At 54.7% G+C, this 57,671-nt stretch carries 53 protein-coding genes; 20 read left to right on the top strand and 33 right to left on the bottom strand.

All coding sequences use genetic code 11. The annotated features are described in order from the left end of the window. Positions 1–13 precede the first annotated feature (13 nt). The 4 genes from BXP70_RS06605 to BXP70_RS06585 all read left to right on the top strand — a co-directional run bounded on the left by BXP70_RS06605 (position 14) and on the right by BXP70_RS06585 (position 5,367). Positions 14–244 carry a hypothetical protein gene (locus BXP70_RS06605; protein ID WP_086593255.1) on the top strand — a complete coding sequence of 77 codons (231 nt, stop codon included), beginning with the start codon at positions 14–16 and terminating at the stop codon, positions 242–244. An 872-nt stretch (positions 245–1,116) separates the two neighbouring features. Then, on the top strand, positions 1,117–2,775 hold the full coding sequence (locus BXP70_RS06595) for a glycosyltransferase family 39 protein (RefSeq protein ID WP_086593253.1): 1,659 nt from the start codon (positions 1,117–1,119) through the stop codon (positions 2,773–2,775). A 294-nt stretch (positions 2,776–3,069) separates the two neighbouring features. After that, on the top strand, positions 3,070–4,449 hold the full coding sequence (locus tag BXP70_RS06590) for a flippase (RefSeq protein ID WP_245849541.1): 1,380 nt from the start codon (positions 3,070–3,072) through the stop codon (positions 4,447–4,449). Between the two features lie 3 nt (positions 4,450–4,452). Continuing rightward, positions 4,453–5,367, top strand: a complete 915-nt coding sequence (locus BXP70_RS06585) for a glycosyltransferase family 2 protein (protein WP_086593251.1) — start codon at positions 4,453–4,455, stop codon at positions 5,365–5,367. 154 nt (positions 5,368–5,521) lie between these two features. Here the strand turns inward: BXP70_RS06585 and BXP70_RS06580 are convergent, their stop codons facing one another. The 14 genes from BXP70_RS06580 to BXP70_RS06515 form a co-directional block, all read right to left on the bottom strand. Next, on the bottom strand, positions 5,522–6,529 hold the full coding sequence (locus BXP70_RS06580) for an alpha/beta fold hydrolase (RefSeq protein ID WP_218779750.1): 1,008 nt from the start codon (positions 6,527–6,529) through the stop codon (positions 5,522–5,524). Positions 6,530–6,725: 196 nt separating this feature from the next. After that, positions 6,726–7,436 carry an SDR family NAD(P)-dependent oxidoreductase gene (locus BXP70_RS06575; protein WP_086593250.1) on the bottom strand — a complete coding sequence of 237 codons (711 nt, stop codon included), beginning with the start codon at positions 7,434–7,436 and terminating at the stop codon, positions 6,726–6,728. 118 nt (positions 7,437–7,554) lie between these two features. Beyond that, entirely contained in the window at positions 7,555–8,487 is a 933-nt protein-coding gene (locus tag BXP70_RS06570; RefSeq protein ID WP_245849540.1) for a helix-turn-helix domain-containing protein, read from the bottom strand. 401 nt (positions 8,488–8,888) lie between these two features. Next, positions 8,889–9,455 carry a hypothetical protein gene (locus tag BXP70_RS06565; protein ID WP_086593248.1) on the bottom strand — a complete coding sequence of 189 codons (567 nt, stop codon included), beginning with the start codon at positions 9,453–9,455 and terminating at the stop codon, positions 8,889–8,891. 244 nt (positions 9,456–9,699) lie between these two features. Beyond that, a complete protein-coding gene (locus tag BXP70_RS06560; RefSeq protein WP_086593247.1) occupies positions 9,700–10,734 on the bottom strand; it encodes a LacI family DNA-binding transcriptional regulator in 1,035 nt (344 codons plus the stop codon). 88 nt (positions 10,735–10,822) lie between these two features. Beyond that, the gene (locus tag BXP70_RS06555; protein ID WP_086593246.1) at positions 10,823–11,281 is read right to left on the bottom strand and encodes a peroxiredoxin; all 459 of its coding nucleotides are present in this window, start codon (positions 11,279–11,281) and stop codon (positions 10,823–10,825) included. A gap of 202 nt (positions 11,282–11,483) precedes the next feature. After that, positions 11,484–11,759, bottom strand: a complete 276-nt coding sequence (locus BXP70_RS06550) for a hypothetical protein (RefSeq protein WP_086593245.1) — start codon at positions 11,757–11,759, stop codon at positions 11,484–11,486. A 144-nt stretch (positions 11,760–11,903) separates the two neighbouring features. Beyond that, positions 11,904–12,794: a hypothetical protein gene (locus tag BXP70_RS06545; protein ID WP_086593244.1), complete on the bottom strand. Its 891-nt coding sequence runs from the start codon at positions 12,792–12,794 to the stop codon at positions 11,904–11,906. Between the two features lie 57 nt (positions 12,795–12,851). Further along, positions 12,852–13,451 carry a TIGR04282 family arsenosugar biosynthesis glycosyltransferase gene (locus BXP70_RS06540; protein WP_086593243.1) on the bottom strand — a complete coding sequence of 200 codons (600 nt, stop codon included), beginning with the start codon at positions 13,449–13,451 and terminating at the stop codon, positions 12,852–12,854. 146 nt (positions 13,452–13,597) lie between these two features. Beyond that, the gene (gene arsS, locus BXP70_RS06535; RefSeq protein WP_086593242.1) at positions 13,598–14,647 is read right to left on the bottom strand and encodes an arsenosugar biosynthesis radical SAM (seleno)protein ArsS; all 1,050 of its coding nucleotides are present in this window, start codon (positions 14,645–14,647) and stop codon (positions 13,598–13,600) included. 187 nt (positions 14,648–14,834) lie between these two features. Next, positions 14,835–15,173: an arsenosugar biosynthesis-associated peroxidase-like protein gene (locus tag BXP70_RS06530; protein WP_086593241.1), complete on the bottom strand. Its 339-nt coding sequence runs from the start codon at positions 15,171–15,173 to the stop codon at positions 14,835–14,837. 143 nt (positions 15,174–15,316) lie between these two features. Beyond that, a complete protein-coding gene (locus BXP70_RS06525; RefSeq protein ID WP_179197610.1) occupies positions 15,317–15,856 on the bottom strand; it encodes a heme NO-binding domain-containing protein in 540 nt (179 codons plus the stop codon). Positions 15,857–16,003: 147 nt separating this feature from the next. Further along, positions 16,004–16,864: an anti-sigma factor gene (locus tag BXP70_RS06520; RefSeq protein WP_086593239.1), complete on the bottom strand. Its 861-nt coding sequence runs from the start codon at positions 16,862–16,864 to the stop codon at positions 16,004–16,006. Positions 16,865–16,866: 2 nt separating this feature from the next. Continuing rightward, a complete protein-coding gene (locus BXP70_RS06515; protein ID WP_317044458.1) occupies positions 16,867–17,424 on the bottom strand; it encodes an RNA polymerase sigma factor in 558 nt (185 codons plus the stop codon). Between the two features lie 423 nt (positions 17,425–17,847). Between BXP70_RS06515 and BXP70_RS06510 the strand changes: the two genes are divergently transcribed. After that, a complete protein-coding gene (locus tag BXP70_RS06510) occupies positions 17,848–19,245 on the top strand; it encodes an NAD-dependent succinate-semialdehyde dehydrogenase (RefSeq protein WP_086593237.1) in 1,398 nt (465 codons plus the stop codon). Positions 19,246–19,316: 71 nt separating this feature from the next. On the opposite strand, the gene BXP70_RS06505 is transcribed toward BXP70_RS06510, so the two are convergent. The 3 genes from BXP70_RS06505 to BXP70_RS06495 all read right to left on the bottom strand — a co-directional run bounded on the left by BXP70_RS06505 (position 19,317) and on the right by BXP70_RS06495 (position 22,529). Beyond that, positions 19,317–20,081 carry a YdcF family protein gene (locus BXP70_RS06505; RefSeq protein ID WP_086593236.1) on the bottom strand — a complete coding sequence of 255 codons (765 nt, stop codon included), beginning with the start codon at positions 20,079–20,081 and terminating at the stop codon, positions 19,317–19,319. 173 nt (positions 20,082–20,254) lie between these two features. Next, positions 20,255–20,611 (bottom strand): thioredoxin family protein, encoded by a 357-nt coding sequence (locus BXP70_RS06500; protein ID WP_086593235.1) that lies wholly within the window; start codon positions 20,609–20,611, stop codon positions 20,255–20,257. A gap of 136 nt (positions 20,612–20,747) precedes the next feature. Beyond that, a complete protein-coding gene (locus BXP70_RS06495) occupies positions 20,748–22,529 on the bottom strand; it encodes a DUF885 domain-containing protein (RefSeq protein WP_245849539.1) in 1,782 nt (593 codons plus the stop codon). A 346-nt stretch (positions 22,530–22,875) separates the two neighbouring features. Here BXP70_RS06495 and BXP70_RS06490 point away from each other — a divergent pair, with 346 nt between their 5' ends. Then, positions 22,876–24,807 carry a glycoside hydrolase family 2 protein gene (locus tag BXP70_RS06490; RefSeq protein WP_245849537.1) on the top strand — a complete coding sequence of 644 codons (1,932 nt, stop codon included), beginning with the start codon at positions 22,876–22,878 and terminating at the stop codon, positions 24,805–24,807. A 154-nt stretch (positions 24,808–24,961) separates the two neighbouring features. On the opposite strand, the gene BXP70_RS06485 is transcribed toward BXP70_RS06490, so the two are convergent. After that, positions 24,962–26,392, bottom strand: coding sequence for a M48 family metalloprotease (locus BXP70_RS06485; protein ID WP_086593234.1), 1,431 nt, complete (start codon positions 26,390–26,392; stop codon positions 24,962–24,964). Between the two features lie 274 nt (positions 26,393–26,666). Between BXP70_RS06485 and BXP70_RS30525 the strand changes: the two genes are divergently transcribed. Next, positions 26,667–28,076: a DNA/RNA non-specific endonuclease gene (locus tag BXP70_RS30525; RefSeq protein WP_086593233.1), complete on the top strand. Its 1,410-nt coding sequence runs from the start codon at positions 26,667–26,669 to the stop codon at positions 28,074–28,076. A 128-nt stretch (positions 28,077–28,204) separates the two neighbouring features. Here the strand turns inward: BXP70_RS30525 and BXP70_RS06475 are convergent, their stop codons facing one another. The 6 genes from BXP70_RS06475 to rsmA form a co-directional block, all read right to left on the bottom strand. Continuing rightward, complete coding sequence (locus tag BXP70_RS06475) at positions 28,205–29,848, bottom strand: M28 family peptidase (protein ID WP_086593232.1); 1,644 nt, start codon at positions 29,846–29,848, stop codon at positions 28,205–28,207. A 124-nt stretch (positions 29,849–29,972) separates the two neighbouring features. Then, entirely contained in the window at positions 29,973–30,242 is a 270-nt protein-coding gene (locus tag BXP70_RS29385) for a hypothetical protein (RefSeq protein WP_143436390.1), read from the bottom strand. Positions 30,243–30,599: 357 nt separating this feature from the next. Next, positions 30,600–31,481 (bottom strand): nuclease A inhibitor family protein, encoded by an 882-nt coding sequence (locus BXP70_RS30910; RefSeq protein WP_179197609.1) that lies wholly within the window; start codon positions 31,479–31,481, stop codon positions 30,600–30,602. A gap of 191 nt (positions 31,482–31,672) precedes the next feature. Next, on the bottom strand, positions 31,673–32,146 hold the full coding sequence (gene greA, locus BXP70_RS06460; RefSeq protein WP_086593230.1) for a transcription elongation factor GreA: 474 nt from the start codon (positions 32,144–32,146) through the stop codon (positions 31,673–31,675). Positions 32,147–32,248: 102 nt separating this feature from the next. Continuing rightward, complete coding sequence (locus BXP70_RS06455) at positions 32,249–33,205, bottom strand: NAD(P)-dependent oxidoreductase (RefSeq protein ID WP_086593229.1); 957 nt, start codon at positions 33,203–33,205, stop codon at positions 32,249–32,251. 62 nt (positions 33,206–33,267) lie between these two features. Next, complete coding sequence (gene rsmA, locus BXP70_RS06450) at positions 33,268–34,059, bottom strand: 16S rRNA (adenine(1518)-N(6)/adenine(1519)-N(6))-dimethyltransferase RsmA (protein WP_086593228.1); 792 nt, start codon at positions 34,057–34,059, stop codon at positions 33,268–33,270. Between the two features lie 260 nt (positions 34,060–34,319). Between rsmA and BXP70_RS06445 the strand changes: the two genes are divergently transcribed. The 10 genes from BXP70_RS06445 (at position 34,320) to accC (ending at position 43,073) form a co-directional block, all read left to right on the top strand. Then, positions 34,320–35,771 carry a leucyl aminopeptidase family protein gene (locus tag BXP70_RS06445; protein ID WP_086593227.1) on the top strand — a complete coding sequence of 484 codons (1,452 nt, stop codon included), beginning with the start codon at positions 34,320–34,322 and terminating at the stop codon, positions 35,769–35,771. Between the two features lie 64 nt (positions 35,772–35,835). After that, positions 35,836–36,855 carry a 4-hydroxythreonine-4-phosphate dehydrogenase PdxA gene (pdxA, locus tag BXP70_RS06440; RefSeq protein WP_086593226.1) on the top strand — a complete coding sequence of 340 codons (1,020 nt, stop codon included), beginning with the start codon at positions 35,836–35,838 and terminating at the stop codon, positions 36,853–36,855. Positions 36,856–37,053: 198 nt separating this feature from the next. Further along, positions 37,054–37,422, top strand: a complete 369-nt coding sequence (locus BXP70_RS06435) for a helix-turn-helix domain-containing protein (protein WP_086593225.1) — start codon at positions 37,054–37,056, stop codon at positions 37,420–37,422. Between the two features lie 77 nt (positions 37,423–37,499). Continuing rightward, entirely contained in the window at positions 37,500–38,027 is a 528-nt protein-coding gene (locus BXP70_RS06430; RefSeq protein ID WP_086593224.1) for a YceD family protein, read from the top strand. 55 nt (positions 38,028–38,082) lie between these two features. Further along, the gene (gene rpmF / locus BXP70_RS06425; RefSeq protein WP_086593223.1) at positions 38,083–38,304 is read left to right on the top strand and encodes a 50S ribosomal protein L32; all 222 of its coding nucleotides are present in this window, start codon (positions 38,083–38,085) and stop codon (positions 38,302–38,304) included. Positions 38,305–38,367: 63 nt separating this feature from the next. After that, positions 38,368–39,309 (top strand): phosphate acyltransferase PlsX, encoded by a 942-nt coding sequence (plsX, locus tag BXP70_RS06420; protein ID WP_086593222.1) that lies wholly within the window; start codon positions 38,368–38,370, stop codon positions 39,307–39,309. Positions 39,310–39,354: 45 nt separating this feature from the next. Beyond that, a complete protein-coding gene (locus tag BXP70_RS06415) occupies positions 39,355–40,368 on the top strand; it encodes a beta-ketoacyl-ACP synthase III (RefSeq protein ID WP_086593221.1) in 1,014 nt (337 codons plus the stop codon). Positions 40,369–40,554: 186 nt separating this feature from the next. Then, positions 40,555–41,118 carry an elongation factor P gene (gene efp / locus BXP70_RS06410; RefSeq protein WP_086593220.1) on the top strand — a complete coding sequence of 188 codons (564 nt, stop codon included), beginning with the start codon at positions 40,555–40,557 and terminating at the stop codon, positions 41,116–41,118. A gap of 22 nt (positions 41,119–41,140) precedes the next feature. After that, positions 41,141–41,626, top strand: a complete 486-nt coding sequence (accB, locus tag BXP70_RS06405) for an acetyl-CoA carboxylase biotin carboxyl carrier protein (protein ID WP_086593219.1) — start codon at positions 41,141–41,143, stop codon at positions 41,624–41,626. A gap of 103 nt (positions 41,627–41,729) precedes the next feature. Then, the gene (accC, locus tag BXP70_RS06400) at positions 41,730–43,073 is read left to right on the top strand and encodes an acetyl-CoA carboxylase biotin carboxylase subunit (RefSeq protein WP_086593218.1); all 1,344 of its coding nucleotides are present in this window, start codon (positions 41,730–41,732) and stop codon (positions 43,071–43,073) included. Positions 43,074–43,151: 78 nt separating this feature from the next. Here accC and BXP70_RS06395 read toward each other — a convergent pair whose 3' ends face one another. Continuing rightward, entirely contained in the window at positions 43,152–43,721 is a 570-nt protein-coding gene (locus BXP70_RS06395) for a DUF3109 family protein (protein WP_086593217.1), read from the bottom strand. Positions 43,722–44,112: 391 nt separating this feature from the next. Between BXP70_RS06395 and BXP70_RS06390 the strand changes: the two genes are divergently transcribed. The 3 genes from BXP70_RS06390 (at position 44,113) to murA (ending at position 48,624) form a co-directional block, all read left to right on the top strand. Next, entirely contained in the window at positions 44,113–46,365 is a 2,253-nt protein-coding gene (locus BXP70_RS06390) for an ATP-dependent helicase (protein WP_086593216.1), read from the top strand. 119 nt (positions 46,366–46,484) lie between these two features. Further along, a complete protein-coding gene (locus BXP70_RS06385; protein ID WP_086593215.1) occupies positions 46,485–47,216 on the top strand; it encodes a DUF4290 domain-containing protein in 732 nt (243 codons plus the stop codon). Between the two features lie 103 nt (positions 47,217–47,319). Beyond that, a complete protein-coding gene (gene murA / locus BXP70_RS06380) occupies positions 47,320–48,624 on the top strand; it encodes a UDP-N-acetylglucosamine 1-carboxyvinyltransferase (RefSeq protein ID WP_086593214.1) in 1,305 nt (434 codons plus the stop codon). 81 nt (positions 48,625–48,705) lie between these two features. Here the strand turns inward: murA and BXP70_RS06375 are convergent, their stop codons facing one another. The 8 genes from BXP70_RS06375 to BXP70_RS06340 all read right to left on the bottom strand — a co-directional run. After that, positions 48,706–49,041: a phage holin family protein gene (locus tag BXP70_RS06375; protein WP_086593213.1), complete on the bottom strand. Its 336-nt coding sequence runs from the start codon at positions 49,039–49,041 to the stop codon at positions 48,706–48,708. Between the two features lie 87 nt (positions 49,042–49,128). After that, positions 49,129–50,220 (bottom strand): agmatinase, encoded by a 1,092-nt coding sequence (gene speB, locus BXP70_RS06370; protein WP_086593212.1) that lies wholly within the window; start codon positions 50,218–50,220, stop codon positions 49,129–49,131. Positions 50,221–50,354: 134 nt separating this feature from the next. After that, positions 50,355–50,990: a chemotaxis protein CheC gene (locus tag BXP70_RS06365; protein ID WP_245849536.1), complete on the bottom strand. Its 636-nt coding sequence runs from the start codon at positions 50,988–50,990 to the stop codon at positions 50,355–50,357. A 63-nt stretch (positions 50,991–51,053) separates the two neighbouring features. Then, on the bottom strand, positions 51,054–52,694 hold the full coding sequence (locus BXP70_RS06360) for a chemotaxis protein CheA (protein ID WP_086593211.1): 1,641 nt from the start codon (positions 52,692–52,694) through the stop codon (positions 51,054–51,056). Then, a complete protein-coding gene (locus BXP70_RS06355) occupies positions 52,691–53,731 on the bottom strand; it encodes a chemotaxis protein CheB (RefSeq protein ID WP_143436389.1) in 1,041 nt (346 codons plus the stop codon). Before BXP70_RS06355 ends, BXP70_RS06360 begins: the two co-directional genes overlap by 4 nt. 112 nt (positions 53,732–53,843) lie before the next feature. Further along, entirely contained in the window at positions 53,844–54,227 is a 384-nt protein-coding gene (locus BXP70_RS06350; RefSeq protein WP_086593209.1) for a response regulator, read from the bottom strand. A gap of 79 nt (positions 54,228–54,306) precedes the next feature. Further along, positions 54,307–54,813, bottom strand: a complete 507-nt coding sequence (locus tag BXP70_RS06345; protein WP_086593208.1) for a chemotaxis protein CheW — start codon at positions 54,811–54,813, stop codon at positions 54,307–54,309. 81 nt (positions 54,814–54,894) lie between these two features. Continuing rightward, on the bottom strand, positions 54,895–57,671 hold a 2,777-nt coding region (locus tag BXP70_RS06340), incomplete at its 5' end, for a methyl-accepting chemotaxis protein (RefSeq protein WP_086593207.1).

Raw genomic sequence — 57,671 nt, 5'->3', positions numbered from 1 at the left:
AGCCCCGCCTTGCATGGATTTCTCCAAACTCTACCGCCCCAGCGCCCTCAACAGCTACCAGTTCATTGCCGTAACGGGCCTGATCATGAGCGCTGCCGCTCATCTGATCCTGCATTTCTTTGTGCACCATACCGTTCCAGGGTTCAATTGGCTCTACGTGTGCTGGACGGGCTTATACATCATTGGGTCGTTGATGAACTTGTTTGGCAAACCCAATAACGGCCACCATCATCACCATCACTAAACGAGGCCTAGGAAGCTTCTCCGATGGCAGAAACGCAAACGCAGACTTGCTACCGCGCAGGTCTGCGTTTGCGTTTCTGCTGTTTTGCAAAACACCTCTTGCGGCAAAAAGCGTTGCTCGAAGGGGCGGTAGCTTTCGCTCACTATCGTTAACCTACGGTACGGGTGTAAAGGTCTGTTGTGGTAAAGACTGCACGGCTTGCGCATCCCTGGGGCTGCTACTTGGGCGAACAATGAGCATACTTGCCGGCGCCGCGGGGGTCAGAACACGCATTGCATTCGGACGACTCACAAAGCTCCCTCCGGGCTCTAATTGCTTGGTCGTGCCTTTGCTCTCATCGTTAACGAGACCTATGAAGCGGCGCATAGGTCTTTTTCCAGGTACTATCTGCTTGGCAGCACGCGTCGGATTGGGCTGCGGCAATCCGTCTGCTAAACAAAAGGCTGGTAACATTCCCAAGGCGGCCATATAGAAAGCTAGCTTTTTCATGAGACTTGGCGTTTTACGTATGAAGAGCTACTTGAATTTACTAAAGTTGCAAGCTTATCCGGTATAAGCTCGCTTATGCGTATCAGACCAAGGCTATTTCGAAAGCGGCGGACAGGCCTCGTACGAGCCTACGCGGGAAGGCCTAGCACGACCGACAACCAACTTCCTGACTAGCTTTAGCGTTAGTTACAACTAAATTCCGATTGTTAATTATATTATTCTATTAACAATCAGCTATTTATTCTGATTATCTGTACTCTGGACAATCCTTAGGGAATAAATGTCCGTACAGAGGTTGTCACCGTCGCTGAGCTGGCGGTGCTTGAAGCTAGGCCGCCGACGCTCCCACCCAGTCGCGGCATGGGAAGTACTATGGTTTTGCTATGAAGCACGTTGACCGTGGCCTCGCGCCAGGTAGTCGCACCCTATGGTGGTGGCTGGCCCTGATGGCCGTATTGGTGGGAATTGCACTGCGGGTCTGGCAATGGTCGCTGGGCACCACCATGTTCATGGATGAGCTAGCTATTGTGCACAACGTAGTTACTCGCTCGGTCGGGCAGCTCGTGCGTGCGCCGTTGGCCGAGGCCCAGGTGGCACCGCCGTTGTTCTTGTTAGCAGAAAAAGCCTGCTTAGTACTATTTGGTAAGTCGGAGCTTTCGTTGCGGCTGCCGCCGTTGCTAGCTTCCCTGGCGGCCCTGCTCCTACTCTGGCCGGTGGCGCGGCGCGTGCTCGACGAGCGCTTGGTGCCACTGGCGCTGCTGACGTTTGCCGTTGGCGTCACCTTTGTGCACTACAGCAACCAAGTAAAGCAATACGCCAGCGACGCGGCCGTGGGGCTGCTGGTGGTGTACCTCGCTTTGCGGCTCCGCGAGCGGCAGCTGCCGTCTACTCGTTTTTGGGTGCTGGCGGCGCTGGCAGGTTTGGTGCTGCCTTTCTACTCACAAGCTTCGCTGATGTATTTCGCCGGTTGTGGCGCAGCGCTGGTGCTCTTAGCATCCTTCGACGCTGGCCGCCCCCGGTTGCGTGTTACAATGACAGTAGTAGGTGCTTGGGCGGTGGGATGCGTGCTAAGCTTGGCGCTGGCGCAGCACACACTCCGGCCCATCGATCAGGCCTTTATGCAGTATTTCTGGCGCGAAGGGATGCTGCCGCTGAGTGCACGTTTGCCCATCGATTTCACCCAAGATATAGCGGAGCGCTGGGCCAATGGCCTCGGTTGGCCGCATCCCACCAGCATTTGGGTTGGGTTTACGCTCCTTGGTGTGGGGCTGCTCTGGTGGCAGCGGCGCGAAGTGGCTTTGTTGCTGACGGCGCCGTGGGTGCTGAGCACGTTGGCAGCGCTGCTGCACCAGTTTCCGCTGCGCCAGCGCCTGATGGATTTTCTGGTGCCCACCTTGATTCTGTTTGTATTTGCAGCGTTTCAGGCGCTTGTACGGTGGGCGTGGCAGCGCCATGCAGGGCTGGGGGCCGTGGCGTTGGGGCTCTGCCTGCTGCCCGTTCTGTACAGCACCACGCGCCACAATCTGCCGCCTTTCTGCGTGGAAGATGCCAAGACGCTGTACGCCAAGCTAGCCCAGGTACGCCGCCCCAGCGATGCCGTATATGCCTATTACGGGGCCGGGCAATACTTACGCTGGTATGGCCCAGCGTATGGCCTGCGCCCCCCAAGCTACAAGCTAGGCCACTGCTACCGCCATCTGCCGGGGGCCGAGCGCAATTACCTCAAGGAGGTAGACACGTTCCGGGGTCGGCGGGTGTGGCTGGTGATGATGCACTTCGACCCCTATGAGGAACAAGACCTAAGAGCCTACCTAAGCAGCATCGGCCGGCCGGGGCCGCGCCTAACGGTACTCGCGCGGATGCCCGACGAATCGGTGGGCTACAAAGTATCGTACGCCCAGCTCTACGACCTGACCGATGCCAAGCGCGCCGCACGCTTTTCGGCGGCTACTTTTCCCTTAGTGCCCACGCCTAAGCGCCCCGCCGACGAAATATGCTGGAGCTGCTACGGACCGCAAGCCATAGCCAACAATCACTACTAACCCCTCATAAGCCACCACCGAACAGCAAAATAAGTGGCTAGCTTTTCTCTTCAAGACCCTCTACCTATCTCGAATAACTAGCAGATTTTCTGGCCTTTTGCGAAAAGCCATGGGCTGTAGAGCCTTTTACTGGCAATACCTCCCAGGAATCTGCAACCCGTGTCAAGTAAACGTAGTAAGGACATCGGAGGATAGGATGAAAGCTCAACAGCTGGATTCTACTAAGCTCCTCCTTCCGCTGCTGCCTCCCTACTACCCGGCTGGTCTTATTCGAGAGCATTACACACCCGCTTTGTGATACAAAACACGACCGTAGTAGAAGAAGATGGCACCGTTCCGGCCGCCACACCCCCGCCTGCCCCACCCCGCATGAAGCGCTTCGCTGTCAACGTAGCTTCGCTCTTCAGTGTCCAGATTGCCAATTTCCTGCTGCCCCTGCTCACGGTGCCATATGTGGTGCGCATCATTGGGCCCGCCAACCTAGGTCTGCTCAACTTCTCACAGGCGTACGTCACGTATTTCAGCCTGCTCATCAACTACGGGTTCGACATGGCGGCCGTGCGCTCCATTGCGGCCAACCGCAACGACAAGGAAGCCACCAATAAGATTTTCAGCCAGGTGATGGCTGGCAAGACGCTGCTATGGGTGCTCTCGACCGTCATCTTCACAGTGGTTTCGCTTTCCAACCCCGAGTTTCGACAGCACCTGTTCCTGCACGTGTGCACCTACTTGGTTTGTATTGGCACGGTGCTCTCCCCTTTCTGGCTCTACCAGGCCATGGAAGACCTAGGTCGGGTGGCCATCTTCAATTTGGCCGTGAAGCTGATCTTCTCCTTATCGGTGCTGCTGTTGATTCGGCGGGCCGAGGATTTCTTCTACCAGAACCTAGCTATTAGCGTGTCGCAGATCGCCGTCAGTGTGACGGCTTTGTACGTGGCTATGCGCCGCTTCGACATCAAGTTTACCTGGCCTACCCGCCCGGAGCTGCTGACGCGCTTCCAGGAAGACCGCACGATCTTTTTCTCGTCGGTTATGATCACGATTTATGCTAGCTCCAATGTGTTCTTCCTAGGTCTGTTTGCGCCGGCCTACAATGTTGGGATCTACTCAGCTGGCACACGCCTGGAGGGCATGGCCGAAACCTTTGTGGGCTTGGCGCTCAATCAGGCCTTCTTTCCTATTGTGGCTAATGCCTTCGGGCAGGGCCGCGAGGAGGGCCTGCGCATGGTGCGTAACACGTTCTTCCCGCTGTTCATCCTGATGTCGGTGGTGTGTCTAGGCTTGTGGGTGGTAGCGCCGCTATTCATTGAGCTGCTGTACGGAGCCAAGTTCCTGCCTTCTATTTCGGTGCTGCGCGTCGTGTGCGTGCTGCCGCTCATCATTGGCATGAGCAACTTACTGGGCATGCACACCATGCTCAACCTGCGCATGGATAAGGCTTTTTTCATGGTCACGGCCATTGGGTCCGTCCTTGGCGTTGCGCTCAACGTATTCTTAATCAACAAATTTGCTCACCTAGGTGCTGCTTATGCCCTTGTCATCACGGAGTTGTACATCACACTAGCTATGTACGGCTACCTGCGCTACAAGGGCATTGAAGTAGTCAAGCTCTCCCACTTGCGCGAGGCTTTCTTTTTCACCAAAACACGCATTCAAACTTTACTTCATCGATAAGCAATGGAAACTGTAGCGGCCGTCGTGGTCACGTACAATCGCCTCAACGACCTGAAAAAGTGCCTCGAAACACTGCACCAGCAAACCCGTAAGATCGATGCGTTCTTCGTCATCAACAACGGGAGCACCGACGGCACCCAAGAGTGGCTGGCCACGCAATCCGAGTTGCAGGTCATCAACCAACCCAACCTCGGCGGCGCGGGCGGCTTTGCCACCGGCATCGACACGGCGTACCAAGCGGGCTTCACCTGGCTCTGGTGCATGGATGACGATTGCCTAGCCGCGCCCGATGCGCTAGAGAAGCTGCTGGCCTCCCCGAACCTAGGTCCGTGCATTAAAAACTCGATGTCGGTGAGCGTGAAAGACCACGAGGAGCTTGCCTTCTTCGTGCCGCGCCCCAACAAAGAGTACCGCAAAGTATCGGACATGACGGGCGTCGACCTTGTGTATGGCGTGGCTTCTCTCTTCAATGGCACTCTCATTCACTCAGAAGTGGTGAAAGCCATTGGCATTCCGGATAAGAACCTGTTTATCTGGGGGGACGAGGTGGAGTACATGACCCGCGCCCAGAAAATGGGCTTCTCGGTAGTGACGGTGCCTAGCAGCGTGTTCTACCACCCCCCTTCCTTCGACCGCGACGGAATTCCGTGGCCCGCCGCTTGGAAGCAGTACTATGCCGTGCGCAACCAGCGACGCGTGTTGCAGAACACGCACGGCAACACCATTGGGCGCATGCTCTTTGCCAGCTGGGCTACCAAAGCCACCATTCAGCAAGCTTTGGCTAAGCGCAAAAATCGCTTCTACAACTTCCTACTCTTCGGCGAAGCCGCCTTGGATAGCCTCATGAACAATTTCAAAAAGCGCCCGGATACTATTCTGACGCTGAGACTCTACAAGTGGCGCAATAAATTGGCCTAGCTTTGCGGCGAGTGTATTAAAACCACCTAGCCCAACGGGGCCACTCTTACCGTAAGAGTGGCCCCGTTGGGCTAGGTGGTTAAGGGTTCCTCCTTCACGTCTACCGCTCCGACGTCCTAGGCATCCGACCGGCAGGCGTTGTGGAGCATATTCCTTAGCCCAGGAATGCCAGCAAAGCCTCGTAGAATTTGGCTGGCGCCTCTAGGTGTGGAATGTGGCCTACTTTTTCAATGGGCACCAGCTTGGCCCCCTTAATCTGCGCGGCCGTGCGCTGACCCAGGGCGGGGTACTGCCCCATGGTGGCTAGCACTTTCGGGTCCTTAATCAGCCCTTTGCCCACCACCGTGCGGTCGGCTTGACCGATAATGAGCAAGGTCGGTGCCTTCACCCGGCTGAACTCATAGCACACCGGCTGCTGGTAGATCATCTCAAATGTGAGGGCGTTGGCCAACGCCACTTTCGGGAAGTCGGGGTGGCGGGTTTGAGCGGCCAGCGGCTTCACCCATTCGTCGTGGGCGGCGGGATAGCCATTGGGGTAGTAGCTGCCGTGGTACTTACGGATGCTTTCTTCCGTGCTTTTCAACTCTGTGGCTTCCGCCTGATCAACCGACTGGAACGGTACTCCTTGGCGGTAATCCTCTAAGCCGATGGGGTTTTCCAGCACTAGCTTCTCGGTAGCTTCCGGGTACATCAGCGTGAAGCGCGTGGCTACCATGCCGCCCATGCTGTGTCCTACTACCACCGTTTTGCGAATACCTAGGGTATCGAGCAAGTGCTTAGTGTTGCGGGCCAGTTGGTGAAACGAGTAGTAAATGGCTGGCTTATCCGACTTGCCAAAGCCAATCTGGTCGGGTATGATTACGCGGAAGCCAGCTTTGGTTAAGGCCTGAATAGTGCCGCGCCAGTAGGCACCAAAGAAGTTTTTGCCGTGTAACAGCAGCGCCGTGCGCCCGTTCGCTTTGCCGCTCGCGGGCACATCCATGTAAGCCATGCGCACCGTTTGGTGCTCTAGCTTCAGCGGTAAGTAGGCAATGGGATACGGGTACTTATAGCCGTCGAGTGTGGCATCGAGCGTCGTAGGTACTTGCGAAGTTTGGGCAAGGCCCATAGAAAACTGCCCCAAAAAGAAGCTTAGGAGCACGAAAAAACGAAATGCATGCATATGGGTGATAAAAGGTAGTTACCCGCTGATACGCGCAATTCCACCGAAAGTAAACACCAGAGCATTCTGAAGTACCCAAGTGCTACTAACAGTGATGAGCATCTTTGGACGTAGATTGCCTACTGCTACCCTAAAGAGGTCCAGCAAAAGTGCCCTAGCTGATTGACTGCTGCTAGCTGCCGCTATCGGCACGCTCTTACCAGGGTAAGGGACCAGCAGAAGAAGAGGTCGTGCCAGTGGGGCCATCGGCCGGGAGGAGCGCTAGCCGGATGGCCTCTGCTGCCCCCTGTGCAGGAGTATCGGTGCCTGCAAAGCCGTTTAGATCGGTGGCCGTGTAGCCGGGCGCGGCCGAGTTTACCTTGATGGCTGTATCCCGCAGTTCGTAGGCTAGCTGCCGGGTCAGCATATTCAGGGCGGCCTTCGAGGCAGAGTAGCCTAGCAGGCCCCAGTCGTTCTGGCCACTAAGGGTGAGCGAGCCAAGCGGACTGGATACGTTCACAATGCGCCCTGCCGCGGCCTGCTTCACCAGCGGTAAAAATGTTTGGGTGACGGCCAGCGTGCCTAAGAAATTGGTGTGGAGTGCTTGCTCCACACTGCGCAAGGCGGCCGTGCTAGGCGAACCGTCACCGGCCGCATTGATGCCAGCATTGTTCACCAAGATATCGAGGTGGCCTTCCTCGCGCTGCAAGTGCGCCAGCGCCGCGTCGAGCGTCACTTGGTCGGCTAGGTCCATTTCGAGGAATAGAACGTCGCCTTCGGCTGCCAACTCCGCGGCAGCTTGCTGACCTTTAGCTGCCTCACGGGCTCCTAGGTACACCCGACAGCCTGCTTGTAGCAGTCCCCGCACTATTTCGAAGCCGATGCCTTTGTTGCCGCCGGTGACCAGCGCAATTTTCTTGTTTGCCATGTTGCCTGTGGGTATTGCCTCCTAAAAAGGGAAGTGAGTAAGTACACCCCAAAGGTCTGGGAGGTAGCCGGGCGGTAAACTTCGCCAGTCAACCCATCTGTTTTAGATTTCAAACATCTTAGACTCCAAACACGGCCAAACGCCGAAAGTCCCCCGGCGTTTGGTCGGCGTGGCGCTTGAAAAAGGTACAGAAGTGGGCGACATCGGCAAAGCCTAGGCTGTCGGCGATTTCCGAAATACTCCAAGCAGTTTGCTTCAGCAAGAGCTTGGCTTCCTGCATTAAGCGGCGGCTGATGAGGGCAGTGGTGGTGTGGCCTGTCGTTTCCTTCAGCACGCGGTTGAGGTGGTTGACGTGCACAGCCAACTGGTCGGCATAGTCGGTGGCCGTGCGCAAACGCAACGGCGGTTGCGCGCTTAAACGCGGAAACTGCTGCTCCAGCAACTCTGTGAACTGGGTAGCAACTCGTTCGGCGGCGCTGTGCGTCGTTAGCGGGGCGGGGGCCGGCTGTAACTTCTGCACCAAGTGAATCAACTCCCAAAGGTAGGTGCGCAACAGGTCGTGCTTGTAGGCGTAACCTGATACAAGTTCGTGCGCCATCTTCTGGAAAATGGCTTCAAGCGCCCCACAGTCGGCCTCGGTCACTGCCCACACCGGGTAGGCCCCAGGCTGAAAAATCGGCAGCTCCGCCAGCACCACTCCGGTTCGGGCGGGTAGCAGAAACGCGTCGTCGAAGAGGCAGCTATAGCCCGCGGGCGTTTCAGTGAGCGGCAGCCATCGGTAGGACACGCGCGGCGTCACTAGAAATAAGGTATTGGCGCCAACGTGCGGGGCCTGGTCGGCATACTCCACTTGGCTGCGCTCGCGGCAGAGCGTAATTTTATGGTAGGCTCGTCGGGTAAACGTCATTGGAGGCGCCCCGCGGAGGTCCGCCAATGAAAACACGTTAAAATGTCCTACTCCTTGCCCCATGTCTGGCGGCGGCAAGACGCCAACAGCGGACTCCGTAGGAGCACAGGCGTCGTAAAAAGCAGCGAGAGAATTCGGTTTCACAGGAAAATTGTACGAATCCTGCGGGCAAATAGGCGGTGGCAGTAGGCAAAAGTGGCTACAAGTTATCGTCGGCCCTAGATAGCTTCTCGGTGTCCACTTCCAGCAGCCCATTCCTTGCCAGCCAAAGAGTAGCTAGCTCTTCCTACACAGACCCTTAGCTTATCACATTCGTAGAGGCATTGCCCGGCCGCACCACCTAGGTCGTGCTTATATGCCCTACTCGACTACCCTCAACTTCACTCCGCCGAGCGACCTTATAGCCACCTCAAACAATTCTGCCCCAGAGCCACACGCTATGATAAGCTAGGTGCCCTATTTTTTGGCCTTCGTTCACTTGGTAGCAACCGTACGCTGGTTGCGTAACGGTTACACTACCTAGCTTTTTTGGCACTGTGCCTTATTTATTGTTCTTGCTTTCGCAGCGCCAGGCGCAACTCAATGGCGCGCGTATCCTCGTCTGACCACACGATGGATTTGATATCATCTAGCCGAAATACCGAGGTGCCATCCGGCTCCCCGTACTCGTTGTAGCAATCAGCGATAAATTCGTCGTCGGTGAGGCGCGAAACCATGCCGTAGTAGTTCATGCCCGAGTAGGTATGAAAATAGATAACGTGCCGTAGCTGCTTCGATTTGGTCAGGATTTCCGGCATGGTCAAATAAGTCTCCTCCACAAAGTTGGGGCTCTTTACGCGCCCGTATATCTTATCAAGGTTGTTTTCCTTGAGCTCCACGTTGCGGATATACCGGTCATCATAATCTAGCTGGAAAATCTCTCCCTTCCGGATCGCGCGCACGCCGTGTAGCAAGCCGTTGGGATTAACCATCTTCAGCATCACCGTTTCGTCGTTGTGCTCTACGATATAGCCTAACGCGAAGCGACTAGGCTCGCTAGGATTTGTGCGCACCGTAACGATGCGTCTTTCTACACGCGCACTTTCTAATAATTCCGTAAGTAAATTTCCCATTTAGATAGAGTAGTAAGCGTAAAATGCTAGCCGTAGAGGCGGCAGCTCGTTGATTTGGCAACAGGTGGGGCTTCCTCTCCCTCCGACCCCAGTTAACGTTGTCTGGCAAATCGGCCACGCGCACGCAAGAAGCCCATACGGCTATGCAATTGTACTGCCAGTCTCGCGTGAGCGGGGCAGCACTCTTGCATAGCCGTATGGGCCTCTTGCGTAGTTGCTTACGTTGGGGCTAGGTAGAGCCGCCTTACTTCTTCTTTACCTCGAGCTGCAAAGACGAATCTCGAATCAACAACTTGGGCTTCAGAACAATACGTTGAGCAGGAAAATTCTCGGTACGTTTGCGCATTTGCAGGAATAGCTGCACAGCCGATTCACCCATTTGCTCGCCGCGCTGGTCGACGGAAGTGAGGCTAGGTTGGGTGAGCGTAGTGAAGGGCTCGTTGCTGAAGCCTGCCACGGCAATATCCTCGGGCACCCGGATGTTGTGCTCGTTTAGCACCCGCATAGCACCGGCCGCCGGGAAATCATAAGACGAGAAGATAGCGTCGGGTCGCTCCGACAGCTTCAGCAGCTCTTTCATGCCTGCCTCACCGGAAGCGTGGCTGGAGTTAGGCAGCCAGAATACCAGTTCCTCATTGGCAGGTAACCCATGTGCACGCAGCGCATCCAGGTAACCTAGGTGCCGGTTGCGGGTGGTGTTCATGTGCTGGGGCCCCGCAAAGTGGGCAATGCGCGTGCAGCCCTGTTCAACCAAGTGCTTCACGGCTTGGTAGGCACCCTGGTAATCATCCAGGATGACGGCATTCACGTGGGCGAGCTCCGGCATGCGGTCGAAGAACACCAGCGGAATACCTTGCTGCTGCACTTTCTCAAAGTGCTCAAACTCGTGCGTGGTGCGCGACATCGACACCAGAATGCCTTCTACTTGCGCGTTGAGCAAGGCCTCAATGTTCTTTTTCTCGCGGCGCACATCCTCGTTCGATTGGCACATCATCACGTTGAAGCCGGCTTTGCTGGCTACGGCTTCAATACCATCCATCACCGACGGAAAAAAATAGCCGTTGATGTGCGGCACAATCAGGCCGAGCATATTGCTGCGGCCCTTGCGCAGAGCTGCCGCCAAATGGTTGGGCTGATAGTTCAGCTCCTTAGCCAGTTCCCAAACGCGTGCTTTGGTTGCCTCGCTAATATCATCATGCCCATTAAGCGCCCGCGAAATAGTTGATACCGAGAGGCCTAACTGTTTTGCTATATCGGTTATTGACGCCTTCTTTGCCACAAACTTGTCCTTTAAATCGTTCTTAGGGGAAGCCGACCTGGTCTGGACTTACGCGGCAGAAGGTCGGCATGCAGCGCAAGTTATAATTTCATTTCTCTAACCTCAATAATACTTCTTTTGCCTGAGCTACATGATCGGTCGCCCGGCTCATTGAATTAAAAATATATTGGATTACGCCAGTCTTGTCAATTACAAACGTTACCCGCCCAGGCAGCAGGCCGAGTAAGGCGCGTGGCACCTCGTACAACTTGCGCACTTGGCCTCCGGCGTCGGCTAGCAGCGGAAAAGGCAGGCGGTGCTTCTGGGTGAATTTTTGGTGCGCTGCCTCGCTATCGGAACTTACGCCTACTACCTCAGCACCTAGGTCCTGAAACTCCTCGTACTGGTCGCGGAAGGAACACGCTTCTGCCGTGCAGCCGGGCGTGTCGTCTTTCGGATAAAAGTACAGGACAATATTGCGCTGGCCACGCTGTTCACTCAGGCGAAACGTATCGCCAGCGGTGGTTTTTAAAGAGAAGTCAGGGGCTTGATCGCCGATTTGGAGCATGGGAGAAATTGTAACAAATGAAGCCGCAGCCACCCAAAACAGGCAGCACCTCAGCACGCCCAAAACTAACGAGTTGCCTCATTGTTCACGGCAACCTAGCTTCTTTGCTTTGTGCAGCGGTAGGCTTCGCTTCTACAGAAAGCGTAAAACGAACAACCGCATTTTTTCGTGCTGTGTAGGCACTTATTTCCACGTGGCCAAGCTATGGTCGTGTTATAACGGCCCGCCCAACGCATTGAAACTGCTGAAATGCAAGGATTTGTACGCTTTCCTCACCCGTGAGTTGCGGGGAGTAGGCCTTTACGCCTACGGGAGTAACTTCTATGACAATTAGCAGGTAGGCGTACCAAGGGTGCCCTTGTTCCGTGATTTGTACGATATCCTGCTTCTCTACCTGCCCCAAGCTCGCCGCTTGCGCTACCGTTTCCTTGCTGGTAGCTAGCTCATCCAGAAATACTTCGAGACCTTGACCCGACATAATACAACAATGGTTAAGTTAAAACAACGCGTTCGTACGCCGCGCTACTAGCTTGACTGCAGAAGCAGTACGTAATCGTATACCTTCCGGCTAGCTTGCGGGCAGGCACGGCTGCATACGCTAGGTCCGGTACCACCCTTCCGGCTAACCTTCGTACGCCGTACGTTTTACTTCCTTCAACGTCATTCGGCGCCCGTCCCAGGTAGTTTGGCGCAACAGCAAATTGGGGTATTTTTTGGCGAACCAATACACATTTTCCTTCCGGTCGGCTAGCACTACGGCCACACGCCAGGCCGGCTCTGCCGTATCGGCCACCAAGCCATCGGCGACGCGAATCTGCGCGGTATAGTAGACGGGCGGTAGGCACGCGTCTGGCGCCTGGGCGGCGCGCACAGTAGCGCCAAAGGCCGGCTTCCGCTCGAAGCGCAAGCTGCGCAACGTGTAGGGCAACGCTTCCTCAAATAGCACATCCCGACGCAATTGACGCTGGCCGCTACCCGGCTGGCTTTGGCAGGAGCTATACGATTCTACGTACTGCAACCCATCGTCGGTGATGGCCTTGAATGTGACGCCGTTCCAATCCTGGGCCGAAGCCGTGAGTTTGTAAAGCGGCACCGGCTGGTCGCGGCGAAAAAACAACGAGGTGAGGCAGTGCTGCGGCAAAGGCGTAGTCGGCAGCGAATAGATCTGGTTCACCTTCATTACCGGATACAAATCTTTCCGCTTGTAGTCGGCAGCCCGGACGTTGTACTGCATGCTGAATTCCTCTTTCACCGTGAGCAGGGTGCAGTCAAACTGCTGGGTTGCCGCGCCTACGGTTTGTTCAGCCGCGTACGTAGCTACTTCGGCCAGGCTATCTTCCCAGAATTTGTCCATGGCCCACTGCGCATTGAAGTACGGCGTGAGCTCTTGCAGGGCGTTGGTGGGTGCTACTGCGTTTTCTACGTGTTCGGGCTCTTGTTTGTCCGTTGAACAGGCCCCACTACCAAGCAACATCAAGAGGAAAAAAGAGTACCGGTAGGAAGCAACAGGCATGAGGAACAGTTCACGTTAGCTCTTGCATACGCGGAAACGTCGCGCGCGTTTGCCCGGCTACTGTTCAGTTGCGCGCCACGCAGCCAAATCTTCGGCGGTATCGATGTCGCGTAGCGTAGGCAGCAGTACTACACGCAGACCTAGGTGCGCGGCGTCGGCTAGCGTAGCCGCCCGCACATCGGCAGTGCTCCAAGCTTTGTTTTGAAACAGCTCCGCGTGCAAACGCGTCATGCCTAGTAAATAATACCCCCCGTCAGCCGCTGGCCCGAGCACCAGGTCGTGCGCAGCCAAAGCGTGAAAAGCGGCCGCTAGGTGGGCAGTCGTCAGGCCCGGACAGTCGGTGCCGATGATGACGGCTGCGGTGGCTCCCTGGTGAAAAGCGGCGGCAAAAGCTGCTTGCATTTTTTGACCTAGGTCGCCGGAGGGCTGCCCTTGCTGCTCAAAGTCAGGCCATGCGCTGGCCGCAGCTGGGGAGGAAGTAGGCTCGGCAAACCACACCGTTTTCGCAACGCCAGTTAGCCCGGTTGCGGCCTGCTGGGTGTGCTGCACTAGCTCTTGGTATACCTCCAAGGCCGCAGCCGGCCCGATGGTGGCCGCCAGCCGGGTTTTTACCCGACCTAGCTCCGGATGGCGCGCAAAGACAAGTAAATGCTGCAAAAAAGTAACGAAGTAAAAGGAGTAACTGCGTACGAACGTCCGGTAGGGCTCTGCCGCTGGGTAGTCAGGCGTTGGAGCGTGTGCTGAGACACCTGCGCAACTGTGTAGAACGTCATTACGCAGTTACTTCGTGGCTGCGTTACTTGCTAAACCGTTGTGCCGCCGCAGCTAGAGCCGGCGCCGGCCGTGCAGCCGTAGCAATGCTGGTTAATGACAATAGCGCGCTGGGTAAGCGCCCCTAGGTCGAAGTCGCGAATGTGCTGGGGCGCACGGGCTTCTACCAACAGGTCGAGCATTTGGTTGAAGTCGCAATCGTAGAGTTGCCCGTCCCAGCCAATCGACAACGTAGTGCGGCACATTACGTTAGCGGCCGCTACCGGATTATAAGCAGCAATGAGCTTTTCCATATAGCCCGTGTAGTTGCCGCTTTCCAGCAGATAGTCAAGGAAGCGACTTACCGGCAGGTTGGTAATAGTGAGCAGGTTATTGAACACCACTCCGTGTTCGCGTAGCAGCCGCTGTTTGAAGTCGCGCTCCAGCCCGAGCTGGCTTCCCGGCAGGAAGGCGCCCGCTGGATTATACACCAAATCGAGTGCTAGGTTGCTGCCCTCCACACCGTAGCCAACTGCATTCAGCATCCGCAAAGCCCGAATGGAGCGCTCAAACACGCCGGTTCCGCGCTGCGCATCGGTGCGGCCTGCCGAAAAATGCGGCAACGACGACACGACGCGCACTTGGTGTCGGGCAAAAAACTCAGGCAAGTCGTGGTACTTCGGGTTGGCAACGATGATGGTCAGGTTGCAGCGCACGATGGTTTGCCGACCTAGGGCCGAAATTTGTTCTACCAGCCAGCGAAAATCTGGGTTCATCTCCGGGGCCCCGCCCGTCAGGTCTACCACCGAAATATCGGTTTGCGCCAAAGCATCCAGACACAGCTGCATGGTTTCGCGGGTCATGATTTCTGTGCGGTCGGGTCCGGCATCGACGTGGCAGTGCCGACACGTCTGGTTGCACATCTTGCCTACATTAATCTGCATCACGCTAATGCTAGTGGGGCGGAGCGGCAAGAGCCCAGCCTCTCGTAAGCGCGTGGCAAAAGCTGGCAATTGCGCGCCCTCCGCTTCCGCCTGGTTCAGGACGGTTAGCTGATAGCCAGTATCAGCCAGGGGATGCTGTTGAGCGTGCAGTGACTTCATAGAATAGTGCGCAAATGAGATAATTACTGGTGGTGCTTGCCTAACTTTTAGCCGTTGCGATGTGCGTGCAGGTCACTGGCGCGATTAGGCCGTACAAAAGACAGGAGGCGTATTTGTTTCGTTTAACGAGGAGTAGGCCCTGGCGCGTTCCCTCACATGGTGGCCCCTAGCCCAGCGCCTAGGTTCGCTACATCGACATTTCTTTCGCCTTATTCATCATTTGTACACCATGTACCAAGGCGGCGCCGCCTTTGATTGCCGCTGCTACGTGCACGGCCTCCATCATTTGGGCTTCGTCGGCGCCTTTTTGCAGTGAATCGGAGGTGTATGCATCAATGCAATACGGGCATTGCACGGCGTGCGCCACGGCCAGCGCAATCAGGGCTTTCTCCCGCTCGGTGAGGGCGCCATCCTTAAATACTTCCGCATAATATTCAAAGAACTTGCGCCCCATCTCGGGCTGCCATTCGGTGATGTTGCCAAATTTGGCGAGGTCGGCGGGATTGTAGTAAGTCGATTTTTCCATGTTCAGTGAGTGATTGTGCGCGTGGGGAAAGAATAAGCTTGTCGGCTATGCCTAGGAAGCTAGGCAGCCTGAGCCTGTTCGGCTATTATGCTAGCGTATTGTATTAAAATGAATTTGTGGTCAATTGTTTAGGTGCCCTACATTTATAAGCGCCGCACCCGAATCTGTACCCGTTCGCCATTTTCGCTGGTGAGGGGCTCGAGCACAATGCGGTCCTCCTCGTCGAAGTAGGTGGCTAGGCCACGCACAATGCCCACGGCCAACGCGCCCATGCGGCGCGGCGACACGTACGTAAGTAACACCTCATTGGGCGCTACGCGCACTACATCGAGCACCGGCGGCTTGTTGCCGGTGTGCTCTTGGCGCACTCGCGTGTGCATCACGGCCTCCGTGTGTTCCAGCATCTCCAGCGTCCGCCAGTCAGGATCTACTAGCTTGTGGTACATATACATGAGGTCGGGGACCAAATACTCCCCAAATTTTTCTTGCAACTTTTCGGGCGAAAGGCCAGTCATGGCGGCAGCTTGCCCTACCAAAGCGAATAGGTGGGCATCGGGGTACACTTCCCGGTGGCTGAAATTATCCGTGCTTAGCCCGGCATTGGTCACGAGTTGCATCCAGGTACTATGGTCGTACTGAAGCTGCACGTAGCGCTTTAGAAGCAAGAAGATGGTTCCGTGCACTTGTTTTTGTTTGCAATTTATCTTTATCCTAGGTTCTCTTGGCTCTCAACTTGCTGCAAAAGAAAGCGTCGCAAGAGTTATCAAACTCCTGCGACGCTCATTGGTTGTCAATGCCACATACCGGGCTAGGTTATGACCTAGTTGCGGCTAGATGTTGCCGACCACGGTCATAGTCGAGAGAGTAGGCGTTGGGCTTCCCCCCTCCTTCTCAACCGTCATGGCAAAGGCTTGCGCACTAGCAATGTCTTTCATCTGTTGCAGACTGTCACCGGCAGCAGTGGCAGCGGCCAGTACGCCGGCATCCACGGGCTTGCCCTGATCGAGGGCCCACAACTGGTATTGCTTGCCGGGCGGCGGCGCGGGCAGTTTGCGCACGTCCAAATAAACGGCTTTGGTAGTTGGGTTATAGAGCACCCGCGCGTTAGCCCCAGGCGCCGACGGCGTACCAAGTAGCGCCACGGTCTTGAATTGGTCGCTGCGCAACACGGCTAGCTCCTGGTTGCGGGTAGACAAGGTCTTGTTGACCGCCTGCACCGTAGAGGCAATGCTAGCTTGTTGGTTTTGTGCAACTACTAAGTCATTTTCCGCAGCCTTCCATTTATTATAAAATACCAAGTTGGCGGCGCCACTCAAAAGCAGCAGGGCCACGGCAGCAGCCATGCTCCAGCTTACCCGAAAGGGTACAATTTTCGCGTCTTCCTCTTCGGTAGTAGGCGCGGACATTTGGCGCACTACAGGCTCGGGTGTACTGGCCTGTGGAACCTGCTCTGCGCCTTGCCGAATGGAGGCTTGAAAACCTGCCAAAACGCGCTCTTTCATACCGGCGGGCGGCGTCAGAGCGTGTGCTTCTCCATAAGCGCCTAATGCGCTTTCAATCTGTTCGAGCTCGGCCCGAACCTCCGGGTACGCGGCAGCTTGACGCTCTACGTCAGCGCGTTGCGCTTCGTCCAGTTCGCCAAGTGCGTACTGTTCGAGGATGCCTGATTCGATATATTCCTGGATGTTCACGGCTATCGAATCAGTTTTGAGAGTACTTTGATTGCAGCCCTAGCTCGGGTTTTTACCGTGCCTAGGGGTAAATTGAGTTCTTCTGCCACTTCGCTTTGCGTAAATCCGCCGAAATAAAGCAGGTCAATGATTTGCTTCTGCTCAGGGTTGAGCTGACGGGTCACTTCCTGCAGACCAATGTGCTCGGGCCGGAACGAAGGTTCGGCGGCCTGGCGCAGCGCTGCACTTTCTTCTATTGGCTGCGTACGACTATTTACGCGGTACTGTCGAGACCGGATTTTGTCAATCGCTAAATTTCGACTGATATTTAAAACCCACGTAAATAATCGGCCCTTAGAGGGGTCGTAGGATTGAAATGAGTGCCAAATCTTGACTAAACTTTCCTGCAGTACATCCTCCGCTATTTCCTCTTTTTTTACAATTCGGAAAATCACGCCGTACAGCGCGTTGGAGTATTTCTCGTAGAAAAGTGTCATGGCAGACTCATCCCGGTCGCGAAGGCGCTGCACGAGCATTGCCTCGGCAGTTGGCGTAGGTAATTCGGGGGGGTTAGCAGACACAGCTATGGTAGGGAGTTAGACCAGTCACCGGTTCGAGGAGCCCGACGACGAGACGAAAGTAAACATTAAGCGCGCACTTCGACAACCAAGTTAGTGCCATACCGCTTTTCAGTGTCGAGGTCTAAGCTGCTACGGGCGCTTGTGGCTTAGGGTTCACAGGCTTTTGCACTCACCTGTTTGCGCAGGCTAGCCCCGCCTCGAAGCTCAACAGTCCGCGGTTGGCCATTTGGCAGGCAATACGCAAAGCTCAAGCCTCACCAAAACAGCAAACGTCATCTTTACTGCTCTTGCGGGCTTTCGGCCCGTATACAAGCTTTTACTTTCTTGTTTAGCAAGGCGGCCACGAGGGCAAGTGCGCGGTATTCAAGTTCGACAGTTGCCCTCGCCAGCTTCCTGCTTCCACGGTCCCCTAGCTTCTTTCTTATGGCAATTGAATCCTTTAACCCATATACCAACCGCGTGCTGCGGCGCTTTCAGGCATTTTCCTGGGCAAAGACCGAACGCATTTTGGGCCAAGCGGCGCACGTAGCGCGCACGTGGCGAAGTACTCCGTTCGCGCACCGGGCGGCATGCATGCACCGCGCCGCTGAGCTGCTCCGCGAACGGCAGGATGAGCTAGCACGCATCATGGCCCTGGAAATGGGGAAGCCCGTTGCGGACGGGCGCGCCGAGGTGCAGAAATGCGCCCTCACTTGCGACTACTACGCAGATCATGCCGAGGCTTTTCTGACCGATGAGCCCATCCAGTCGGAAGCCGCGCGCAGCTTTATTGCCTACGAACCCATCGGGGTGGTGCTGGCCATCATGCCCTGGAACTTCCCGTTTTGGCAAGTGGTGCGCTTCGCCGCGCCGGCGCTTATGGCTGGTAATGTGGGGCTACTCAAGCACGCCTCCAACGTACCGCAGTGCGCCCTGGCCCTAGAGAAGATATTTCATGATGCCGGCTTCCCGCCCGCTTCGTTCCGGGCGCTGCTAATTGAAACTGATTTGGTTGCCAAACTCATTGAGGATGACCGGGTGCAGGCCATCACGCTCACGGGCAGCGAGCTTGCCGGGTCGCGGGTCGCGGCCCTGGCGGGTGCCAACATTAAAAAGACGGTGCTAGAGCTAGGTGGCTCCGATGCTTTCGTGGTGCTGGCCGATGCGGACTTGGAGCTAGCAGCCAAAACGGCCGCTCAGGCCCGCATGATCAACTCCGGGCAGAGTTGTATTGCTGCCAAGCGTTTTATTGTGGAGAAGCCGGTTGTGAAGGAGTTCGTGGCCAAGCTAAAAACGCACCTGCAAGCCATGCGGACCGGCGACCCGCTCGACGAAGCCACCCAGTTTGGGCCCCTGGCCCGCCCCGACCTCGCCGACGAGCTTACCGCCCAGGTCAATGACTCGGTAGCGGCGGGCGCGAAAATAGAGCTAGCCGGCGGGCAGGAGAAACCTGGTACGGCCCTGTTCCGCCCCATGATCATCTCGAAAGTGAAGCCTAAGCAGCGCGCTTACTACGAAGAGCTGTTCGGGCCCGTCGCCATTGTGATGGAGGCCAAAGACGCGGACGCCGCCATTCGGCTGGCCAACGATTCGCGCTTCGGCCTAGGTGGTGCCGTCTGGACGCGCGACGTGCGGCGCGGTGAGGAGCTCGCCCGCCGCGTAGAATCGGGGGCCGTGTTTGTAAATGCAATGGTGAAGTCGTCGCCGGAGGTGCCATTTGGCGGCGTGAAGAAGTCTGGTTACGGCCGCGAGCTTTCGTATCTAGGTATTCGGGAGTTTGTAAATCAGAAGTCTATCTGGATTGGTGGCGAAGCCCCACCAAAAGAGAAGAAAGTGGAATAACCTAGAGCTAGGGCTAAACCCGAAGGCCCCTCCTTGGAAAGGAGGGGCCTTCGGGTTTAGCCCTAGCTCTTTTAGCAGTAACCTAGGAGTTTGTACGTTACGTAGCCGGTTATTTCGTGGATAAGCAAGCTCCAGGTACCTAACGCACCGGCTTCCGGAATCGGCCAGTAGCTCGCCGATTCCTCTAGGTCGGTGGTGCGGAAGTCGACAGGGAAAAGCGCGGCGTTGAGGCCAACTTTCCGAAAGCATCCAGCAGCTCGCCGCATGTGAAACGCCGACGTCACTAACACCAAGGATTTGATTTCAGGATGCCGAGCGAGCAGTTCTTTTGTGTATAACGCGTTTTCGCGAGTGTTGCGGCTGCGGTCTTCCAGCAGAATATCCGCTTGCGGAACCCCGCACAAGCGCAGCAAGGTGTTCACTTCCGCCGCCTCGGTGTGCACGTAGTTGTCGATGTCGCCGGAGCCGCCCGACACGATGATGCGCCGCACCCGGTGCGTGCGGTACAGCCACAGCGTGTGCGTTAGGCGGTCGGCGGCGCTGGATAAGTACACCCGGTCGTGCGGCGACTTGTGAGTGTTGGCCATGCCAGTGAGCAGCACCGCCGCATCGTGGGGTGCTATGGCCCGCAACGGAACCGGCGGCAACTCCCAGGCCAGCAAGGCGCGGTTCGACAAGGCAGCGTTGGTACCCACTAGCGCCACAACCAGAGCGACTATCAAAAACCGCTTGCGCCGGACAGGTTGGCGGGTGACCAGCGCCGCCACCAGCAGCGCTACCAGCCACGTCGCGGGCATTAAGACGTAGTACAGGAACTTAGACAGGAGGAAAAACACGTCCGCAAAGCTAGGATAAAGGAAACAAGACCCGGCACTCACTCTGCATTAGGCGGCTACTAGGTATCGAGTAGTGAGGTCAGTAAAATTCTACGAAGTTGCAGAAAAGCCAAAACGGCCGGGTTGCCTTGAGAAGCAGCCCGGCCGTTTTGGCTTTCTAACCTACTGGGAACCTAGGTAGTCGTTGGCAGAAAATCGCGTAGGCGTTGCAGCATCTCCTGCACTTGGTGCTCGGTTGTGAGGGTATCACATTCTAAGATGCGGCCTTGGCAATAGCTAACAAAGAACGGCGCTACCTTTTCCTGCATCATTTTCTGGGCCACCGGGTTTTCGTCCGAGTTCAGCCGCAGAAATAGAATGTGCTCAAACGGCTGTTGGTCGGCAAACTTGGTGAAAGGTGGCGCCAGTTGCTCGCAAATGTCGCAATTCAGCGAAGTGAATTTGGCAAACACCTTTAGGTGTTCGTGGGTGAGATGACGAAGGCCTTCGTCGTTGGTATCCACGACGCGCATGCGTTCAGATACTTTCATAGGCAGAACGGGGTAACAGTGGGAAAAAAGTAGCGAGCACTGAAAGCTAGCTGGTATGATTGGGAAGCAGACAAAAAAGCTGCTCCGAAAAATTCCCGGAGCGCTGCTTTTCGTCGGTAGTACGCAGGCTAGCGCCTTACTTTTTCAGCATCATTCCCCGGATGTATTTCACAGGCGCGCTGCCGTAGCTTAGAAATTGCTCGTTGAACGCTTTTAAGCTAAAAGCCTTGCCTTCGCGTTTTTTCAGCTCCTCGCGCAGATCGTAGATGGCCGTGTAACCCGTGAAATAACTACTGAGCTGCACCTGCGACAGCGTGGCGCGGCGCCACTTGTTGCGGGCTTCGCTTTCTTCCTGAAATCCGTCGCGCTGCAACAGGGCTAGGGTTTGGGCTTCGGTGATGGTGCCAGCGTGCACTTCGTGGTCGAGGATGGCGTTCAAGGTCACGCGCATATTCCATTTGTCCCACATCAGCCAGATTTCGTCGGTGTTGCCGCCATAGCCGCTTTCTAGCATCATGCGCTCGGCGTACACGGCCCAGCCTTCAATCATGGCGCCGTTGCCAAAGATGGACTTAATGAGCGAAGGCGAACGGTTGGCGTACACAAGCTGCGTGTAGTGCCCCGGAATGGCTTCGTGAATATTCAGAATTTGCAGCGTGTAGTCGTTGTACTCGCGCAAGTAGCTTTGGGCCTGGGTGGCCGGCTGCCCATCGAGGGGCTCTACGTTATAATAGGTGTTAGCGGCTTTGTCGTAGGGGCCGGGGGCCGACACCGAGGCACCCGCCCCGCTGCCGCGCATGTACAGGGGCGTTTCGCGCACCACCAGCGGCTTGCTTGGGTCCTGGGTGAGCAGCTGGTGGTCGTTCACGAATTTCACCAGCACCGGAATTTGCTGCTTCACGGCTGCTACGAAACCTGCCTGGGTGGCGTGCTTTTCTGACAGTTTGCCAACGACTTGCTTGATGAGCGCCAGGGAGTCTGTAGGCATGGGCTGACCGGCAAAGTACTTGGGCCAGAGGCGTGCGGCGCGTTTGCCCATGTCATGGAGCAGCTCCTGGCGGTGCTGCTGGGCTTTTTGGTAAACTTCGTCGGCAGTGTAGCTCGCTTGAATGTCGTAGCTGAATTTTTGATCAAACAACGCTTTGCCCAAGCGGAAGCTGCGAAACTTGCCAGCCGTCAGTACTTCTTCCTTCAGGAAAGCTACGTAGGCAGTAATAGCCTGGCGCGTAGTCGAAATTCGGTCGCGCAGCTGTTGCTTTTCCCGCTCCGATAACCCAGACCTAGCTACTGAGTCGAGCAGCGGCTTGCCGAACACGTTTAGCCCGCCCTGATTCTGCAGGATAGCTAGCTCCGTGTGTTCTTTGGTGGGTTGCTTGATGTTTGTTTTGGCCGCTTCGTAATAGTCGGCCGCCCGCCAGATTTTAAAGGAAATGGAGCGCAGCCGTCGATCGAGCGGCTGGTAGCGGCCATTCAGGATTTCGGCCACCGACGAAGCGAGGTTGTAGTTGGCTGGGTTCCACTGCCAGTCGCGCAGCGTATCGGCGTACCAGCGAGCCCCGTTCAGGTAGTTCTCGATGAGGCGGTAGTCGGTCTGGTTGTTCACCGAGAGCTTTCCGGCCTCGATGCTCAGCAGCTGCTTGTGGGCCCGCACCTGAAAGGCAGAGTCCACTTGGCGCCGCCCGGCGTTGGGCACAACCAGCAACGAATCGTACTTGTGAAAGCCGGCGCCAGATGCCCACTCGGGGTTGTAGTACCAGAGCGAGTCGATGAAGCTAGGTTTGAAGCGCTCAAACACTGCGTCGGGCTGCATGTCGGCTTCAGCTTGCTTGCGGCTATCCGATTTGCCACCGCAGCCCGATAGAAAAGCCGCCGCGGCGAAGCTGGTGAGGATGAGTTTTGGGGCGGAAAAGTGGGGCATAGAAAAGTATAAAAACGGAGTCAGGGTAGATTGAACGCTAAACGGGCCTTGATCAGCCATGTTGGAGCAGCTTCGGACGATGGCTACGCGCAGAAGCCGCATGCAACCTAGGTTGCACAAGGCATTTGTCAGTTTTACGCACAGACGAGCTAATGGGTACCCTGCTACCCGTCAACGCTCCGCGAAGAACAAAACTGACCGCTCTGGCAACGGCAAAATTGCACATGCGCGGGCGTTTTAGCACTGGGCAAAGCTAGGTACTTTATTTCTCCACCAGCCTTCGCTACGCTGTGCAAACAAAATACTTACTTACAGCACGTTCCACTCACCCAACTATTCTTTGCCAATGAAGTTTATTTCCCGCTTAAGCCTGCTCGCCGGGCTGAGCCTAGCGTTACTTAACGAAGGGCGCGCCCAAACTCCCACTGTGCCGCCGGTACAGAAAGCCCCCATCATGAGTCGATGGGCTAAAAAGGTGACGCCCACCAACGTGTGGCGCGAGTACCCCCGCCCGCAAATGGTGCGCCCGCAGTGGCTGAGCCTAAATGGCCAGTGGGACTACGCCGTTACGCCCCAAACGGCTCCCACGCCCACGTCGTTCGACGGCCAGATTCTGGTGCCTTTCTGCCTGGAATCGACGCTATCGGGTGTGACCAAGCCGCTGCAAGCCGACCAGCGCCTCTGGTACCGGCGTCCGTTGCAGGTGCCGGCCGCCTGGCAGGGACAACGCGTGCTGCTGCACTTCGGCGCCGTCGACTACCAGTGCAGCCTGTGGGTAAACGGGGGGCTCGTTGGTGCCCACACCGGGGGCTCCGACCCATTCACGTTCGATATTACCAACTTCCTGAAGGCTGGCGGCAACAACGAGCTGCTGCTAGGCGTCACCGACCCCACCTCAACCGAAGAACAACCTCGCGGCAAGCAGTTAATGAACCCTAACGGCATCTGGTACACGCCCGTGTCGGGGATCTGGCAGACGGTGTGGGTGGAACCCGTGCCCGCGGCCGGTTACCTGGAGGAAGTCCGGCTAACGCCCGAAGTGGACTCCAGCCGCCTGCGGGTAGAAGCCCTCATGCATCATCCGACCGACGACTACACCACCGCCATCCGCCTCACCGCCTTCGATGGCAAGAAAACAGTGGCAACGACCTTGGTGCGCGCCGGGCAGGTGGCTTACCTCAACCTACCTAGCCCTAAGCTTTGGTCGCCAGAAAGCCCCTTCCTCTACGACCTAAAAACGGAGCTCGTCACGGTGCAGGACCCTTTCGGCAGCACGCCCCGCAACCAACGCCCCCGCAACGAGCGGGCCGTTGCCGCGGCCTTCGCTAAGGCGACCGTCACGGGGACGCCCACCGACGTGGTGACGGGCTACTTTGCCATGCGCAAGATTTCTATCGGGCCGGGGCCTATACCTGGCCAGCCGGTGCTGCTGCTCAACAACAAGTTCGTGTTCCAAAACGGCCCGCTCGACCAGGGCTGGTGGCCTGCTAGTCTGCTCACCCCGCCCTCCGACGAGGCCATGATTTTCGAGTTAGACTTCCTCAAGCAAGCGGGCTTCAACATGCTGCGCAAGCACATCAAAGTGGAGCCCGACCGCTACTACTACCATTGCGACCGGCTAGGGCTGTTGGTGTGGCAAGATATGCCTTCGGGCTTCTTCGATATACCGGCGCAAAATGAGCGCTCTGGGGCGGTGCAAGAGCCGCTCCGCCGCTCCGTGGCCAAGGAGCAATTCGAGCTAGAACTGCATCGCCTCGTCGACCGCCTTTACAACCACCCAAGCATCGTGACCTGGGTAGTGCACAACGAAGGGTGGGGTGAGTACGACAACCCCCGCCTCGCGGCGCAGGTGCAAGCCCTAGATCCTAGCCGGTTGGTGAATGCCGTGAGCGGCTGGAACGACCGAGGCGCGGGCCACTTCTACGACATCCATACCTACGAGCCGGAACCTAGGGTACCGCAGGCGCAATCTAACCGGGCCATCGTTATTGGTGAGTTTGGGGGTATCGGCTGGCCTATCGAAGGGCATCTCTGGAACCCATCTATGCGCAACTGGGGCTACCAAACCTACAAAGACGCCAAGGCCGTGGAAGAAGCTTACCAGAAGAAATACGCCAAGATTATAGAGTACTACCAAAAGAACGGCCTCTCGGCGTCCGTTTACACCCAAACGACTGATGTGGAAGGCGAAATCAACGGCCTACTGACCTACGATCGGGAAGTCATCAAGATTCCGGTGAAGACACTGCGCAAGATTCACGCGCCGCTGCTCAAGTAGTTCGGCACGCCCTGCAAGAGCAAATAGCTAGCCGGCCGGCTCTCACAAAAAAGCCACCTGAAACCTAGGTTTCAGGTGGCTTTTTTGTTCGCTTTCGCGCAACCAGAACGAAGAATAACTTCCTAGTAGCTCAAAAGTTGGCTTCGCTCCTGGCCTACTTGCCCACCACTTTATACAGCATGCCGACGCTGAGCTTATCGGTCGTTTGCATACCGTTCAGAATAGCTAGCTCTTGGTGGCGCTTGGCCGGAACACCGTTGGCTGTCAGCGCCTGGGCGAGTGTTTGTCCGGCTTTGGCAGTTTTGATACGGATTTTCTCTGATTGACGGTTAAGCTTGTTCGCGTCGGTGAGACGGGCGAAACCCTGGGCCACGCGCTGAAACTGGGTTCCGTACGTGTCTAGCGTGTTGGGGGCGCATAAGCCGATCAAGGCGTACAGCGTTTTGCCGTCCTGAATAACGTAGGACAGCGTGCTAGCCGTGATGCTTTGCTCTCCCGACTGGCTTTGCCCTACCTGGCTGCCTTGTATCACCACAGCCGGAAAACCGTTGACGGTGGTGCGCGACGCCTGCGGCGACTGCAGCTTCAGCTGCTCCGCTAGGCTCTGGGCCGCAGCATCTAGGGTGGTATTGCCAGCGGTGGTCAGAATCTGCACGGCCTTGCCGTTGGGCTCCGCCATTTGAAACTGGCTAGGCGAGTTCTGCGTCTTCCAGCCGCTGGGCACCGGAAACTGGAATTTCAGGTCGGGGTGGTAGAACACGTTGCCTTCCACGAAGCCCTGGCGCGGGTCCTCGCCATACGGCAGCCCTTCTAGCATGCGCAGGTAAGAGTCTCGTTTAACAGTGAGGGCACGCCCCCCTGCTTGCTGCTTCGCCGCGGCGGCTAACTGCTTCACCGTGGCATAGCGGTCGGCGGAGTTGGGGTGCGAAGACAGGAAATCCGGCACGGCCTCGGCGCCAGTGGCCGCCTGTTCCCGTTGCAAGGTCTGGAAGAAGTCGGCCATGTAGCTAGCGTCGTAGCCGATCTTGGTGCTGTAGGCCACCCCTAGCTTGTCTGACTCCCGCTCGTCGTCGCGGCCGTATTTGAGGAACAACAGCCCCATGCCCTGCGACAACGGCTGCGCTAGCTGCGCCACGCGGCTCGAAAAGATGGAACCCAACAGCAGTGCCCCGGTGGCCAGCGTGGAGCGCGTTTGCTGCTTCTGCCCATGCTTGGCCGTGATGTGGCCAATTTCATGCCCGAGCACTCCGGCAAACTGCGCCTCGTTGTTGAAGTGCGCCATAATCCCGCGGGTGAAATACACGTTGCCATCGGGTGCGGCAAACGCGTTGATGATGGGCGAATCGACGATGGTGAAGTTGTAGCCGTAGGTGGCGCGGTTCGAAATGGCCGCCATCTGCTGGCCCTTCACGTCGATGAATTTCTGCAACCGCTCATTATTGAGCAGGCCAAATTGCGCAATCACCTCCGGATCGGCTTGCTTGACTTGTTGAGGCGCTCGAAACGCGGTGGTGCCAGCTAGCGGCAGCAGCAAACCTAGGGTTGCCGTGCGGGCGTGGCGCTTGAAAAAGAAGAACGGATTCATGGCAAATGGAGAGAGTGGGTGGAAAAACAGAACAATCGCGCCTATTTTAGTGCGGTAAGCACAAGCCGCTGCTGTATGCCAGGCGAAATTTGTACCAGACGCAGCAAAAGTAGGACGATGACCGGTTATTAGGGAAATACTACGTAACCCGGTCACAAGTTACCCTAGGCTGAAAGCAGCTAGCAAGCGCCCTAAGAGCCTAGGTAGTTCTCAGCTACTGCCCAATGCATCAGCTTCAGGCTTGCCGCGACTTTTTGCTTCTTATTTTTACTGCATGAGCCGATTGCCTCTTCTTTTCTCCTTCGCCCTACTCGCTTGCTCCCAGCCATCTGCCGACCAGCCCGCTACGGCTAGCAACCTTCCGAGCGCGGCCCCAGTGGCCGTCGTGCAGGCTTTCACCACCTTTCCCGAAACCTTCGAGGCCGGCAGCAAAGGCGCCTACGCCGAGGGCGATGAGACCCTAGGGTCAGGGTCTTGGCACTTCACGGAAGCCCTGATCGGTACCTCCGGCCAAGACCATAAGCGCGGCGACCACGCTGCCCGCCTCCGCGAGCGAGGTCGCCTGCGCATGAATTTCGATGCGCCGCGCGGTGTGCGCACCATCCGCGTCAGCAGCGCCAGCTACGGCGACGATGCCCCCAGTACCTGGGAGCTGTGGGCTAGCACCGACGGTGGCCGCCGCTATGCGCGTCTCGGGCAGCCGGTGCGTACCAGTGGCACCCGCCTCACCATCACTACTTTCGCGGCGCCCGCCACAGGCTTACTCCGCCTCGAAATCCGAAAAACGGATACGGGCAAAGGTCGCCTGAACATCGATGACATTGGCTTGGATGCTTCCGGCGGTGTGCTCCCTGGCGTTGCCCCTCGGTCGAATGCCACGGCACCTAGACCCGCCCCAACTAGCACGCGCCAAGCAACGGCCATTGTAACCACGCGGGATGATAATATGGCTCTGGGCAACCCCAGCGGCGCCACCAGCGACCCAGCCAATGCCACCAACTACCTGCTCGTGCATCCACAATTTACAGCTGGCTACAACGCCAACCGTGGCACGCCCACCTGGGTGAGCTGGCACCTAAACCGAGCCTGGATGGGCTCGGCGCCGCGCCAAGACGACTTTCGCCCCGATCCGGCTCTGCCCCGTGGCTTCTATCAAGTCACGCCGCGCAGCTACTCCGGTTCGGGCTTCGATAAAGGCCACAATTGCCCCAGCGCCGACCGCACCGCCGACCTCGACGACAACTCGGCCACGTTCCTGATGACGAATATGATTCCGCAGGCGCCTAACAACAACCAGCGCACGTGGTCGGGACTGGAGGAATACGGGCGTCAGCTGGTGGGTGAAGGCAACGAAATCTACATCATGATGGGCTGCTACGGCAAAGGTGGCACCGGGACCAACGGCCTAGCTACCGCCCTCGACAACGGCCACGTAACCGTGCCTAAGCGCGTGTGGAAAGTACTGGTGGTGCTCCCCGAAGGCAGCAACGACTTACAACGCATTGCCGCCGGCCAGGCCCGCATCATCGCCGTGGATACTCCCAACGACAACAGCATTAGTCCCGAATGGCGCCAGTATCGCGTATCCGTCGATGCCATTGAAGCGGCTACGGGCCTTGATTTATTGAGCAAACTATCGCCCGACGCGCAAACGCGCTTGCAAGCTAGCATCGACAACAAATAATAAGTTGAATACGCTGCATCCTCCTCGGTAACGTAGCACCGCCTAGCCCTATACAAAGAGCCTCAGTGGGACAACATGGCCATGTTGTCCCACTGAGGCTCGGTATTTTACGCCTTTCGCTTTAGTGGTTATTGCACCTTCTTTTGCCCGAAGAAATTGCCGGGGTTCCAAGTTGGGCGCGCAGGATTCTGGGCAATTTGGTAGCCAATCAGGAAGTTCAGCTGCGCGTACTTCTTACCGGCTTCAAAGTCAAACACGCCGTTGATGTCGTCTTGGGGCTTGTGATAGTACTTAGCACGCCACTGCTGCACAGTTTGGCTGAGGTTGTTCTGTCCGTCGGCGGTTTTGTTGCCATACTTGATGTGCAACGCTGGAATGCCCTGCGCCACGAAGCTGTATTGGTCGCTACGGATGAAGCGGTTCTGATCGGGCTCCGGGTCGGGCTCCACCGTCAGACCTAGGTAGTTAGTGGCACTCATCACCTGCGTTTGCAGCGAGGAATTCTCCGCCCCCAGCGCCACCACCGACAGTAGCGGCGCGATGATGGTAGGCATGTCGGTGTTTACGTCGGCCACAATCTGTGCCTTCGGCACGGTCGGATACTTGGCGAAGTAACCAGAGCCCATCAGGCCCATTTCTTCCCCCGTCACCAGCACCAGCAGCACCGAACGCTTTGGCTTTTCTTTTAGGCGCGAATACACTTTCCCGATTTCTAACACGCTTGCAACGCCTGAAGCGTTATCGTGGGCCCCGTTATAGAGCGAGTCGCCTTCTACCGGCGTGCTGATGCCAAGGTGGTCGAGGTGGGCGCTGTGCACCACATATTCATTTTTTAGCTTGGCATCGGTGCCCGGAATCTTGCCCACTACGTTGTAGCTGTCCACATCCTTATAGGTAGAGCGAAACTGCGCCGCCAAGTTGCCGGTCAGGGGCTGCGACAGGGGCTGGTCGGTGCGCAATGAAGCGAGCACCCGCCCAGTATCAGCGGCTGCTCCCACAAACAAATTCTGAAGCGTGGCAGCATTCACGGTACCGAGCATTCGGATCTGCTTGTTGGCAAAGCTGCGGGACACGGCCACTTTCCCATCTGGCCCTAGCACACTAATTACCCCTTTCGGCTGCGGGACCAACTTAGCATTAGGCTTGGTGCTTGCCACAAGCACCCCAACCGCGCCGTGCCGGGCGGCCGTTTGCATAACCGTCAGCAGGTCTTCGTTGTAGAGGGCCACCGTAGAAGGAAACTTCTTGGGTGCTCCCCGCACAATTACTACCACCTTGCCTTTGGCGTCGAGACCCTTGTAGTCATCATATCCTAGCTCGGGTGTGCTGATGCCATACCCCGCAAACACGAGCGGCGCTTGCACGCTCACTTGCGCTTCCTCGGGGTTAGGGTAGAATAGAAAATCCTGGCCGTAGGTCAACGTAGGTGCTTGCCCTTGCTTGGCTTGTACCGCTAGCGTGGCGCCGGGGGCGGTAAAGGCACGCCGTAGCCGCACTTTCTGCACGTAGGTTCCATTCTCTCCGGCGGGCTGGGCACCTAGCTTTTTAAGTTGATCGGTGACGTAGTCTACGGCCATCTGGTAGCCGGGCGTGCCGGGCAAGCGGCCTTTTAGCTTATCGTCAGCTAGGTATTGAATATGCGCCTTGATGTCCAGGGGCTGCACTTGAGCCAGGGCATCAGCAACTGGTTTGGGCACCGTAAGGCTTTGGGCCCCGGCTTGCTGTGCTACGGCCAAGCTCCCAAGAATAACTAGAAAGGGTTTGAGGTTCATATGTTGAAGCTACGCAAACAGAAGAAGGGCGAAAACTACGAAAGTAGTTTGTTACACCACTACTAACCGAAGTTCACCTAGCTTGGCTGCATAGTATACCGCCATCCGTGCGCGCCGCTTACTTTCACTCAGCCTCCAGCGCCGGTCGTAGTATTTGGTGGTGCGTCACCGTCCCAAGCAAGTTTGCATTTCGCAGATAAACAGGAGAATGACGCTGCTGAACCATGGTGCTATCGTTGAGCCTAGCCGTGCCTGCTTTAGCACGGGCCGCAGCATGAGTCAGCGAGCTAGGTACACGTTTAGTGCGAGCCGCTTGTTGGTCAGCACTATCATGGCCAGAGTAAATGAAAAGCACGACCATAATCAGAAGCACAGGCAAGGGCAGCGTGTTCATAGCAAACAGGATATAGGGGACGGGTGGATAATGGGGCCGGAAGTGCCAATTCACTGCTTTGGCTTGTGAAGCCCTAGCTAGCCAGCAAGGGGACGCACAACGAGCAGAAACAGCCAGCGCCACAAGACTCAACAAATATATAGCGCCTTGACAGTCAAGTAGAAATACGCCGCATCACATATCCATGTGACTGAAAACAACTTTATTGTACTAATAACATTGCCTGTCCGGCAGCGCTCTAGCTTAGTGAACGTATTCGTGAACGTCGACTTAACGTTGAAAAGCCCTGGCAGCACAGCTTCACGATCGGTGAAGCTGTGCTGCCAGGGCTTTTTGTAGCTAGAAGTATGGTCGAGCCTAGGTTTCCGTCAATACGGTTTTGAAGCCGGCGAGCTTGCCTTCCGACGTTTTGCCTAGCGCATACACCTGTACTTGGGGGCCGGTCCCGAGCCGATACACGGTCGTGTCTTCTAGCTCTTGCTTCATGTACATTTGCAAGGCTTTGAAGCGGTTAGCTAGGTCTACGTCGTTTAGCACACCCTTGTCGGCGGTGTGGTTACGCAGAAAGTACGTTAGCTCTTGAGTTTCTACTTTGGTATCGGCGGGTTGCCCTAGCATTTGCAATAATGCCGCGTTGGTCAGTTCCCCGGCGGGTGCGTCGTAGCTCACAGGCGAAAGCGGCGCATCTGATTCGCTCACGTAGTACAAGCCAGCCACCAACTGACTAAGCTGCCCTCCCGTCGACTCGCCGGGGCCAGTGGTAGCGGCTTTTTCGCGCACCGCTTTGGTTTCTTCTGCTTTCGTGGCCAATGCCGGATCGGCCGCCGCACCGCGGGGTTCTGACCTAGGTACCTTCGCCATGATGGCGGCGGCTAGCTCTTGCATCCGTTCCTCGGGCACCTTGATCTTGGGGTTAGCAAAGTTCATGTCCGACACCTTGTTCATGGGAATAAGGTGAATGTGGGCGTGAGGAACTTCCAAGCCAATAACGGCTACGCCAATGCGCTTGCACGGCACGGCAGCCCGCACTCCCTGCGCCACGCGTTGGGCGAAGAGGTTTAGGTCGGCTAGCTCCTGGGGCGGCATATCGAAGATGTAGTCAACTTCGCGCTTCGGAATAACAAGTGTGTGTCCCTCAACCAGCGGAGTGATATCCAGAAAAGCGAGGTGGTGCTCGTCTTCGGCAACCTTATAAGCGGGCAATTCGCCGCTCACGATGCGAGAAAAGATGGATGGCATAAAGTAGTGACTGAATAACGGAGTGACTGAGTGGAGCTATCTGAGCAGACTGCTCAAAACTTTGCTTGCTGCTCCAAGGTACGCGGCAAAAAGAAAAAGGGCGAAGCCGCTGGCTTCGCCCTTCCACAATTGCTTAGTTACCCAGCGGCTCCGTTGCTATCCGTTCGGTCACTTGGCTACGCAGCCACTCTTTAGCGGCTGATTTCCAAGATTTCGAACTGGAGCTTGCCAGCGGGCACGGTGATTTCGGCCACATCGCCTACCGACTTGCCCAGTAAGCCTTTGCCAATGGGCGACTTCACCGAGATCTTGCCGGTAGCGAGGTTCGCTTCTTCCTCGGCCACCAGGGTGTAATCGAGTACAGCGTTATTCTTTAGGTTTTTCAGCTTCACTTTGCTCATAATCAAAGCTTTGCTGGTATCCATGTTTGTATCGTCAATAACGCGGGCATTGCCAAGGACTTCTTCTAGCTTGGCAATTTTCAGCTCCAAATGCCCTTGGGCATCTTTGGCAGCATCGTATTCGGCATTCTCACTCAGGTCGCCTTTATCGCGGGCATCGGCCAACTGCCGGGCTACATCGGCCCGACCCCGAATCTTGAGGTCCTGCAACTCATCTTTCAGTTTTTGCAGTCCTTCGGGAGTGTAATAATTAATAGTAGCCATGTTGGAGGGTGGTAAGCTAAAAAACAAGGAGAACGGTCGGCCAAGCCAACCGTTCTCCGAACAGGTTTGAGACAAATATACGTAATCCGCGTAAACTTTCGACTATCCGTTACCGGGGTCTTGCGCCAGAAAAGCGGCTATTTTGCGGGTAAGCACCTCATTAATGCGATGATACGATTGATGCGTCCAGCCGCCAATATGCGGGGATAAAATGACGTTATCGGCGTTTTTCAAGAAGTCGAACCTAGCTTGCTGCGTAGGCGTGAGGGTGGCTAGTTTTTCGTTTTCGAGTACGTCGAGCGCGGCGCCACGCACCTGCCCGCTTTGCAGCGCCTCAACCAGTCCGGCGTGGTCGAGCACTTCGCCGCGGGCCGTATTCAGCAGCCAGATGGCGTTACGAAAAGCCCCTAGCACCTCCTTGTTTATATAGTGATGATTGGCCGCGGAGTAAGGAAAATGCAGACTTACCACATCGGCGCGGGCTTGTAGCTCCGCCAAGGACACCAAGGTAGCATACTGATCAGCGGCAACGGTCGGGTCGATGTCATACGCCAGCACCGTGCAGCCGAACGCGGAGAGCCGACGGGCGAAGGATCGGCCCATATGGCCATAGCCAATGAGGCCTACCACTTTGCCCCCTAGCTCTTCACCCCGGTTTGCCTCGCGACGCCATACGCCTTGCCGGACTTCCTTATCGGCCCGCACTACGTTACGAAACAAACTCAGCAACAATCCAATAGCAAACTCACCCACAGCGTCGCGGTTGCCTTCGGGAGCGTTGAGTAAGGTCACGCCGGCCGCGGCCAAGGCCTCTTCGTCAATGTTATCGACGCCCGCACCGGCCCTAGCCACGTAGCGCAGGTGGGGCCCGTGCGCGAGCAAATCAGCGGTAATACGCAGCTTGCTCCGCACCATTAGTCCATCGTAGGGGTGATCCGCCAAAGCAGCGGGTACTTCAGCCGCTTTCAAATCGGGGCGAAAATGAAGCTGCACGCCAATTTCCTGCAACATGGGTGGCAGCGAAGGATGCATTTCATCAATGCAAAGGCAGAGAGACATGGGTTCAGTCACCAATTAACAGTTCTCAATTATCAATCTATGGAAGCAGTATCTGGTAGCAGTTACTGCTCTTGCCGGTGTTTACTGACCAGCTGCGTAAGCCCGACAAATTCTGGCACCCCTAGCTGCTCGGCGCGCTTATCGAAAATCGGGTCAGCGGTTGCTTCTGCGGGTAGGCCAAACGGCTTCAAGGCATTGCGCAGCGTTTTACGACGGGTCTGGAAGGCCTGCTTTACCACTTGGAAAAACAATTTCTCGTCGCAGTCAAGCTTTTCGGTGTCGTTGCGCGTCAGCCGAATCACAGCCGATTGCACCTTAGGCGGCGGGATGAACACGTGCGGCGGCACCGTGAACAACATTTCAATTGTATAATATGCTTGCAGCAGCACGCTTGTGATGCCATAAACTTTCGAACCGGGCGGCTCCGCCATACGGTCAGCTACCTCTTTTTGCAACATGCCCACCACCTCGCGCACTTGCTGGCGGTGATTGAGCACCTGAAAGAATATTTGGGTGCTGATGTTGTACGGAAAGTTGCCGATGATGCTCAGCGGCTTATCTGGAAACAGTTGACCTAGGTCTTGCCGCAAAAAGTCGGCGGAGATGATACGCCCGTGCAGGGAAGGAAAGTGCTGCTCCAGATATGCTACCGACTCGCGGTCAATTTCAATGACAGTAGTTTGATACTCGGCGTGTTGAAGTAAGTTGCCCGTGAGCACACCCATGCCCGGACCGATTTCTAGCACTTCCGTTACCCCGTCGGGCAGGCGCAACGCCTCCACAATCCGCTGAGCAATAGTAGGTTCAGCTAAAAAGTGCTGACCTAGGTGTTTTTTAGGGCTAACGTGATCCATAGTCATTTAAGTGGTGCGTAGGGGTAGCGAGTAGTGAGTCTCACGACATGAACAGGAAGTACTTAGGAAGCGGAATTTTGTGGTCAGGCAGCCCTGACCTACTCAGAACTGCGTCGCGCTGCTCCGTACTCCGTACGCACTACTCGTTTATATCTCTTAAAAGACGGCTACCTTGCGGCCCAAAGATACGTTTGGCGCGGCCGATTTTGACTTGTGGTCGTTTGCCTTCCCTCTGTGTCGCTTTTTTAGCCCTCCTGTCCATGCCTCTTCATCTCTCCTACGCTGCTGATTTGCCCCAAGGCGCTAGCACTGTCTTTGTCCTGCCTGCTGGCACCAAGGAGTTGCCCGCCGACTTAACGGATTTGCCCGAAGCTGCCCGTCAGTATGTGCACGAGCAACTGGTAGCAGATGCGAAACTCATCACAGTAAACCACTTTTCGCACCAGCATTACTTTGTGGTAGCTGCAACGAAGCCCACGCCGCACCTAGCCGTGGAAGAGTTGCGCAAAAGTGGACATCACCTACACGGCTTGGTAAAAGCCGCCAAATTACAAGAGCTATACATCCGAGACCTCACGGCCGAGGGCACTGGTGCGCTGCCTCTGGCCGAAGGTATTTACTTGACAGCCTACCAGTTTGAAGGCTACCGAACCGATGAGAAGAGCCTAGCCCCCGCTAGCCTCACGCGTGTTGTTTTGACCGGCTCTACCGTTTCGGCGGAGCAAGTGCAAGAGTTAGAAGGCCTGCTTCTGGGTGTTTGCTTAGCCCGCGACTTAGTGAATGAGCCGCTCAACAAGCTCAATGCAACGCAGTTCGCTGAACGCATGGCCGCCGCCGGCGACGAAGCCGGTTACCGCACCGAAATCCTCGACATGATGCACATCGAGGCGCTGCGCATGGGCGGATTGCTGGCCGTGAACCTAGGTAGCCCCGAGCCGCCCACCTTCACTATCATGGAGTGGAAGCCTGAAAACGCACGCAACACCAAGCCATATGTGCTGGTCGGCAAGGGCGTCGTATTCGACACGGGTGGCTTGAGTCTGAAGCCTACACCGGGCTCTATGGACCTGATGAAGTGCGACATGGCGGGCGGTGCAGCCGTCACGGGTGTGCTCTACGCCCTGGCCAAAAACCAGATACCCGTGCACGTTATTGGCCTAGTGCCCGCTACCGACAACCGTCCCGGCGGGAACGCCTTCGTGCCCGGCGACGTGCTGACGATGTACAACGGCCTCACCGTAGAAGTGCTCAACACCGACGCCGAGGGACGCCTGCTCCTCGCCGACGCGCTAGCTTTTGCCCGCAAATACAACCCGGAAATGGTGGTTGACATTGCCACGCTCACCGGCGCCGCCGCTCGCGCGATCGGGAAAGAAGGCATTGTAGCCATGGGCACCGCAGGCGAAGAACGCCTGCACCAACTCAAACAAGCTGGCCACCGCGTGCATGAACGTGTTGTGGAGTTTCCGCTCTGGGATGAGTACGCCGAACACATCAAATCTGACATTGCCGACATTGCCAACCTAGGTAAAGTCGATGCGGGCGCCATCTCCGCCGGTAAGTTTTTGGAGCGCTTTATCGACGACTATCCGTGGGTACACCTCGACATTGCCGGCCCGGCGTTCCTTACCGCCCCCGATAGCTACCGCGGGAAAGGAGGCACTGGGACAACCGTACGGCTACTGTATGACTTTTTAAAAAGCCAAGCGTAAAGCTAGCTAACAGTGTGTCAGTGCTATTGCACACTATCATCTCTTTGACTTCACTCACATTTTCATGACCAACCTGCCCCGCCTAGGTATTTCGGTCGGCGACCTCGCCGGCATCGGGCCGGAGATTATCTATAAAACCTTCCTCGATAACCGACTGCTTAAATACTGCACGCCCGTGGTGTACGGCACAGCCACTGTGCTTTTCGACGATTTTCCCGTTGAAAAGCAGGCTACCCCGCTCACGTTCCGCCAAGTGCGCTCGGCCGCCGACATCGACCCAGGTAAGCTCAACGCCGTCACGTGCTGGGAGGAAGACTTTGTGCTAACGCCTGGGCAACCTACTGAGGCTTCGGGTCGTGCGGCGCGGCTGTCGCTTCTGGCTGCTTGCCGCGACCTGAAAGAAGGGTTGCTTGATGGGCTTATTACTGCCCCCATCAGTAAGGAAAATACCCAAGCCGATGACTTTCGCTACCCCGGCCACACGGAGTTTCTGACCAGCTTCTTCGGTGCGCCCGAAAGCCTGATGCTATTGGCAAGCGAAGAGTTGCGGGTAGCGACGGTCACGGGCCACGTAGCGCTAAAAGATGTCCCTGGTAAGATTACCAAAGAGCTACTCACCACGAAACTGCGCATCTTGCTTAGCTCATTGAAGCAGGACTTTGGTTTTGATAAGCCCCGCGTTGCAGTCCTAGGCCTCAATCCGCACGCCGGGGAGAATGGCTTGCTCGGGACGGAGGAAAACGACATTGTAACTCCCGTTATTCAAGAGTTTTTGGCGAACGGGCACCTCGTGTACGGTCCTTTTCCGGCTGATGGGTATTTTGGCACCGGCCAGTTCCGCGGCTTCGATGCTACATTGTCTTTGTACCACGACCAAGGCTTGATTCCTTTCAAAACTATTGCGTTTGAGCGGGGCGTCAACTTTACGGCTGGTTTGCCTATCGTTCGTACTTCCCCCGACCATGGTACTGCCTACGGGTTGGCTGGCAAGTTTGCGGCCGACCCCACGTCGTTCCGTGAAGCTTTATACTTAGCCTGCGACTTAGTACGCAAGCGAGCCAGCCAACTCGCCGACAAACGTTAACCACCCTAGCTTTAGCCAAACTGCCCAGCGCCTTTCCTAGGTAGCTGGGCATGTTCGTTTTCACGCAGCATTTAATTAACTCTTAGGCGTAATTTTCTTTTCAAAAACGAAATTTATTTTCTTTAGAAAACATTCTTTTACACCTTTGCAGCCCTTTGCACTTCTTAAGCATTCTATCTGCTCTGTTTTCTTCTCGCTATGAGCATCAATACTCCGCAGCAATACAAAGAAGCGCTTCGTCAGCTCGATCTGCTGACAAATAGCACAGCCGCGGCCGATAAAGAAAATTCAGCAACCATAACCCAGCTTACGACGGCGATAGAAACGTATGAGGAACGGTTACATTTAACGCTTCTCCCGACTTTGCCGACCACCTTAGTCGATATGATAGAGTTGAAACGGCAGCAACTCCGCCTTAAACAGAAAGACTTAGCTCAACTGCTAGAGGTGCCAGCCGGTCGGCTCTCCCAGATCCTCAACGGCAAGCGCCGCATCACGCTTGACCTCGCAAAAAAGCTTTATGAACGATTGGGGATTAGTCCCGAGTTTATTCTTAAAAAGGCCTAGGTTGCCGGTATTCTACCTTACGTTTTCATAAAACGGGGAAATCTTTCTACTTTTGCCCCCTATTACAAATTCCCACCGTGAAAAAGGATCCACAATATGATTTGGCGATTGCCAAGCTAGCTATCAAAACGCACCACTTTGCGTTTGAGCTAGGTCCGGATTTCTTTGCGCAATTTGATCAGAGCCTGATTCAGGATGGGCACCTTCACGCCGATGTGGACCTCACCAAAACGGAGCTTTTGCTAACGTTGGACTTTCACATCACAGGCACCATCCGCTTGATTTGCGACCGGAGCTTAGATGAGTTCGACCAGCCCATCGACGTGCAACACCAACTTCTGGTACGCTTCGGTGATCGGGAGATAGAACTTGATGATGACGTGCTCCAAATCACGCCTGACACGCAGGTCTTGCCCATTGCTCAGCATCTTTTTGACTACATCGGGCTAGCTATTCCGATGAAAAAGCTGCACCCACGCTTCCAGAACGAGCCCGATGAGAACCCCGAGGCGGATGCCAAGCTCATCTTCACCACCAAAGCTAGTGATGATGACGACGAGGAATCTACCGACCCTCGGTGGGATGCGCTCCGAAACCTGAACTAGGCGCAGCATAATCTGACTTTAAAATTTCAAACTCAACCTTCTATAATTTTCACTCATGGCTCATCCTAAGCGCCGCCAGTCCTCGACCCGCCGCGACAAGCGTCGCACCCACGACAAACTAACTCCGAAAGCAGTTACTATTTGCCCCAATACGGGTGAATTGCACCTGCGTCATAAGGCTTACGTAGTGGACGGCGACCTATACCATAACGGCAAAGTAGCAGTTAAAAACTTCGCTCCTGTTGCCGCGGCTGCTCCCTCTACCGACGAGGAGTAACCTCCCTTTTGCCGATCTTAATCGGCTTGCCTTCCCGACTACGTACCCCTTGATTCCTCGTACATGAAGATTGCCCTGGACGCAATGGGTGGCGATTTCGCCCCCCAGGCTGCTGTCGATGGCGCTGTGTTGGCAGCTGAGAAGCTAGCTGATTCAGCTCAGATTGTGCTTATTGGCCAAGAATCAGCCGTGCGCCCCCTACTCGAAAAGTATGGGGCGGCGGCTGAAAGCCTGCTCCTCGTTTCTGCCAGTCAGGTAATTGAAATGGGTGAGCATCCGGCCAAAGCCTACCAGCAAAAACAGGATTCCAGCATTGCCGTTGGTTACCGCATGTTGCACGCCGGTGAAGTGGAAGCTTTCTGCTCGGCTGGTAATACGGGCGCCATGCTTGTAGGCGCCATGTTCAGCGTAAAGCCTGTACCCGGTGTACTGCGCCCAGCCATTGCGAACTTTGTTCCGAAACTTGCGGGCGGTTATGGCATCCTCCTCGATGTAGGCGCCAACGCCGAATGCAAACCCGAAATGCTAGAACAGTTCGGAGAACTTGGTTCGCTGTATGCGCAATACGTATTAGGTATTGAGAAGCCAACAGTGGGCCTCATGAACCTAGGTGAGGAAGAAGGCAAGGGAACTGCCATTGCACAAGCTGCTCATCAGTTGTTAAAAGTGAACCCTCACATTCACTTTTTTGGCAACCTTGAGGGGCGTGACTTGTTTAATGCCAAGGCCGACGTTATTGTTTGCGACGGCTATACGGGCAATGTGATCCTGAAAATGGCAGAGTCGATCTACGACATTCTAGCTGAAAAGCAGATGCATGATCCGTTTTTCGACAAATTCAATTACGAAGCTATCGGAGGTAGTCCTATCCTAGGTATTAATGATAATGCCATTATTGGACACGGCGTAAGCACACCAGAGGCTATTTGCAACATGTTGTTGCAAGGCTATCAGATGGCTAAATCCGGTATTGCGGATCAGATTAAATCTACTTTCAAGTCCTGAGTCTGGTAGCAATCTTTCTACCGACAAGCTGCTTTTGCGCCCCCAATGAAAATTACCGCCGCCATTACTGGGGTGGGCGCCTACGTGCCCGATTACATCCTCACTAATAAAGAGCTCGAAACCTTAGTAGATACTACTGACGAGTGGATTGTTAGTCGAACCGGTATTGAGGAACGACACATCCTAAAGGGTGAGGATCAGGGCACTTCTGTGATGGGGATTAAAGCGGTACAACAGTTGCTGGCGAAGACTGGTACACGCCCCGAAGAAATAGACTTGGTCATTTGCGCGACAACTACGCCTGACTTAGTGTTTCCGGCCACCGCTAACATCATTTCGGCTGCCGTAGGCATCAACAATGCCTTCAGCTTCGATATGCAAGCTGCGTGTTCCGGCTTCATCTTCGCGCTTACTACAGGTGCTCAGTTTATTCAAACGGGTGCTTACAAGAAAGTAATTGTCATCGGTGCCGACAAGATGTCGAGCATCATTGATTACACTGATCGAGCCACTTGCATTATCTTCGGAGATGGTGCCGGCGCCGTATTGCTGGAGCCAAGCACGGAAGGCTTAGGTCTGCAAGACCAAGTACTGTGCTCTGATGGTCATGGCGAGCCTTATTTGCACCAAAAGGCCGGGGGCAGCCGCCGTCCGCCATCGGCTGAGACGGTTGCTAAGCGTGAGCATTATGTGCACCAAGAAGGTGCTACAGTGTTCAAATTTGCCGTAAAAAACATGGCAGATGTAGCGGCTCAGGTCATGGAACGCAATCATCTGACGGCTGATGACGTGGCGTGGCTAGTACCGCACCAAGCAAACAAGCGTATTATCGACGCGACGGCTCACCGCATGGGCGTAGGTGAAGAAAAGGTAATGCTTAACATTCATCGTTATGGCAACACCACCAACGGCACCATTCCGCTGTGCCTCGCTGATTACGAAACCAAATTGCATAAAGGCGACAACCTCATCATTGCGGCCTTTGGCGGCGGGTTTACGTGGGGTGCGTTGTACCTAAAATGGGCTTACGACCCGAAACCTGACCCGCAGTTCGCTTAACTAATGGGCTGAACGCGGAAAACCTCTATACTTGCACTCCCGTTGTGCCGCCCCGCCATCTTACGGGACGGCACTTCTTTTTTGATTTTGACTGGTGAATGGTGAATTGATGGAGTTCTGATTCCTACCTATTCAGCTTTCAGGCTCTGATTCAAAACTCAACACCTAAAATTCAATACTATACAGATGGCAACCACCGCAGATTTCAAAAACGGCCTCTGCCTCGAGTACAACGGCGACTTGTACATCATCACCGAATTTCAGCACGTGAAGCCAGGAAAAGGTCCTGCGTTTGTACGTACCAAGCTGCGCAACATCAAGACGGGTAAAGTCATTGACAACACCTTCAACGCGGGCGTAAAAGTAACGACGGCGCGGGTGGAGCAGCGGCCTCACCAGTTCTTGTATAAGGATGAATACGGCTATAACTTCATGAACAATGCGGACTTCGAGCAAGTAACGCTGCCTGAGTCGATGGTGCCATTTCACGATTTGTTGAAGGACGGCCAGGAAGTTACCATCTTGTTCCACGCCGAAACGGAACAGCCTCTCACCGCTGAACTGCCGCCTTTCGTAGAACTCATGGTGACGTACACGGAGCCTGGTCTGCGCGGTGATACGGCAACGAACACCCTTAAGCCCGCAACAGTAGAAACCGGAGCGCGTATTCAAGTGCCCTTATTCATCGAGCAAGACACAAAAATCCGCGTCGATACGCGCGACTATTCTTATGTCGAACGAGTCAAGTAATTCCCCGCAGAAGCAGCCTGCTATGAAAGCAAAAGAACTCCAAGAGTTGATCGACTTCATCGCCAAGTCGGGTCTGAACAAAGTCAACATCGAAACCGAGGAGTTTAAGATCTCGGTGCAGCGTGAGCCTAGCTATAAGCCGGTGATCAGCTCGACGCCGGCTCCTGCAGCACCCGCGCAGGCCGCTCCTGTTGCCGCAACCCCAGCGGCTAGCCCAGTCCCAGCCGCTACACCGGCTGCCGCACCAGCAGCTGCCCCAAGCAGCAACTACGTGCCACTGAAATCGCCTATGATCGGTACGTTCTACCGCGCGGCCACCCCCGACAGCCCCGCTCTAGTAAACGTAGGCGATTTAGTAGAGCAAGGCCAAGTGATATGTATCATCGAAGCCATGAAGCTGTTCAACGAAATTGAAGCTGAAACTTCGGGACGGGTAGTGAAGGTGATGGTTGAAAACGCCACTCCGGTCGAGTACGACCAGCCGCTGTTCCTGATTGAGCCAATGTAATTTTCAGAGCTTAGAACGGAGAGCTTAGAACGGAGACCTAGGTGGTACACTACCTTTTGTTTCCGTTCTAAGCTCTCCGTTCTCACATCTAGATCAAAGACCCATGTTCAAGAAAATATTAGTTGCCAACCGGGGTGAAATTGCGTTGCGCATCATTCGCACCTGCAAGGAAATGGGCATCAAAACGGTGGCTGTGTATTCGACCGCTGACAAGGAAAGTCTACACGTGCGTTTTGCCGACGAAGCCGTGTGTATTGGTCCCCCAGCCTCGGCGCAATCCTACCTGAACATCCCTAGCTTAATCGCCGCCGCCGAAATCACCAACGCCGATGCTATTCACCCCGGCTATGGCTTCTTGAGTGAAAACGCGGAGTTTTCGCGCGTTTGCCAGGAGAATGGCATCAAGTTTATCGGTGCTACGCCCGAGATGATCAACTCCATGGGTGATAAGGCTTCGGCCAAGGCAACCATGAAGAAGGCTGGTGTGCCAACTATTCCCGGCTCCGATGGCCTATTAGATTCGATTGCCGAAGGCCTGAAGGTAGCACACAAAGTAAAGTACCCCGTCATTTTGAAAGCAACGGCTGGAGGTGGCGGCCGGGGCATGCGCATTGTGCGCAACGACGACGAGTTTGAAAAAGCTTGGAATAGCGCCCGTACCGAAGCACAAGCTGCTTTTGGCAACGACGGTATCTACCTGGAGAAGTATGTAGAGGAGCCTCACCACATCGAGATCCAACTTGTAGGCGATCAGTACGGCCGGGCCGCTCACCTTTCGGAACGCGACTGCTCTATTCAGCGCCGTCACCAGAAGCTTGTGGAGGAAACCCCCTCTCCTTTCATGACCGACAAGCTTCGCGAGAAGATGGGCAAAGCAGCAGTAGCTGGCGCCAAAGCCATCAGCTACGAAGGCGTAGGCACCATTGAGTTCTTGGTCGACAAAAACCGCGACTTCTACTTCATGGAAATGAACACCCGTATTCAGGTGGAGCACCCAATTACGGAAGAAGTTGTGAACTATGACCTCATCAAAGAGCAAATCAAAGTAGCCGCCGGCGTACCGATCAGTGGCAAAGACTATTTGCCTCAAATGCATGCCATGGAGTGCCGCATCAACGCGGAGGATCCCGCTAATGGCTTCCGCCCCTCACCCGGAAAAATCACGGTGTTGCACATACCCGGTGGCCATGGCGTACGCGTTGATACGCACGTATACGCGGGCTACACCATTCCGCCGAACTACGATTCTATGATTGCCAAGCTTATCACGGTAGCCCAAACCCGTGAGGAGTGCATTGTGAAGATGAAGCGTGCACTAAGCGAGTTTGTTGTAGAAGGTGTGAAAACAACAATTCCCTTCCACCTAGCTTTGATGGATAACGTAGATTTCCGCGCCGGCAATTTCACCACAGCGTTCCTAGATTCGTTTGATTTCTCTGTGTTGTAAAGAAACCTAAACCTCTTAACTACAAAGCCCAGCTAGCAGTAGCTGGGCTTTGTAGTTAAGAGGTTTAGGTTTCGCTTCCTAATCCTGCGGATTTTCTATTTCCTGCACTAACTCTCCGTACCACTCTTCTCCATATTTACGGATAAGTGGCTCTTTCAGAAATTGATAAATTCGCACACCTAGGGTAGCTCCGAAAGAACAGGCCGGATTACAGATGTTCCACCGGTCGTAATTCAAGGCTTCGAAGTCTTCGTATTTAGTGATACGGATGGGGTACAGGTGACAGCTGATGGGCTTTTTGAAGCTCGTGGCACCAGCTAGGTACGCTTGCTCGATGCCGCACTTTAGAATCCCCCGCTCATCGTAGAGAGCATAGGCACACTCCCGGTCGTTGATAGTCGTGGTGCTGTAGTCATCCTCCCAATCTTTAATGTAGAGCCCTTGCTCTTCAATTGCTTGCTGACCAGCCTCGGTGAGAAACGGCTTGATCTTATCGTACTCAGCTTCCAGGATAGCTAGCTCATGTTCCTCTAAAGGCGCACCTAGGTCGCCCTCTACGCAGCAAGCTCCTTTGCACGCTTCTAGGTTGCAGACAAAAAAGTTGTCGCGAACGTCGTCAGAAATGACGGTATTTTGAATAATAATCATGGTATTACAGGCAAGCGGACTACAAAGATAGACAAGAGGAACGGAGCAAGGGAGTAACTGGGCAAATTGTTGAGCGGTGTTACCGAATGCCGGAGGCTTACCTAACAAAGCAGAAGGACGCTGCCCCAATAACTTTGCTTTGTTACTCTTTCGCTAGGTCGCGCTCCTGTTGTGTACCTTTACGCTTGACAAATAAACACGTGCTCAGCTTCCTCAATCACCTATTGGGTGTGACAGCACTTGTATTTGGCTCAGACTTGCGCAAGCAAAGGGCACCAAAGCGGCATTAGTACCGTTTTCCAAACAGCAGCTCCCTGAGTTGCAGCTACTCGGCTTTCCCCAATCAAAGCCTTACCTTTGCTTTAGCAGCAGTGTTGGTTGTATTTGAAGAATGGCACTAGATTATCTCTCCCTACTAAATCCCTCCCAGGCGGGTGCGGTGATGAACACCGAAGGCCCGTGCATGATTATCGCGGGCGCCGGCTCGGGCAAGACGCGCGTACTTACCTACCGTATCGCGCACTTGCTAGAGAAAGGCGTCGACCCGTTCAATATCCTGGCCCTCACCTTTACGAACAAGGCCGCCAAGGAAATGCGGGTGCGGATCGAGAAGGTTGTCGGCCCTGATGCGAAAAATGTGTGGATGGGCACCTTTCACTCCGTGTTTGCTCGCATTCTGCGCTCAGAAGCCGATAAGATTGGATACCCGCGCTCTTTCACCATTTACGACACGCAGGACAGCAAAACGCTGGTAACGCAGATTGTGAAAGAACTAGAGCTAGATGACAAGCTCTACAAACCAGGCATGGTGCTAGGTCGTATCTCGGCCGCTAAGAACAAACTAATTTCGGTGCAGCAATACCTCAACGACCCGGTGATCCGGCAGGATGATGAGGCGGCGCTGCGGCCAAAAATTGGTGTTATCTACCAGCAATACGCCCAGCGCTGCTTCAAAGCCGGCGCCATGGACTTCGACGACCTGCTGTACCAGACCAACGTCCTGTTTAAGGATCACGTGGATGTGCTGAACAAGTACCAGAACATTTTTAAATATGTGATGGTCGACGAGTATCAGGACACGAACTATTCGCAGTACCTAATCACGCGTAAGCTAGCTGCCAAAGACCGCAACATTTGCGTAGTAGGCGACGATGCCCAAAGCATTTACGCCTTCCGGGGCGCCGATATCAGCAATATTCTCAATTTTGAGAAAGATTACCCGGAGCTGCAAGTCTTCAAGCTAGAGCAAAACTACCGCTCCACGAAGAACATTGTTCGGGCCGCCAACTCGGTCATTAAGAACAACAAAGCGCAGCTACGCAAGGATGTTTTCTCGGAGAACGAGGAAGGCACGCTCATCGAGGTAATCAAGGCTGCCTCCGACAACGAGGAAGGCAAGCTGATTGCCAATTCGATCTACGAAGACAAGATGAACCATCACTTGTCCTACGACGATTTTGCTATCCTCTACCGCACCAATGCCCAAAGCCGGGCAATGGAAGAGGCGCTACGCAAGCTTAACATCAAGTACAAAATTGTCGGTGGCCTGTCGTTCTATCAGCGCAAAGAAATCAAGGACTTAGTGGCCTACTTGCGCATGACCGTAAACCCCAACGATGAGCAAGCATTGCGACGGGTTATCAATTACCCTAAGCGTGGCATTGGCGACACTACGGTAAGCAAACTGATCAACGCGGCTGAGGAAGCAAACCACACGATTTGGGAAGTGGTTAGCAACGCGGATAAGTTTTTGCCCACGCGGGTTGCTAATCCGGTGGTTGGCTTTGCCGAGCAGATCAAAAGCTACACGGTGGTAGCAGGCAAGGAAGATGCATTTGAGGCGGCCAAGTTCATTGCCAAGAACTCCGGCATGATTGAGGAATTATACGCTGATAAGAGCATCGAAGGCTTGTCGCGCTACGAGAACATCCAGGAATTGCTCAACGGTATCAAAGAATACGTGGACGATCCGGAGCGGGAAGACAAGTCGTTGGCTTCCTTCCTGCAAGACATTGCCCTGGTTACCGACGCCGATACCAAAGACGCCCAACAAGACGGCGAGATGGTAACCCTAATGACGATTCACTCGGCGAAAGGGCTAGAGTTCCGCAACGTATACATTGTGGGTATGGAGGAAAACCTCTTTCCTTCCCAAATGATGATTACCTCGCGGGCTGACTTAGAAGAGGAGCGCCGCTTGTTTTACGTGGCCATCACGCGGGCCGAGAAGAAGCTAACGCTCAGCTACGCTACGTCGCGCTACCAGTGGGGCAACCTGCGCAGCTGCGAGAAAAGCCGCTTCCTGGATGAGATTGATCCACAGTACGTGGACTTCAAGTTCTCGGCGAGTCCGGGTTCGGGGCCAGGTGAGTCGCCGTTTGGGCATGTGCTGGAGCGCCGGAGCAACCTCCTGCCGCCTGCTCCGCGCAAAACGGTGGCAAAAGGCTACACGCCACCCGCTGACTTTCAACCTAGTGACACTTCCAACCTTACGACGGGCCAGCGCGTAGAGCACCCAAAGTTTGGCTTCGGAACCGTAGCAAAGCTCGAAACGCAGGCAGGTTCTACCAAGGCCATTATTCAGTTTGAAGAAGTCGGCGAAAAGACGCTGTTGCTGAGTTTCGCCAAGTTGCGGGTATTATAGGTGCCCGCTCAACCTAGCTTCGTGGAGAACTTTTATCCATCAGCTTCTACCTATATTTACACGCCTAAAATCGTGCGTCGCTTTCTTTGAAGCACAAGCTAGGTTTCTCCTACTTTTAGATGACATACCTTCCCTCCCCTTATAAAAACGAGCTGTTGCTGCGCGAATACGGCCAGAGCACCTATGAACTGGTGCAAACGCTGCGCACAATTGAGGACAGAATCGAGCGCACTCGTCGTGCTCAGCAGATTGTGCAGCTCATCTTCCGCCTCAATCCTAACTTGCGCGACCAGCCGGACTCCCAGCAGAAAGTATGGCACCATCTGTTTATGATGGCCGACGAAGAGCTGGATGTGGATAGCCCCTTCCCGCTCAAGAGTCTCGACCTAGAGCAAGAGCCGGAAAGAGTTGCATACCCAAAAGACTCCCCTAAATTGAAGGCCTACGGCCGGGGTGTCGAGTTGCTGATCGAAAAAGCGCTAACCTTAGAAGATCCAGCTGAGCGTGAGCAGGCAACTATTGCTATTGGGCGCACTATGAAGTTCTTGTACCGCTCGCATAACAAGGAGAACGCCAAGGATATCACGATTCTGAAGCATCTGAAGGAGCTATCTGGCGGCAAGCTGGAGTTAGACCCGGCGCAAGTAGATGCGCAGAACCTGTTTGAATTTGCTACTACAGGCCGTCCGGCGCCCTTCATCGTACCGCAGCCACGCAACGACCGTGCTGAACGAGGCGACCGTGCTGAGCGGGGCGACCGTGAGGTTCGTCGCGGCAACACGAACAACCGTCGCGATAAGCAGCGCCGTGGTGGCAAGAAGCGCCAAGAGCCCCAACAACCTCCTCAGTAATATTCTTTTACAGGAGCTAGGGGCTAGGAGCCGAAAGTTAGAATCTGCACATGCTTGTATTCTAGCTTCCGGCTTCTAGCTCCTAGCTCCTAACTTCTTTTTCATGGCCTGTTTTGAAGTAATCGGCGGTCAACCGCTGAAAGGAGAAATTATACCCCAAGGCGCTAAAAACGAAGCGCTTCAAATTTTGTGTGCGGTTCTGCTCACGTCGGAGCCTGTCACTATTTCCAATATTCCCGATATCCGCGACGTCAATAAGCTAATTGAATTGTTGCGTGACATGGGCGTGAAAGTGGGTAAGCTATCCTCCGATACGTATCGCTTTCAAGCAGATGATGTGCACCTGAGCTATCTTGACTCAGAACAGTTTGTAGCGCAAGGCCGAGCTCTGCGTGGTTCGGTTATGATCCTAGGTCCGATGCTGTCACGCTTCGGCAAATGCCAACTGCCGAAACCAGGTGGTGACAAGATCGGGCGTCGACCGCTGGATACGCACTTCGTAGGCTTAGAAAAAATGGGTGGCCAGCTCACGCTCGAAGGCAACGATTTTTATCGTATTTCAGCGCCAAACGGTCTGAAGGGCACTTATATGTTGCTTGATGAAGCTTCGGTAACCGGCACAGCTAACATTGTGATGGCTGCCGTATTGGCGGAAGGTACTACAACCATCTACAACGCCGCTTGCGAGCCTTACTTGCAGCAGCTTTGCAAAATGCTGGTGCGCATGGGAGCCAAAATCAACGGCATTGGCTCAAATCTGCTGACCATTGAAGGTGTCGAAAAGCTCGGTGGTACTGAGCATCGCATGCTGCCCGACATGATTGAAATCGGTTCCTTCATTGGCCTCGCTGCCATGACAGGTTCGGAAATCACGATCAAGGATTGCCAGATTCAAGAGCTAGGCCTGATTCCAGATACTTTCCGGAAGCTAGGTATCCAGGTAGAATTTCGCGGCGACGACATCTATATTCCGGCCCAGGACCATTACGAAATTGCCACTTACCTTGATGGCAGTATCTTAACCGTATCGGACCATACGTGGCCTGGACTCACTCCCGACTTGCTCAGTGTAATTCTGGTCGTGGCTACGCAGGCGAAAGGCACAGTGCTGATTCACCAAAAGATGTTTGAGTCGCGTCTGTTTTTTGTAGACAAGTTGATCGATATGGGAGCTCAGATTATCCTCTGCGACCCACACCGCGCCACGGTTATCGGGCTCGACCAGCGCACGCGCTTACACGGTATCACGATGACATCACCAGATATTCGGGCGGGCGTGGCACTGCTGATTGCAGCCCTTTCGGCCACGGGGCGTAGTCTGATAGAAAACGTGGAGCAGATTGACCGCGGCTACCAGTACATTGATAAGCGCTTGACTGCCCTAGGTGCGCAGATTCGTCGCGTGTAGCCAACGGATGATGGCATGACTAAAAAGCCCCGTCTTGCGCAAGACGGGGCTTTTATTATTTGTGTTTTGCTACATGAGCACCTAAGTCGTAACCATATCTACCACCGATGTGGTGAGCGACAGTACGATGCTGAACAGAATGGCAGCCAAGAAGCCATCCAGCTTAAAGCCAGGAAGGATAGCGTCCGCAATCAACACGATAACAGCATTAATCACCAGCAGGAAGAGCCCTAGGGTTAATACTGTAATGGGGAAGCCTAGAATCTTCAAGATTGGCTTTACGACGGCATTTAGTACGGCTAAAACGAGTACAAGTAAAATGGCATCGCTAAAGCCAGCGAGGTGGGCGCCCGGCAGAAAATTACCTAGAACGTAGGTGATGACGGCCGTTAAGAGAAACTTGATGATGAAACCCATGACAATGGTGCGATTAGTTGGGGAGAGAGAATTAGCTCAAAAGAGCTGGACAACGATACGCAAAATCAGGGTTTATGTTGGTTCAGACTACTTCTCTTGCTCTCGAGCTTTCAAACGCCCTTGTGACACGGCCATCCAGTTGCAGAGGTGATAAAGCAGGCGGGCCCCCACAATGCCGTTCCAATCTGTATCGCCGGGTGCTACTTCGTTCAGGTCACAGCCGATGATCTGACGGCCCGAGCGCACCACCATCCGGATCAAGTATAAGGCTTGCTCAAACTCTAGGCCACCGGGTACGGGCGTGCCAGTACCGGGGCAAAGCTTGGGATCTAGGCCGTCGATGTCGAAGCTGATGTATACTTTCTGCGGAAGCTGAGCAATGATCTTTTTACACTCTTTGCGCCACGATTTACCGCCGTACATCTCCTCCCGCATAAACCGATCGGTGAACATAATAACGCGGCCATTGCTGCGCTCCACTAGTTCAGCCTCTTGCTGGCAATAGTCACGGATACCTACTTGCACCAGTTTTTTGAGCTGCGGCAATTGCAGGGCATTATACATGATAGACGCGTGCGAGTATTCGAAGCCTTCGTAAGCGGGTCGCAAATCACAGTGCGCGTCAAACTGTAGTATTCCAAATTCCTCATGCCGTTCGGCCAACGCGTGTAGGTAGCCCAAGGGCGTGCTATGATCACCACCTAGCACTACCACGCCTTTCCCGGCATCGAGGTAAGCTCCAGCCTTTTGCTTAAGCCATTCCAGCAGCGTTTTACCACTTGCCGTTACTCGGCCCGGTACATCTGTAAAGTGAGCGGCATTGGTAGCAGGCTTACCATCTTCAAGCCAGCTAATATAGTCAGCAGCGGAGGCGCGTAGCTGGTGACTTTCGTGCGCCCAGTGCTCATCAACCTCTTCCATCGCTAGGCCGAGTCGCCAAGCATCAGGAATATCAGCATCGTAGAGGTCGACTTGCAACGAAGCCTCTCGGACGGCTTCAGGGCCTTGTGCAGTGCCGGCGCGGTACGAAACCGTGACTTCCCACGGCACTGGTACTATTACTACTTGTGCTTCTTCTACGGTAAAAGGCAGGCCGTACACACCGCCTGCTGCGTCGCCGAGGGCGTTAGGGTCGAAGCTGGCGAGTTTCTGATCTAAGCTAGAGGTAGATGCAGACATAGAAAAACTAGATAAAAGGCGTAGATGGAAAAAGAAAAACTGCCATAGCAAGCCTAGCTAGGCGCTTGCGCAGTGCAAACGTAAGCTTCGGCCCGGCATGACAGCATAGAAAAGCAAACAACTGGAGCGCTCTTCTAAGACGACTGAGCGCCCCCCAGAAAATCGTATGTACGAATGATCTCCAATATCTTTTCGAAAGTTGGACGGTCAAAAAACAGCATCAGTGGCAACTCAACCGAGTTTTCTTTATCCGAAAACTGCGTGATAACTGAAAAGATCAGCGGTTGCACCATGGGTTTGTGCAGCATCAAGTTGCCTAAAGCTTCCGCTAGCTCTCCTTTCGGAGCTAAAGGTGGCGCCCCATAGATCCGCGCTTTCAGAATATTAGCCAGCTGCGTTACCAGCGCACCGGTAATGATGTTACTGATTTCTAGCAGCAGTGACTCCTGCATTTCGTTGATCTCAATCGACTCCGGCACGCTCATGCGTAAGCAAACGCGGGAGAGCCGCTGTACATGCTGTCCGGAAAAGAACATCAACGTCGTCCCATTGAAATCGCCCTTGATGTCGGACTGAATTACGGCGTGCCCGTTCTGGTAGTCATGCACCTTGTCCAAAATATTGCGAACAGGCATAATATCCAGGTTGGGAACTTCAAGCAACACTTTTTCCTGCGCAATTATCGCAAACGAGTCAGCCGCTCGGGCCAAGCCGATGTTGAGAATTTCGCGGATAATATCCCGCTCTAGTTCCGTCATGTGCAAATCCATAGCAATCAATCAGTTGGCAAGTTGCTGCAACTCGGCAGCAAGTTGAATTCTGCAATACGTTTTTTATGGGCGCTTGGCTAGAAAAAGACGAGTAAGTGCAGGAACATCGAGCACCAAACATACTTGGCCGCTTCCTAGCAATGTAACTCCTCCGAATAAATCAATTGTATCCAGCGGCTTACTCATCGGCTTAATGACAATAGCTTGCTGGCGCAAAAAGCGGTCTACAATAAGGCCTAGCTTGCGATTGTTGTAGTTCACAACGATGATGTCCTGACGCCCGACCACATCAGCGCGCTGGACGGGTACTAGTGGTCCGTCGCCATTGTGCAAGAGCCGTCTCAGGCTTACCACAGGTACCCGCTCCTCCTGAAGATCAGCAAGTAACGTTCCACCCACGATGTGCAACTGCTCTGGCCACAACGACACTACCGAATCGGTGTGCATGAGGGGAATAGCGTAGCTACGCTCATCTAACTCAAAAAGCAAGGCCCCTTTTACAGCAATGGAAGTGGGCAATACCAATGTAAATGTGGTACCCTGCCCCAAAGTAGAATCAACGCGCAGCTGCCCACCAAGCGAGTCGATGGCTAGCTTCACCACATCTAAGCCTACGCCTCGTCCCGAAATTTCGGTTACCTGCTGCGCCATCGAAAAGCCAGGTTCAAATAAGTAGGCCCGTACAGCTGCATCATCGAGGCTAGCGGCTACTTCCTTGCTGACCAGGCCACGTTCTACTGCCTTACGTCGGACGCTGGCAATGTTAATGCCTCGTCCATCGTCAGCCACGTGGATCAGCACATCGTCGCGCTCTGTTTGGGCCGACATGGTGAGCTGTCCTACGGCTGGTTTCCCCGCTTTCAGACGCTCAGTTGGTTGCTCAATACCATGCCCAATAGCATTGCGCACCAAGTGCAAAAGCGAATCCGTGATGATTTGCAGAATATTGCGGTCGATTTGAATATCCTGTCCTACCAGCGTCAGCTCTACTTCTTTCTGCTCAGCCGTGGCTACATCACGTACTACGCGCGGAAACTTGTTGAATAGCGAACCTACATTTACCAAGCGCGCGTCCATCACGCTGTACTGCAACTCGTCGGAGATGCGGAATAAGTGGGCTGCTGTTGCTTGCAGGGCCGGGCTGCCAATCTCCTGGCTGAGCGTGAGAATTCGGTCCCGATCAATAATCAACTCTCCCACCAAATTCAGCAGGTGATCTAGCTTTTTGATCTGGATATAAACCAAATCGGAGAGCTCAAGCTTGCGATTGGCATCATCATCAACGGCCGCCGCATCCGGCAGTACTGGCTCCTCTCCTTTCACCAACCGATCTAGGTTGTTGAGAAGCTCTTCAACCCCATCAACCGTCTCGGTTTCCTGTTCATCCCCGACGGCTCGGATCATGTTTCCAAGGGTATCTACCCCAGTGAAAAGGACGGGAACTAGGGAACCAGTAAAAATTCTTTCCTTGCTGCGGATCAGCCCGAAGATGGTTTCCATGTGGTGCGCCACCTCCCCAATTTGGTTGTAACCCATCGCCCGAGCATTCGACTTCAGATTGTGCATCAGTCGAAATAGCTCGTTGAGTGCGGGCTCATCAGTTGGCGCCTTTTCCAGCTCGCTGATGTGGCGACTCATGGCGTCGTAATATTCGAGCGCCTCAGCCATGAAAATCTCTCGGTACTCTTGCTCCCGTGATTTCATCGGTACACGGTCTGAGCGCCTGCGCGTAGACGCTGGCTGGCGTATGCCTTGGTTGTGGCTTCGTTAATATAACAAGCTAGGTTGCCCAACGAAAGCACTTTGTTAGCCCAGCCAGCTTGTATCACGGAGTTGGGCATACTAAATATTTCCGAGGAAGCTTTATCCTGCACTATTACCGCCCCACCCCGCTGCCGGATAGCCTGGGCCCCTAGAGTGCCATCGTGCCCCATCCCAGTTAATACTGTTCCTATCACCTGCGCGCCAGCCACTTGGGCTGCCGAGCGCATGAGCAGATCAATGGAAGGCTCATCGAAGCTAGGGCTAGGGTCATCTGTAATAACGAGCTGCCATATTCGCCAAGGGCCCGTATGAGCAGACTGCACAACCATATTGCACCCGCCCGGCACAACCGTGATTTTTCCCGCTTCCAACGTACTTACCGTGTCTGCGGCTTCTACAGGCAGCAGCGTTGCTCGCTGCAGCCGAGTAACAAGCGCACGGGTAAAGTGAGCTGGTAAGTGCACTGCCACAACAACTGCCCATCCAATACTTGGTTCCAATTCCTTAACTAGCTCCTCCACAGCCCTTACTCCACCAGTTGAGGCTCCAATTACAACGAGACCACGTGGCAGTGCTAAAGCTTTGGCGTAAGTAGCTGGTGTAGGCGTGCGCTCACTCTTGGATAATAGTGGTGGGTGCAACACCCGAATCTTGTAAAGTACCTCTTCCTGCCATCCCTCTATTGCTGAGCTTTCTCCTGGTAACGGACTAATTGCGTTGTATACTCCCCATCGAGCTGTTTGCGGCAAGATCCCCTGTAACAATGGTGTGCTGGAGTAAAGCAACACGGGTACTGGGTATTGCCGCGCCAAGGTCTCTAGAACAGACAGACAACTGTCGGCCACGATTACCAAGTCTGGGTGGAGGCGACGCGCTTGCATGGCTAGCCCGTCCGAATCGGGGCCAGCATGCACTACTTGTAAATCAGGCTGCTTCTGCACCAATCGGGTCAGCGCTAGCCGAACCTGAATAGGCAAAGTGCCAAGTAGTATAGTAAAAGGAGTTAGCGTTTGCACGAGGTAAAAACTCAAGATTGGCTCGCTCTAGATTGCAAGTATTCTCCTGCTGTGAACGAGACCCGGGACGAACCTAGGCTTCCGTTGAATCGGTGCCTTGGAGGGCGCCCCCCACAATTTCAAGTACTTTTTCTTCGGAGAAAGGCTTCACGATATAAGCCGTAGCACCGCTTTCAAGCGCCTCGTTTACAATTACTTCTTGTCCAACCGCGCTGCACATAACTACTTTTACATCGGGCTGCTCTTGCCGAATACCTTTGAGTACATCTAGGCCTGTGTTGTCGGGTAGGATAACGTCGAGCGTAATTAGGTCAGGAGTAGTTTGTAGAGCCAGTTCGAGAGCTTGTTGGCCATTGGCAGCTTCACCTACTACTTCGTAGCCGGCATCGGTAAGCATGTTCTTAAGCATCGTGCGCATGTAAAAGGAATCATCCACGATGAGAATGCGGTTTTTCATAAAATTGGCTTAGAAAGCAGAGTTGTGGGAACGAGAAGCTGAACTAGGGCTTTGTACGCACCAAGGCAAGTGAAGATTCCTATTTAGGCTGCAGCTGCATAATTTCCGAAGGCGTCAGCAGTTTGAGCATGTCCAGCACCACAATGATACGACCTTCTACCTTGGCTATCCCTTCAATATACTTGTCTTGAATGTTGATGTCTTGAATGAACTCTGGCGCCTTCTCAATTATTGAGATGGGTATTGACAAAGGTTGCGGCACTTCCCGTACCACAATCCCGATGGTATAGTCTTTCGCCTCAATGGCTAACGTGTAGCTCACGCTGGGCAGTGGTTCATCACTCGGACGCAGATTGAAGCGTTCTTCCAAGTCAATGATGGCAATTATATCACCGCGCAGATTGGCTATACCCTTCACGAACCCCGGAGTTTTCGGCATGCGCGCAACTTCTGGCGTGATGGTAACTTCCTTTACCTGCTCAATTCGAATGCCGTATTCCTCTTCGCCTAAGCGGAAGACGATCAGTTGAATAATAGGCTCTTGTTTGCTTACCTTTTTACCGCTTGCTCCTTCTGATTCAGGCATTACCAAAGCAATTTAGAGGAAGAAGCAACGGCTAAACTCTTGTGTTAGCCTTGCTTCCTACCCGTAATACAACACCAAAACTTACTTGCTCTTCGTCTTAGCCCGAGCACGCGACGTGGTAGGCTCCTTCGCCTGTGGTTCTGTTGGTTTGGATTCAACAGGGGCATTGCGTCGCGGCGTGGTTTTGCGCCCTGGCTTGCTATCAGCCACAACTTCCGGGTTGGCTGCGCCATTAGTGGAAGCTCCGGCTGACTTTTTCGGCAACGGCTTTGCAGCAGGAGCAAGTACTGGTTTATTAGCGGGCATTCGCCGAGTAGGCCGTTCAACTGGAACAGCAGGCTCATTGCGACGGCTAATCAAATGACGCAGGCTGAGACGCGGCTGTGGCTCAGGCTCGGGTTCGGGCTCCTCTTCCACCAGTTGGAAGGCTGATAGGCCTTCTTGCAAGTCATCCGCAATATCGGTGAGGCTTTGGCTCGATACAGTCAGTTCTTGCATGGAGCTAGAGAGTTGCTTGGCCGTGCTAGCTACCTGTTGTGTACCAGAAGCTGTTTGCTCAGCAATAGCAACTACTTCTTCAACGTACTTCACGACGTCGCTAATACTGGTTTTCTGTACTTCCGTGGCCGTGAGAATATCCCGCGATGTACGCAGGGTTTCACCGCTACTAGTCGCAATATTCTTGAAGGCAGAGCTAGCTTCAAATGTGGCGTTCTTCCCTTTCAGCACGCGCCCTTCCATAGTGGAGATAGCAGTAGCGGCTGAAGTAGTGTCTTTGCGAACATCTTCCACCAGGGTAGCAATTTCATTTGCTGATTTGCGTGAGCCCTCGGCTAACTTCCGGATTTCTTCTGCTACCACGGCGAAACCACGGCCCGCTTCACCTGCGCGAGCCGCTTCGATAGCGGCATTCAGCGCCAGTAGGTTGGTTTGGGAAGCAATGTCGGTAATCACTCCGAGCGACTTGCTGATTTCCTGCGACCGGGTGCTCAGTACTTCGATGGTTTTAGAAGTCTGTGCAGCGGCACTGGAAATTTCTTCCATGTTCTTCACCACCTCTGCCACTGTCTTCAGACCTAGCTGCGATGTTTGCTCACCGAGAATAGCCGATTTGTTAACAATATCTGCTTTGCCGGCCGTTTCTTTTGTGGCCTGCATAATTTCTTCAATGAGCTTGAAGGCTTGGTCTGTCTTGAGTGCTTGGTTTTGTGCTCCTTCGGCCATTTGCTGCATTGCCAAAGCCACGTCGACCGTTACACGGCTCATTTCCTGACCTTTGCCTACCATTTCTTCCGAAGAGGCACCTACTACCTGCGATGAATCGTTGATTTCGCCTAACAGATCATTTAGGTTATCGACAGCTAGGTTCAGGGCACTCGACATGGCCTCGATGTCGCCTGCCGTGGCTACGTCTACGCGCTGGGTTAGGTCGCCTTCGGAAATGGCCCGTACTACGCGGCTAACCTCCAGCACTGGTGAGGCTATCGACTCAAGAAGTTCGTTGAGTGTATCAACCAGTTCTTTCCATGAGCCGCTCACTCCTCCTACCGTAGCACGTTCCGTCAGTTTTCCTTCTACCCCCGCAACTTTCGCCACGCGGCTAACTTCTACAGCCAAGCGGTTCAGGTCGTCCACCATGCGGTTGATAGTATCGGCCAACTCGGCTACTTCTCCTTTTGCTTCTAGCTGTAGTTTCTGGGTTAGGTCGCCCTGCGAAACGGCCGTCACAATTTTCACAATGCCACGCACCTGAGTGGTCAGGTTGGCGGCCATAGTGTTTACGTTATCGGTCAGTGCTTTCCAGATTCCGCTTACGTTTGGTACGTTGGCTTGCCCACCTAGGCGTCCTTCTGTACCTACCTCTAGTGACACACGCGTTACTTCGCCGGCAAAGATATTGAGTGAGTCCACCATGCCGTTGATGTTATCCTTCAGGTCCAGTAGTTCGCCCTTTACATCGACTGATACTTTCTGGCTTAGGTCGCCCCGCGCTACGGCTGTAGTTACGTTGGCAATGTCACGCACCTGACTGGTCAAGCTGGCTGCCATGGTGTTTACGTTGTCTGTGAGGTCTTTCCACGTGCCACGCACATTGGGCACATTAGCCTGACCGCCTAGCCGTCCCTCCGTACCTACTTCGCGGGCTACACGGGTTACTTCGTCGCCGAACGTATTCAGCGAGTCCACCATCTGGTTCAGATTTTCCTTGAGCTGCAACAGCTCGCCCCGGACGTTCACGGTTACCTTCTGGCTCAAGTCGCCGCGGGCTACCGCAGTAGCTACATTGGCAATGTCCCGCACCTGACTGGTCAGGTTCGAGGCCATGTTATTCACATTGTCTGTTAGGTCTTTCCATGTACCACTCACACTAGGCACATTAGCTTGCCCGCCCAGAATACCTTCGGTACCTACTTCACGCGCCACGCGCGTTACTTCGCCAGCGAAGATATTGAGCGAGTCGACCATCTGATTTAGAATGTTCTTCAGGTCGAGAATCTCGCCTTTCACATTCACAGTCATCTTCTGGGTCAGGTCACCTTTGGCTACAGCGGTGGCCACATTGGCAATGTCGCGCACCTGACTGGTCAGGTTCGAGGCCATAAAGTTCACGTTGTCGGTGAGCTCTTTCCAAGTTCCGCCTACCCGAGGTACTAGCGCCTGACCACCTAGCTTGCCTTCGGTACCTACTTCGCGAGATACGCGTGTTACCTCGTCGCTAAAGATATTAAGCGAATCGACCATCTGATTCAGGATGCCTTTAAGCTCCAGGATTTCACCCTTCACATCCACGGTCATCTTCTGGGTTAGGTCGCCTTTGGCTACGGCCGTGGCCACATTGGCAATGTCGCGCACCTGAC

It is taken from the genome of Hymenobacter crusticola (assembly GCF_002154225.1).
GTDB classification, from domain to species: domain Bacteria; phylum Bacteroidota; class Bacteroidia; order Cytophagales; family Hymenobacteraceae; genus Hymenobacter; species Hymenobacter crusticola.
This window is presented reverse-complemented; position numbering and strand designations above follow the sequence as displayed.

Coding starts and splice junctions, on each gene's coding strand:
- BXP70_RS06605 (WP_086593255.1), top strand. CDS start 14: ATGGATTTCTCCAAACTCTACCGCCCCAGCGCCCTCAACAGCTACCAG.
- BXP70_RS06595 (WP_086593253.1), top strand. CDS start 1,117: ATGAAGCACGTTGACCGTGGCCTCGCGCCAGGTAGTCGCACCCTATGG.
- BXP70_RS06585 (WP_086593251.1), top strand. CDS start 4,453: ATGGAAACTGTAGCGGCCGTCGTGGTCACGTACAATCGCCTCAACGAC.
- BXP70_RS06580 (WP_218779750.1), bottom strand. CDS start 6,529: ATGCATGCATTTCGTTTTTTCGTGCTCCTAAGCTTCTTTTTGGGGCAG.
- BXP70_RS06575 (WP_086593250.1), bottom strand. CDS start 7,436: ATGGCAAACAAGAAAATTGCGCTGGTCACCGGCGGCAACAAAGGCATC.
- BXP70_RS06565 (WP_086593248.1), bottom strand. CDS start 9,455: ATGGGAAATTTACTTACGGAATTATTAGAAAGTGCGCGTGTAGAAAGA.
- BXP70_RS06555 (WP_086593246.1), bottom strand. CDS start 11,281: ATGCTCCAAATCGGCGATCAAGCCCCTGACTTCTCTTTAAAAACCACC.
- BXP70_RS06550 (WP_086593245.1), bottom strand. CDS start 11,759: ATGTCGGGTCAAGGTCTCGAAGTATTTCTGGATGAGCTAGCTACCAGC.
- BXP70_RS06545 (WP_086593244.1), bottom strand. CDS start 12,794: ATGCCTGTTGCTTCCTACCGGTACTCTTTTTTCCTCTTGATGTTGCTT.
- arsS (WP_086593242.1), bottom strand. CDS start 14,647: ATGAAGTCACTGCACGCTCAACAGCATCCCCTGGCTGATACTGGCTAT.
- BXP70_RS06530 (WP_086593241.1), bottom strand. CDS start 15,173: ATGGAAAAATCGACTTACTACAATCCCGCCGACCTCGCCAAATTTGGC.
- BXP70_RS06510 (WP_086593237.1), top strand. CDS start 17,848: ATGGCAATTGAATCCTTTAACCCATATACCAACCGCGTGCTGCGGCGC.
- BXP70_RS06500 (WP_086593235.1), bottom strand. CDS start 20,611: ATGAAAGTATCTGAACGCATGCGCGTCGTGGATACCAACGACGAAGGC.
- BXP70_RS06495 (WP_245849539.1), bottom strand. CDS start 22,529: ATGCCCCACTTTTCCGCCCCAAAACTCATCCTCACCAGCTTCGCCGCG.
- BXP70_RS06490 (WP_245849537.1), top strand. CDS start 22,876: ATGAAGTTTATTTCCCGCTTAAGCCTGCTCGCCGGGCTGAGCCTAGCG.
- BXP70_RS06485 (WP_086593234.1), bottom strand. CDS start 26,392: ATGAATCCGTTCTTCTTTTTCAAGCGCCACGCCCGCACGGCAACCCTA.
- BXP70_RS30525 (WP_086593233.1), top strand. CDS start 26,667: ATGAGCCGATTGCCTCTTCTTTTCTCCTTCGCCCTACTCGCTTGCTCC.
- BXP70_RS06475 (WP_086593232.1), bottom strand. CDS start 29,848: ATGAACCTCAAACCCTTTCTAGTTATTCTTGGGAGCTTGGCCGTAGCA.
- BXP70_RS29385 (WP_143436390.1), bottom strand. CDS start 30,242: ATGAACACGCTGCCCTTGCCTGTGCTTCTGATTATGGTCGTGCTTTTC.
- BXP70_RS30910 (WP_179197609.1), bottom strand. CDS start 31,481: ATGCCATCCATCTTTTCTCGCATCGTGAGCGGCGAATTGCCCGCTTAT.
- greA (WP_086593230.1), bottom strand. CDS start 32,146: ATGGCTACTATTAATTATTACACTCCCGAAGGACTGCAAAAACTGAAA.
- BXP70_RS06455 (WP_086593229.1), bottom strand. CDS start 33,205: ATGTCTCTCTGCCTTTGCATTGATGAAATGCATCCTTCGCTGCCACCC.
- rsmA (WP_086593228.1), bottom strand. CDS start 34,059: ATGGATCACGTTAGCCCTAAAAAACACCTAGGTCAGCACTTTTTAGCT.
- BXP70_RS06445 (WP_086593227.1), top strand. CDS start 34,320: ATGCCTCTTCATCTCTCCTACGCTGCTGATTTGCCCCAAGGCGCTAGC.
- pdxA (WP_086593226.1), top strand. CDS start 35,836: ATGACCAACCTGCCCCGCCTAGGTATTTCGGTCGGCGACCTCGCCGGC.
- BXP70_RS06435 (WP_086593225.1), top strand. CDS start 37,054: ATGAGCATCAATACTCCGCAGCAATACAAAGAAGCGCTTCGTCAGCTC.
- rpmF (WP_086593223.1), top strand. CDS start 38,083: ATGGCTCATCCTAAGCGCCGCCAGTCCTCGACCCGCCGCGACAAGCGT.
- plsX (WP_086593222.1), top strand. CDS start 38,368: ATGAAGATTGCCCTGGACGCAATGGGTGGCGATTTCGCCCCCCAGGCT.
- BXP70_RS06415 (WP_086593221.1), top strand. CDS start 39,355: ATGAAAATTACCGCCGCCATTACTGGGGTGGGCGCCTACGTGCCCGAT.
- efp (WP_086593220.1), top strand. CDS start 40,555: ATGGCAACCACCGCAGATTTCAAAAACGGCCTCTGCCTCGAGTACAAC.
- accB (WP_086593219.1), top strand. CDS start 41,141: ATGAAAGCAAAAGAACTCCAAGAGTTGATCGACTTCATCGCCAAGTCG.
- accC (WP_086593218.1), top strand. CDS start 41,730: ATGTTCAAGAAAATATTAGTTGCCAACCGGGGTGAAATTGCGTTGCGC.
- BXP70_RS06395 (WP_086593217.1), bottom strand. CDS start 43,721: ATGATTATTATTCAAAATACCGTCATTTCTGACGACGTTCGCGACAAC.
- BXP70_RS06390 (WP_086593216.1), top strand. CDS start 44,113: ATGGCACTAGATTATCTCTCCCTACTAAATCCCTCCCAGGCGGGTGCG.
- BXP70_RS06385 (WP_086593215.1), top strand. CDS start 46,485: ATGACATACCTTCCCTCCCCTTATAAAAACGAGCTGTTGCTGCGCGAA.
- murA (WP_086593214.1), top strand. CDS start 47,320: ATGGCCTGTTTTGAAGTAATCGGCGGTCAACCGCTGAAAGGAGAAATT.
- BXP70_RS06375 (WP_086593213.1), bottom strand. CDS start 49,041: ATGGGTTTCATCATCAAGTTTCTCTTAACGGCCGTCATCACCTACGTT.
- speB (WP_086593212.1), bottom strand. CDS start 50,220: ATGTCTGCATCTACCTCTAGCTTAGATCAGAAACTCGCCAGCTTCGAC.
- BXP70_RS06365 (WP_245849536.1), bottom strand. CDS start 50,990: ATGGATTTGCACATGACGGAACTAGAGCGGGATATTATCCGCGAAATT.
- BXP70_RS06360 (WP_086593211.1), bottom strand. CDS start 52,694: ATGAAATCACGGGAGCAAGAGTACCGAGAGATTTTCATGGCTGAGGCG.
- BXP70_RS06350 (WP_086593209.1), bottom strand. CDS start 54,227: ATGAAAAACCGCATTCTCATCGTGGATGATTCCTTTTACATGCGCACG.
- BXP70_RS06345 (WP_086593208.1), bottom strand. CDS start 54,813: ATGCCTGAATCAGAAGGAGCAAGCGGTAAAAAGGTAAGCAAACAAGAG.